General features: G+C 37.7%; 43 protein-coding genes (1 of these 43 only partly in view). 10 read left to right on the top strand and 33 right to left on the bottom strand.

Features of this window, described 5'->3' with window-relative positions:
* On the bottom strand, positions 1-974 hold the 5' portion of the coding sequence (locus ASE74_RS13770) for a prephenate dehydrogenase (RefSeq protein ID WP_055910091.1). It extends 283 nt beyond the left edge of the window; only the first 974 of its 1,257 coding nucleotides appear in the window; it begins with the start codon at positions 972-974; its stop codon lies off the left edge, out of view.
* Positions 975-1,144: 170 nt separating this feature from the next.
* Here ASE74_RS13770 and ASE74_RS13775 point away from each other — a divergent pair, with 170 nt between their 5' ends.
* Positions 1,145-1,756 carry a hypothetical protein gene (locus ASE74_RS13775; protein WP_055910094.1) on the top strand — a complete coding sequence of 204 codons (612 nt, stop codon included), beginning with the start codon at positions 1,145-1,147 and terminating at the stop codon, positions 1,754-1,756.
* Between the two features lie 317 nt (positions 1,757-2,073).
* On the opposite strand, the gene ASE74_RS13780 is transcribed toward ASE74_RS13775, so the two are convergent.
* The 7 genes from ASE74_RS13780 to dgt form a co-directional block, all read right to left on the bottom strand.
* Positions 2,074-3,600: an RICIN domain-containing protein gene (locus tag ASE74_RS13780; RefSeq protein WP_055910097.1), complete on the bottom strand. Its 1,527-nt coding sequence runs from the start codon at positions 3,598-3,600 to the stop codon at positions 2,074-2,076.
* 264 nt (positions 3,601-3,864) lie between these two features.
* The gene (locus tag ASE74_RS13785; RefSeq protein ID WP_055910099.1) at positions 3,865-5,850 is read right to left on the bottom strand and encodes a RagB/SusD family nutrient uptake outer membrane protein; all 1,986 of its coding nucleotides are present in this window, start codon (positions 5,848-5,850) and stop codon (positions 3,865-3,867) included.
* A 9-nt stretch (positions 5,851-5,859) separates the two neighbouring features.
* Positions 5,860-9,096, bottom strand: coding sequence for a TonB-dependent receptor (locus ASE74_RS13790; RefSeq protein WP_055910101.1), 3,237 nt, complete (start codon positions 9,094-9,096; stop codon positions 5,860-5,862).
* Positions 9,097-9,677: 581 nt separating this feature from the next.
* A complete protein-coding gene (locus tag ASE74_RS13795; RefSeq protein WP_082458782.1) occupies positions 9,678-10,556 on the bottom strand; it encodes a PorP/SprF family type IX secretion system membrane protein in 879 nt (292 codons plus the stop codon).
* A 13-nt stretch (positions 10,557-10,569) separates the two neighbouring features.
* Positions 10,570-11,073 carry a gliding motility-associated C-terminal domain-containing protein gene (locus tag ASE74_RS13800; RefSeq protein ID WP_055910103.1) on the bottom strand — a complete coding sequence of 168 codons (504 nt, stop codon included), beginning with the start codon at positions 11,071-11,073 and terminating at the stop codon, positions 10,570-10,572.
* 6 nt (positions 11,074-11,079) lie between these two features.
* Positions 11,080-13,509, bottom strand: coding sequence for a collagen-like protein (locus tag ASE74_RS13805; RefSeq protein WP_055910105.1), 2,430 nt, complete (start codon positions 13,507-13,509; stop codon positions 11,080-11,082).
* A 253-nt stretch (positions 13,510-13,762) separates the two neighbouring features.
* Positions 13,763-15,106, bottom strand: a complete 1,344-nt coding sequence (gene dgt, locus ASE74_RS13810; protein WP_055910107.1) for a dGTP triphosphohydrolase — start codon at positions 15,104-15,106, stop codon at positions 13,763-13,765.
* A gap of 137 nt (positions 15,107-15,243) precedes the next feature.
* Between dgt and ASE74_RS13815 the strand changes: the two genes are divergently transcribed.
* The 3 genes from ASE74_RS13815 to ASE74_RS13825 all read left to right on the top strand — a co-directional run bounded on the left by ASE74_RS13815 (position 15,244) and on the right by ASE74_RS13825 (position 16,569).
* A complete protein-coding gene (locus ASE74_RS13815; protein ID WP_055910110.1) occupies positions 15,244-15,891 on the top strand; it encodes a hypothetical protein in 648 nt (215 codons plus the stop codon).
* Between the two features lie 109 nt (positions 15,892-16,000).
* On the top strand, positions 16,001-16,363 hold the full coding sequence (locus ASE74_RS13820; protein ID WP_055910113.1) for a hypothetical protein: 363 nt from the start codon (positions 16,001-16,003) through the stop codon (positions 16,361-16,363).
* A gap of 11 nt (positions 16,364-16,374) precedes the next feature.
* Positions 16,375-16,569 (top strand): hypothetical protein, encoded by a 195-nt coding sequence (locus ASE74_RS13825; protein WP_055910115.1) that lies wholly within the window; start codon positions 16,375-16,377, stop codon positions 16,567-16,569.
* A 273-nt stretch (positions 16,570-16,842) separates the two neighbouring features.
* Here ASE74_RS13825 and ASE74_RS13830 read toward each other — a convergent pair whose 3' ends face one another.
* The 22 genes from ASE74_RS13830 to ASE74_RS13935 all read right to left on the bottom strand — a co-directional run bounded on the left by ASE74_RS13830 (position 16,843) and on the right by ASE74_RS13935 (position 41,386).
* A complete protein-coding gene (locus tag ASE74_RS13830; RefSeq protein ID WP_235526094.1) occupies positions 16,843-17,115 on the bottom strand; it encodes a hypothetical protein in 273 nt (90 codons plus the stop codon).
* Positions 17,116-17,202: 87 nt separating this feature from the next.
* The gene (locus tag ASE74_RS13835; RefSeq protein WP_055910120.1) at positions 17,203-17,448 is read right to left on the bottom strand and encodes a hypothetical protein; all 246 of its coding nucleotides are present in this window, start codon (positions 17,446-17,448) and stop codon (positions 17,203-17,205) included.
* Positions 17,449-17,544: 96 nt separating this feature from the next.
* Positions 17,545-17,850, bottom strand: coding sequence for a 30S ribosomal protein S10 (rpsJ, locus tag ASE74_RS13840; protein WP_008244591.1), 306 nt, complete (start codon positions 17,848-17,850; stop codon positions 17,545-17,547).
* 131 nt (positions 17,851-17,981) lie between these two features.
* Positions 17,982-20,096 carry an elongation factor G gene (gene fusA, locus ASE74_RS13845; RefSeq protein ID WP_055910122.1) on the bottom strand — a complete coding sequence of 705 codons (2,115 nt, stop codon included), beginning with the start codon at positions 20,094-20,096 and terminating at the stop codon, positions 17,982-17,984.
* A 131-nt stretch (positions 20,097-20,227) separates the two neighbouring features.
* Positions 20,228-20,695, bottom strand: a complete 468-nt coding sequence (rpsG, locus tag ASE74_RS13850) for a 30S ribosomal protein S7 (protein ID WP_055910127.1) — start codon at positions 20,693-20,695, stop codon at positions 20,228-20,230.
* A gap of 17 nt (positions 20,696-20,712) precedes the next feature.
* Positions 20,713-21,126: a 30S ribosomal protein S12 gene (gene rpsL, locus ASE74_RS13855; protein WP_029278631.1), complete on the bottom strand. Its 414-nt coding sequence runs from the start codon at positions 21,124-21,126 to the stop codon at positions 20,713-20,715.
* Between the two features lie 1,333 nt (positions 21,127-22,459).
* The gene (locus ASE74_RS13860; RefSeq protein ID WP_055910132.1) at positions 22,460-22,918 is read right to left on the bottom strand and encodes a hypothetical protein; all 459 of its coding nucleotides are present in this window, start codon (positions 22,916-22,918) and stop codon (positions 22,460-22,462) included.
* 4 nt (positions 22,919-22,922) lie between these two features.
* On the bottom strand, positions 22,923-24,323 hold the full coding sequence (locus ASE74_RS13865; protein WP_055910134.1) for an aryl-sulfate sulfotransferase: 1,401 nt from the start codon (positions 24,321-24,323) through the stop codon (positions 22,923-22,925).
* Positions 24,324-24,423: 100 nt separating this feature from the next.
* The gene (locus ASE74_RS13870; RefSeq protein WP_055910213.1) at positions 24,424-25,953 is read right to left on the bottom strand and encodes a RagB/SusD family nutrient uptake outer membrane protein; all 1,530 of its coding nucleotides are present in this window, start codon (positions 25,951-25,953) and stop codon (positions 24,424-24,426) included.
* 38 nt (positions 25,954-25,991) lie between these two features.
* Complete coding sequence (locus tag ASE74_RS13875) at positions 25,992-29,087, bottom strand: TonB-dependent receptor (protein ID WP_055910137.1); 3,096 nt, start codon at positions 29,085-29,087, stop codon at positions 25,992-25,994.
* Between the two features lie 196 nt (positions 29,088-29,283).
* On the bottom strand, positions 29,284-29,853 hold the full coding sequence (gene cysC, locus ASE74_RS13880; protein WP_055910140.1) for an adenylyl-sulfate kinase: 570 nt from the start codon (positions 29,851-29,853) through the stop codon (positions 29,284-29,286).
* 9 nt (positions 29,854-29,862) lie between these two features.
* A complete protein-coding gene (cysQ, locus tag ASE74_RS13885; RefSeq protein WP_055910142.1) occupies positions 29,863-30,627 on the bottom strand; it encodes a 3'(2'),5'-bisphosphate nucleotidase CysQ in 765 nt (254 codons plus the stop codon).
* Positions 30,628-30,633: 6 nt separating this feature from the next.
* Entirely contained in the window at positions 30,634-31,662 is a 1,029-nt protein-coding gene (locus ASE74_RS13890; protein ID WP_055910145.1) for a sulfotransferase, read from the bottom strand.
* Positions 31,662-32,891, bottom strand: coding sequence for a chromate efflux transporter (gene chrA / locus ASE74_RS13895; protein WP_055910148.1), 1,230 nt, complete (start codon positions 32,889-32,891; stop codon positions 31,662-31,664). Before chrA ends, ASE74_RS13890 begins: the two co-directional genes overlap by 1 nt.
* Before the next feature lie 431 nt (positions 32,892-33,322).
* Positions 33,323-36,139 carry a TonB-dependent receptor gene (locus tag ASE74_RS13900; protein WP_055910150.1) on the bottom strand — a complete coding sequence of 939 codons (2,817 nt, stop codon included), beginning with the start codon at positions 36,137-36,139 and terminating at the stop codon, positions 33,323-33,325.
* Positions 36,140-36,412: 273 nt separating this feature from the next.
* Positions 36,413-36,634, bottom strand: a complete 222-nt coding sequence (locus ASE74_RS13905; protein ID WP_055910152.1) for a VF530 family DNA-binding protein — start codon at positions 36,632-36,634, stop codon at positions 36,413-36,415.
* Between the two features lie 20 nt (positions 36,635-36,654).
* Positions 36,655-37,266, bottom strand: a complete 612-nt coding sequence (locus tag ASE74_RS13910) for a trans-aconitate 2-methyltransferase (protein WP_055910154.1) — start codon at positions 37,264-37,266, stop codon at positions 36,655-36,657.
* 31 nt (positions 37,267-37,297) lie between these two features.
* A complete protein-coding gene (locus ASE74_RS13915; RefSeq protein WP_055910157.1) occupies positions 37,298-37,504 on the bottom strand; it encodes a hypothetical protein in 207 nt (68 codons plus the stop codon).
* Between the two features lie 90 nt (positions 37,505-37,594).
* Entirely contained in the window at positions 37,595-38,002 is a 408-nt protein-coding gene (locus ASE74_RS13920) for a RidA family protein (RefSeq protein WP_055910160.1), read from the bottom strand.
* Between the two features lie 124 nt (positions 38,003-38,126).
* Entirely contained in the window at positions 38,127-40,112 is a 1,986-nt protein-coding gene (locus ASE74_RS13925; protein WP_055910164.1) for a M1 family metallopeptidase, read from the bottom strand.
* A gap of 117 nt (positions 40,113-40,229) precedes the next feature.
* Positions 40,230-40,970, bottom strand: a complete 741-nt coding sequence (locus tag ASE74_RS13930) for a carboxypeptidase-like regulatory domain-containing protein (protein WP_055910169.1) — start codon at positions 40,968-40,970, stop codon at positions 40,230-40,232.
* Between the two features lie 68 nt (positions 40,971-41,038).
* Complete coding sequence (locus ASE74_RS13935) at positions 41,039-41,386, bottom strand: Spx/MgsR family RNA polymerase-binding regulatory protein (RefSeq protein WP_055910171.1); 348 nt, start codon at positions 41,384-41,386, stop codon at positions 41,039-41,041.
* A gap of 358 nt (positions 41,387-41,744) precedes the next feature.
* Between ASE74_RS13935 and ASE74_RS13940 the strand changes: the two genes are divergently transcribed.
* Positions 41,745-43,283: a sensor histidine kinase gene (locus ASE74_RS13940; RefSeq protein ID WP_055910175.1), complete on the top strand. Its 1,539-nt coding sequence runs from the start codon at positions 41,745-41,747 to the stop codon at positions 43,281-43,283.
* Positions 43,284-43,522: 239 nt separating this feature from the next.
* Positions 43,523-44,197, top strand: coding sequence for a LytTR family DNA-binding domain-containing protein (locus ASE74_RS13945; RefSeq protein WP_055910178.1), 675 nt, complete (start codon positions 43,523-43,525; stop codon positions 44,195-44,197).
* Positions 44,198-44,210: 13 nt separating this feature from the next.
* Here ASE74_RS13945 and ASE74_RS13950 read toward each other — a convergent pair whose 3' ends face one another.
* Entirely contained in the window at positions 44,211-50,546 is a 6,336-nt protein-coding gene (locus tag ASE74_RS13950; RefSeq protein ID WP_055910181.1) for an alpha-2-macroglobulin, read from the bottom strand.
* Positions 50,547-50,709: 163 nt separating this feature from the next.
* Between ASE74_RS13950 and ribH the strand changes: the two genes are divergently transcribed.
* The 3 genes from ribH to ytxJ all read left to right on the top strand — a co-directional run bounded on the left by ribH (position 50,710) and on the right by ytxJ (position 51,798).
* Positions 50,710-51,201: a 6,7-dimethyl-8-ribityllumazine synthase gene (gene ribH, locus ASE74_RS13955; RefSeq protein WP_055910184.1), complete on the top strand. Its 492-nt coding sequence runs from the start codon at positions 50,710-50,712 to the stop codon at positions 51,199-51,201.
* 53 nt (positions 51,202-51,254) lie between these two features.
* A complete protein-coding gene (locus ASE74_RS25350; protein WP_255352041.1) occupies positions 51,255-51,377 on the top strand; it encodes a hypothetical protein in 123 nt (40 codons plus the stop codon).
* A gap of 88 nt (positions 51,378-51,465) precedes the next feature.
* On the top strand, positions 51,466-51,798 hold the full coding sequence (ytxJ, locus tag ASE74_RS13960; RefSeq protein ID WP_055910188.1) for a bacillithiol system redox-active protein YtxJ: 333 nt from the start codon (positions 51,466-51,468) through the stop codon (positions 51,796-51,798).
* 1,391 nt (positions 51,799-53,189) lie between these two features.
* Here the strand turns inward: ytxJ and ASE74_RS13965 are convergent.
* Entirely contained in the window at positions 53,190-54,707 is a 1,518-nt protein-coding gene (locus tag ASE74_RS13965) for a malate:quinone oxidoreductase (protein ID WP_055910192.1), read from the bottom strand.
* A gap of 641 nt (positions 54,708-55,348) precedes the next feature.
* Positions 55,349-55,948: a peptide-methionine (S)-S-oxide reductase MsrA gene (gene msrA / locus ASE74_RS13975; protein WP_082458781.1), complete on the bottom strand. Its 600-nt coding sequence runs from the start codon at positions 55,946-55,948 to the stop codon at positions 55,349-55,351.
* A 269-nt stretch (positions 55,949-56,217) separates the two neighbouring features.
* Here msrA and ASE74_RS13980 point away from each other — a divergent pair, with 269 nt between their 5' ends.
* Positions 56,218-57,180 carry an isopenicillin N synthase family oxygenase gene (locus ASE74_RS13980; RefSeq protein ID WP_055910198.1) on the top strand — a complete coding sequence of 321 codons (963 nt, stop codon included), beginning with the start codon at positions 56,218-56,220 and terminating at the stop codon, positions 57,178-57,180.
* The last annotated feature ends 147 nt before the right edge of the window (positions 57,181-57,327 follow it).

Below are 57,327 nucleotides of genomic sequence, written 5' to 3' on the forward strand. Positions count from 1 at the left end.
ATCAGGTTATCATAAGGGTTTACCCCCATTTTATACCAGGCATATACCATACTCAGCAAACTTAGATGTGAATTGGGTTTTTGTTTATGGCTTGCATCTGACAGGCTGAATTCTTTCATGATATTATCGTCTAGCAATAAAAGGGCACGACTTTCATGGAAAACAAAATCGCGGGCGGCATAAATCTTTTCTCTAAACTCCACTTCATTTTCACAGATCATCAATTTAAACAGTTCTGATTCTGCTTGTGCGTAATATTTTACCTGTTTCTGCGCATAAGGGTTTAAAATAGCCAAACCCGCATAAATGTGCGATTTATAGCTAAAAATCCTTAATGTGGTCAAAATTTTAACATTATCTATTCCACCGGCATAGGCAGGATTGTCCCAAGGGAAAAAACCTGCGTTTTTCCATGCTGAGCCCATACTTTCGAAACCCATGTGCGTAACCGCCTGTGTATCGGCCACAATGCGGTCGTGCTCCCTGTAATCGTCCATTTCAATAATGTTTGATTTTAAAGATTTATAAATTTCCAAAGCTTTGGCATAAACAGCATCGGTAGCACGGTGACGCACTACAACAAGGGTTTGGCCCTCCGGACTAAAAGCGGGTCCGTGCAAAGAATGGCAGGTTACAATCTGGGTATCTTCTGGCAAATGTTTTTCGAAAGCTGCAATTTCAGGATGTTTAACAGATGTTTGTCCGGCTACTATTGCACCATATTTAGTAGATCGTGCAAATACGGCTACTACCTCATCAATTTTTTCAGCTTCAACGCAATAGATAATAAAGTCTGATTTACGGGCAACCTCATGGCCATCAATTAAAACCTCGATTCCTTTTGGTACTAATTCATTTTTTAGCTCGGTAAAGCGTAAAGGCATATCTGCTCCACATACCTTGTAACCAGCCTTTACAAACGATAGTGCGTACAATTTGCCCATATCGCCTAAACCAATAATTCCTATTTGCATGGAACAAATGTAACCTATCGCAAATAAATTTATAATAAAACTGTGATAAAATTGTTATTTAGAATGTTAAACAGCAAACGGTTTTACACTTTTCCTAAACCTTAAACAAAATTTATTAACCGGGAAATGGATAAAAATGTAGTTTTACATTCTAACACCTATATTTAACTATGCAGAAAATTAAACACACCCTATTGTTTTTAGGCGCTATGCTATTTTTAAACGTTGCGTTTGGACAAGCTTTGCCCGACACGACTAAAAATACTGATCCATCTTTAAACGGACAGTATCAGTTCATGTTAAAAAAATCTAAAAGTTTGTATGGCGCAAGGCTGATCAATCCGTCAAGATTATCATCCTTATGGAAAAGTGTTAACGATACATTAAGGAAAGAACGCAAACAGTTACAAGAGGCCAGGCAGGAAATTAAATCTCAGGCCGGTAACATTTCGACCTTGAAAGGTGAGGTAAATGGCAAAGAAAGTTCTTTGGCCAATGCCAATGCCGCAGTTAATGAAATTAAATTTTTAGGAATATCTTTTGATAAGGGTACCTACAACACAATTGTTTGGGCCATTATCATTATACTAGGGATAGGTTTAGCCTTTGTAATTTTCCAATCGGGTAAGTTTAGGCACGAAGCTAAATACAGAACAGCCCTTTACCAAGAGGTAGCCGATGAGTTTCAGGCGCACAAGGTAAAAGCTAAAGATAAAGAAATGAAACTGGCACGCGAACTGCAAGATGAGCGTAATAAATGGGATGAAGGCAGAGGAAGATAGGCGAAAATATTCTATTTTTTGTACCGGGGAGTCGTTTAGATGGAATAATTAAGCTTTAACTAGTTACGTGTAGCCCGTTTTGATATAAAAGATTTTAGCGGGGGAAAACCTAAAATATTATCTTTTCAACTGGCTATTGATGGTAGATTTCATAGAGCGATCGTTATTGCTAAGCAGGAAGCAAGCTTAAAACGTTAGCTATTGGCAACATTTGTAAACTTGCTTCTTCGTTTCCTCCTCGCAATAACGATTTATCGCTATCTATTCTAAAAAACTATTCTGCGCTTTTAATTGATTCTTTTGTCAGTTATCGAAAGTTAGTTGGATGCAGGCAATATCTGCCATTGCGCATCTTGTTCAAACCTAAACTCATTGATAACCACATCAGCACTATTAGCGGTTGATGCATCTCTAATACCCAGCGTTTTTCCTAAGGTATTAACGTTTATAAACCTAAAGTAACCTCCCTTGCAAGGGATAATGTGCCATTTCTGATTAAAACCATTATTCCAGGTATATTGGGTGGCATTTGTACCTGTATTTCTTGTCGAATTAGGTACTTCGAGCGATTTTCCACTATGCACATTAGTAACCCTGAATTCTCCACGACCCAAATTCGTTATTGTCCACCGTTGATTATTGCCTCCCAGATAGTCGTATTGCTTTATTGAAGCATTATCGCTTTGCAACCAATCGCCAACTTCCATTGCCCTCCCAGATTTCCGGTTAATAATCTTTACCTGACCATCAAATTGTATTGCAGGTGAAACCGTAACGTTGCCAGTAGCCGTATTTGCCGACCATTGATCGTACCAGGGAAGGCTAAGCGTAGTTCCTGAAAGCTGAAAGGGTAAAATGACCAACCTGGTAGAAGCCATATCCCATGTTGACCAGCGGTCGCCAAGATATACCCATGTTGTTCGATCTGAGCCTGATACAGGAAAAGCATTTGTAATTTGTGATTGATAAGTTTTTGCACCATTTGGAGCGATCAATCCACGGTAAGTCCACGGGCCGGCCAGTGAAGCTGAAGTATAATAATGGTTATCATTTGTATCCCAACCTGAGCATTTGGATTCGACCAGGAAATAAGTATTGCCAGATTTAAACAGGGCATGACCTTCGCAGCTTACTTCCGATCCTCGGTATACCACACGTGTATGGCCGGTGTAGGATGAGTTAAGCTCCATAATTGCTACCTGGGAGTTTACACTTACACTACTAATCATATATGCTTTTCCATCCGTATCCTTATAAACATTCATATCGCGGCTATCCAGGCCTAATGGGCGATAATGGCCCTGCCAGTTGTAGTTACCACCTATGGTGCTGCTGGTTGCATAACCTACTTCTGCTGTTCCATATGCCCCCCAACCCTCGTAATGTACCCATAATACAAACTGCCCTGTTGTGGTATTGTGCAATAACTTCGGCCGCTCTACAACTGAACCAGCAGCAAGATCGCCATGGGTTGAGTTTTTTAGAATGGTATTTACGAATGTCCAGTTTTTCAAATCTGCAGATGAGTAAATATTTACACCTTTAAAGGTATAGTTGTTATCCGATCTATCCATTCCCCACAAATAATAAAGGTTTCCAACTTTGATTATTCCTCCTTCAACTGCATGTACAATGTTTCCATTTGTATCGTACATATCTCCTCCGGTATAGAAACTGGCATTTGGGTCGGCAGTAAAATTTGTTGCGCTAAGCTTATTGTTTTTTTGTGTTTTGAACTGTTCGAGCTGGGCTTCAGCCTGATCAGGGGTTTTTCGGCAACTCAATACCGTACAGATGAATAGCAAAAATGCAATCATCGTTGATGAGATTTTTAATGTTTTCATAGGTTAAGAATAACTTGATATAAATGGTTAGATGTAGGTATTTTTAAGCGTTGAGATTAGCATCCAGTGAGCAAGCTCATCCGTTTAGAAAATCTCCTATACCTCTAATTTCATTTGTCGGGCAAGACATCAAAATTTAAGGTAAAAGGTTTTTATTTAGACATTCGTGTAGATTTTACTAAAATTTAGTAATTAACCAGCTCATTATTAATAGATTGGAGAAGAATAATACTGATTACACTTCTCCAATCTTTAAGCTTTTATTTAAAAACCGATAGCCGCAGCACCGCCATTAACGGGCCAGCCAGGGTTTTGATAGATCACAGCCGAATTAGAATCTCCATTTTCTGCAGTAATAATGAAATGCTGTGCAGCAATTGGATTTAAGTAATGCGCCATCGTCCACCGTACGCCTTTGTAAGATTCATTGTTGCCATAAATCTCATAAGGTCTGAGGTATAAACTTAAAGCCGGATCTGATACGATTGCTCCAGGGTTTGATGCACCAGAAGCAAGCTGGGCCGGCTTGTACCAATCTTTCATCGGCCCCCATAATTTAAATCCTTCAATATGGTCTGGCGTAGAAATCATCTGATCCATAGCTCTCCATCTTTTAAGGTCCATAAACCTTAAGCCTTCAGCCATAAGCTCATTGCGCCTTTCTCTTCGGATGTTGTAAAGAGTTGGATTAACCAAAACACCATTTGAATAAGCTCCCCAGTCCTTTTTTTCAAGGTTCATGTTGGTTGCAGCAATGGTTTTATTAAAATCAGGATCAACCTTTGCCCTGGTTCTTATCTGTTGCCAATAACCAACGGAAACTGCATCCAATACCCCGTTTCGCTCAAAATCGGCTTCAATGTAGTTTAGATACGCTTCGGTAGCCCTAAAAGTTACACTTCCGGTATAACCTCCCCCATTATTGGTTTGGGCACCATCATAACTCAAGCCTTTTCTTATGGTGTAGCCTGTTGAATATTTTTTTTCAGCGCTTGACTGATCTATAGCAGGTATAGGCTCTATAGTGGTTCCATGACTGCCTGCTCCGATGTTTACCAGTTGATTTTTTTGCCCTGGTTCTTTTAAGAAAAGGTTTAGACGGCCATCCCTGCCTTCTCTTACATCTTTAATGTAATCATCACCTTTGTAACCGCTTCCTGGTGCATAAATTGGAAGTCCGTTTGCCATAAGGAAACTTTCTACCATACTTCTGGTTAACCCTACAGAATTATTGCCCAATTGCGCATACACAGGAACGTTATGGGTTATATTTACTGAATATTGTCTCCAAAGTAAAACTTCGCTGTACCCAGCCATATTTACGTTACTGAACATATTGAAATATGGATTTTCATTATTGGCTGATTCAATAATCCCTGTGTTTGTTACCAACTGAACAGCATCTGCCACGGCCTTAGCTGCAGACATTGATTCACTTAAAAAAAACTGTGATTCGGCTTCAATGCTTCCGGCTTTAAACTGATAGCCTGCATTATAAGCTTTGTTAGCACCTGGCCAGCTTGGTCCGTTAGGTACAAAAGCGGTGCCTTTAAAATATTTAAGCCAGGTACCTTCATAAAGACCAACCCTGGATTTTAACAACAGTGCACAGTTTTTAGAAAGGCGGTTTTTAGATCCATCAGGATTGTTCATCAACATTGCTGCCGAATCAAGATCAGCAAGTATAAAACGGGCAACCTCAGTTCTTGGCATTCTTCTGCTTGCCTCTTTCAATTTTGCCGCATCATCACTTAAAGTGGTTTTAATGATGGGAAAATCGCCTAATGCCTGCAGTTTTGAGAAATAAACATAGGCCCTTAAAAAGTAAACTTCTCCTATATATTGTTTAATTTTATCTTCACTACCACCTATTTTTCCGGTTTTCCATTTGGGAACCACATCCTGAAGAAAATAGTTTAACTGATAAATGTTGCTAAAATCCCAGTCGCCACCCGATGATCCAACTTTGAAAAGCCCTGGTGCATATCTATTGTCCATAGAAGTGGTTGCCATGTTATCTGTATTGGCATCAATTCCAAAAGTTCCGAATGAATAATTGGTATGAGAAGGGAGGATATCGGTATAACGTGTTATTGCGTACGCACCTAGTTGCGACTCTTCCTGTAAGTATTTTTCCGGGCTTATAGTTGATAATGGTTCCTGATCAAGGTATTTCTTACATGAAACGGAAACAAGCACTAAAAGTATTGCTCCAGCCCAAAGCTGGCTTATTTTGTTAAAATTTTTCATCGTCTTATATTAAAAAGTGACACTTAGACCGAAGGATAGTGCCTTGGTGATTGGATAAACATTACCGTTTGATCTTGAATCTCCAGGCTGATAATCAATGGTTTCAGGATCAAAAATCTTCGTTAACTTTGTAGCCGTCCACAGGTTTTCTCCGGAAGCATATACCCTAATCTTTTGCAACCCTAATTTTTTCACTAATGGCACTGGAAGCGAATAGCCAAGTTGCAGGTTTTTTAAGCGGATGTAAGATGCATCCTGTAGATACCGGGTTTGAACAGCCTGATTTTTTAAAGTTCCAAATATTGGCCTGGCGTAATAAGCATCAGGGTTTTGGCCTAATGGATTGTTAGGGTCTGCACGGAAATAATCCAAATGCTCTTTAAGTCCGGTTGAAAACCAGATTACATCCGTAGCACCAAAAAAGTAGGCACTTGGTGTGTAAAAATCTCTTTTTAACACTCCCTGGAAAAACACCCTTAAATCAAAGCCCTTATAATCCACATTTAAATCCAGCCCAAAATTATATCTCGGTGAAAAATTACCGATCACATGTTTGTCTCCACTATCAGACTGGGTATTGTTACCTTGATCAAGTTTGCCATCACCATTAAAATCTGCATACATAATATCCCCTGCGGCCCATTGTGAACCAAAAAAATTCTGGCCATTAGAAGAAGTAGCCAAGTGGGCATCCATTTCTGCCTGGGTTTTTGCAATACCTATAGTGGTATACCCCCAAATTTCTCCAAGCTTTCTTCCTTCTATATAAGTGTTTAATGAGCCGCTAGGGTTTGGAAACCTGGTAACTGTAGTCTGATTATCACTCAGCTGTAAACGTGCACTATATCCAAGTCCATTTTTAAGCTTGTCTGCCCATCCCAGCTCCAATTCAAAACCTACGGTTTTTAAATCAGTATTGTTTGTAGGCGGAACAGCAGTTCCTAAAACCACAGGTAGTTCTGTTGCTGGCCCAAGCATATTGATAGTTTTACGGTTGTACCAATCAAAACTTCCGGTAAGCCTGTTTTTAAAAAAAGCGAAGTCGAGCCCAAGGTTAAGACTTTTTACGGTTTCCCATGTCAGTGTAGAACTGATTAGCCCGGGTGCGCTGGCAGTATTAGGCTGTGCACCATTTACCAGCCAATTACCGTTACCCGTAGCAACAGGTAAAGTTAAATAAGTTGGATAAGGATCCGGTGAGCCGTTTTTGGTTGTTGTTTGGTTTCCTAAACTTCCATATGAAGACCTAAACTTAAATACATCAATAAACGCTAAGTTATCTTTCACAAAATCTTCCCTGGCAATGTTCCATCCAACAGATACCGATGGAAAGTAAGTCCACCGCTGATCGGCCCTAAACCTTGAGGATGCATCGTATCTTAGGTTAGCTTCCAAAAGGTATTTTCCATCATAATCGTAATTTAACCTACCGAAAAAGCCAGCTATGCTGTATGCCTGATAATCTCCGTTAACAACAGGAGGCTGAATTTTACCATCAGGATCGGCCCCGGAAGTTGTGTTAATGGTTGGAAGTTCGGGCACAATAATGCCTTGCCTCGATACATTTAGGCCCCTGAGCCTGGTCATCTCTGTTTGAAAACCACCCATCACCTTGAAATTATGTTTTTCAGCCAATGTTTTTGAGAATTCAGAATAAATATTGGAGTTGAAATAATTTTCGCGGTATCCCTCTTCAAAAACAGCAGAATTTCGGTTGTATAGATAAGCATTCCCATTTACATCATGGTTGTAGGTTTTTTGAACATCATAATGGTTAAAATCATTTCTAGTGCGGTAATTAACCTCTGCGAAAGTTCTCCATCCTTTTATCGGTTCAAACACAAGCTGTAGCTGCTGGTACATCCAATCTTTCTGATTCTTGGTTATCCCTCCGTCCCTAAGGCCAAGGGCTGGTGAAGGAGAGCTGTAGAGGAATCCGTTCGGATCATATAAGGGCAAAGTTGGCCATCCCTGACGTGCAAGATTTGCATATAGACCGTTACCAAGATCACTGGGTCTGCGGTAATCTTCTCTTAAAAACCGCGTACTATAATTCAATGAAACTGCCTCAGAAATCTTAGTGTTGATCTTTGCGGCAAGGCTATAACGCGAATAAAGGTCTTCACCGATTTTTAAAAGTCCTTTTTGATCAAGGTAGTTTGTTGAGAGATAATAAGTTGTTTTATCATTGCCTCCATTTAAGCTAAGATTGTGTTCCTGGGAGAATGCATGATTAGAATAAATTTCCTTATACCAATCCACATTATCATTCCCAAAATCATAACCATCCTGCCAATACGGAACGTTTCCTGTGTTTGGCGCAATACTGCTTTTCAAAATACCAGCCTGGTAATCTCGTATGCGTTGCAGGTATTCAGGGCTAAAGCGTGCACCGCTTCCACCATTTATACTCGCATCGTTATAGTATAATGCAAAATTATAAGAATCGAGCTGTTGAGGTAAGCTTACAGGACTTGTAATACGAAAGTTGTTGTTATAATTAACCTGTGTTAGGCCAGATTTGCCTCGCTTTGTAGTTACCAATATTACTCCGAAAGCAGCACGAGAACCATATATAGATGATGCAGAAGCATCTTTAAGAAATGATATATTATCGATATCCTGTGGATTAAGTACGTTCAGCTGTCCTTCCATCCCATCAATGAGTATAAGTGGACTTGCTGATGAATTGCCACTTATAGTACCAATACCTCTCATGTTTATTGTGGGACTTGCATCTAACGAACCATTATTTTGGGTGATATTTAAACCAGCTACCTTGCCTTGTAATGCCTGGGTGGCGTTTACAACAGGACGTGATTCAAAAGCTTTTGCATCAATACTGCTAACAGCACCTGTTAGATTAACTTTTTTCTGCTTTCCAAAACCAACAACAACAACATCATCAAGATCTTTATTTGCGGCAGTAAGGCTTATGTCAATTTTATAAATGCCAGCCTGTGCAGTAAGCCCGGCTAACTTAACCTCTTTCGGAGCATAACCAACTGATGAATAAACCAGTGTGGAGGCAGATGATGCTTTGATGGTATAGCGACCATCATTGCCCGATACTGTAGCAGTACTGGTTCCTTTTACTGATATACTTACGCCGGGCAGTGGGCCTCCGGCATCCTTTATTATACCCTGCACAGTTGTATCCTGGGCATGTGTGCTACCAATAGAACAGATTGCAAATACACACAGTGCAATACAGCTCCTAATCAAAAATAATAGTTGTTTTGTCATAAAATAATTAATGATATTGTGAAACTTAAGAAAATGTAAATTCAGGCTGCGGATCGTTTTTGAAACATTGGGGACAAAGCATATACTTAGCAACTATTAATAGTGCAGACCTTTTTTCAAAAAAGTGCGGGGAAAAGGCCTTCCGTCTCAAATAGTGCTTATAATTGGTTAAAATTTTGATAAAAAATGCATTTATCAATTTCATAAGTTAATGCGAAGAAAATTGGATATGAATACCCAATAACCGATATTGGTTCTCGGCATAACGAGCTGAAGGGTGTAACAATATGCGTTGTATACAGAAGAAAAGAGGTGGAATTGGGAAAAAAGGGGTGGTAAATCGGGCTTTTTGATCTGTTAACATAATAAATACCAGATTTGTCGCGAAGATGGAATGAATGATCCTTAATGCGATATAGAGAACTTGACCAAGGCAAAACATGAAACGTTTTGTATCGAAGGCCTGTTTATGGAGATTTCAGTTAAAAGGTAGTCATTTCGACAAAAAAAACAGCGAATAGAAAATCTGAAGCACAACTAAAATAGATTATTTGTTGCACTCAATCCTGTTAAAAAAGCTTTTATTTTTTGATACTATATTTTAGGCCCACCTCAAATTCGCCATTGCTGTAGTTTTGCATTTTCGAGGTATTGGTGGTATATTGAAAAAGAAGAGAAAACTGGTTTTTATAATTGGCACCAAAACCACCGGTAAAACTATTGGTGCTGTGGTAAATGCCATTAAACATGAGTTTGTTTTCTAAAAACTGAAGATTTATACCAGCATCAAAAATCCCGTCATAATTCTGTACTCCTCTGTACACCAGTTTTGGCTCAATGCTGCTAATTACTTTATCGGTAGTAAATTTGTAACCTGCTGCAAAAAAGTAAATCGAACGGTCTACAACGTTTCTCAACACATCTCTTTTAAAAAACCGCTTAAGGTTAGGTAATGTGCCTTGTAGCGTTAGTTTATCAGTGCGGTAAGCCACGCCAAAATCGCCATCCAAATACAATTTCCGATCATTAAAAGTGTTCAGTACATCATCATCCAGGTCGCCCTTTGCCTTCCCAATATCCACCCATTCGTTCATAATACCTGCCGATAGGCCAAAATCCAGAAAGTTGGTTCCACTATTTAAAGGCAAGTGATAGGCATAGGTTAAGGTTGCCCTTGTTCGGTTAATGGCTCCTGCCCCCTCATTATAAAAAAGCAATCCCAAGCCAACCTTATTATTGGTTAAACCGTAATCGGCGGTAAGGTACTGGATTTTAGGTGCACCATCTACCCCAACCCATTGCGTTTTAAGGGCAGCATTTAAATTGATTCCTTTTTCTAAACCTGCCATTGCCGGATTGGCTAAAAACTGATTTTGATAATAGATGCTACCCATTGGGTTAAGCTGGGCATATGCCGATGTACTAAATATAAATAACAGTACGGCTATATAACATTTCATTTTCCTCACCCTGTTATTTTTTATATAAAATTGATATAAACCCCTTAATAGATCCATCTGCACCCAAATCAAGCATGTAGTAATAAGTATCTTCCATCAATGGTTTCCCATTAAAGTATCCATCCCAGTTATTCTGATAGTTTGTAGTGGCATAAATCAACCTTCCCCCTCTATCAAAAATCGATAGTTTATTGTTCGGATATTTTTCCAAACCTTTAACTATAAAAAAATCGTTTTTACCATCGCCATTTGGTGTAAGGATATTATTTACAATAGCTACATCTGCATCGGTCTGCATAATCAGAAAAGGTTGTAAAAAACCCTGTGTCAATGTGGTACTGTTAGATTGAAAAGTTTGTACAACCGCCATTTCTCCAATACTAAAATCATACAGCTGATTATTGATTTTTCCATAACCACTGGCCGAATTTAAAACATAAGGTAAACTCTGTGCCTTTAAACTATTGCTATAAAAACCGAACAGCAAGAAAATAAACGGATAGAATATTCTTCTCATCTTGCTTTAGTTTAAAGAAATCCAGGACGAGCCATCACTTTGGATAGTGTAAGTTTTATTTCCTGTAATGGTTATCAGGCTCGAATCATCGTTCAATAGAACCGGGTTACTGAGGCTTACATCTCCGGAGGATAAAGCTTTTATGAGTATATAAATTCGTCCCTTGCAAGTTGAGGCCGCCGGAAGATTAACGGTTACTGCTGCTCCTGCATTTTTTATCCTAACGGTATAATGGCTGGCATCAAGCGTTAATGATCCTGCTGTGGTAAAGGTTAAAACGCTTGCCGCAACTGAACCATTTACATTTAAGGTGCTCACATTTGCAGGCGCGTAAGAAGTAGAATTTGCAGCTAAAGTGCCATTTATGGTTAGCGCCCCTCCGTTTGCTGTAAAATTACCAGCAATTAATGGATAAACTGTATTGGAATTGGCTACAATAAGGCTGTTATTTATATTAGTACTGTTACTTCCAGCATTATTTCCGATAAAAATGTTACCTGTACCACTATTTTTTGAGCCTGCTGCATAACCTAATGCGGTATTGTTGTCGCCATTGTTAGCTTCGAGGGCTAAACTACCTATGGCAGTATTTGCCACACCTGTTCCATTTGCCATAAGTGTATGCGTACCAATTGCAGTATTATTAGAACCTACAGTATTAATGGCCAATGCCTGCGAACCAAAACCACTATTATTGATCCCACTAAAGCTACGCTGCAATACCAAATAACCAAAAGCACTGTTTTCGTAACCTGAAATGTTTACTGATAAAGCTTCGCGGCCAAATGCACTGTTGTAAAAACCAGATACATTTGAGGTAAGCGTTTTATAACCGAAAGATAAATTGGTTTCAGAAGAATTACCCAAACGACCAGATTTTAGCCCGTTAACCAAAAAGTTAATGGCAATATCATCAGTATTACCTAAAAAGTTATTGTTCTGGTCGATGTTACCAGTATTTCCTCTTAATGCCCAGGCATTTGCATTGGCAAAAAGTGTTCTGCTAATCAGCTCAGGCTTACCGGTTGTGGCGTTGGTAATGTAAACCTTATTGGCATCGCTCACTCCATCAGTAGTTAATTTAGCAAGGTTTACTGAGGCATCAGCCAGTTTTGGTGTGGTTACCGAAGCATCTGCGAGTTGAAGTGTATTAACAGCGGCATCATCAATATTGATATTCTTAACCTCTTTATTTCCTATTTTAACTGAAGTTACTGCGCCATTGGCAAGTTTTACTGTTGTTACCGATCCATCTGCAAGCTGAAGTGTATTAACAGCAGCATCATCGATATTGATATTCTTAACTTCTTTATTTCCGATCTTCATTGAAGTTATTGCACCATCGGCCAGTTTCTGCGTAGTTACAGCAGCATCAGCGAGTTTTATTGTACTTACTGCTCCTGCATTAATATCAATTACTACATCTTTTAATAAAGCTGATGTGCCATTTGCACTTACACTTAAATCTGTTGAGGTTAAAGCTTTAGCACCCGCCAATTGATTTACATCCAAAGTTACTGGTTTCCATGCAGATCCATCAAATAAAAGCACCTGGTTATTAACAGGAGTAGCTGCACTTAATAATTTACCTTGAATATTGGCTATTGTAGGGTTTGGATAGTTCCCTTTTAAATCACCTCCGGCAACTCCGGTTGAAGGGCCAACCGGACCTACATCACCTTTGTCGCCCTTATCTCCCTTATCGCCTTTAACACCTTGTATTCCTTGTAAACCTTGTAAGCCATTTGCTCCCGCCGCACCAGTATCGCCTTTAATTCCTTGTGGGCCTGTTGCGCCAACTGCTCCCTGCGCACCTGTTGCGCCAGTTAAACCTGTAGGGCCTTGCGCACCTGTTGCTCCAGGCACCCCGGCAGGACCTTGTAAACCTACTGGCCCGGCAACCCCAGCAGGACCAGTAGCTCCTGCTGCACCAGTATCACCTTTTATACCTTGCGGACCTACAGCTCCGGCAACTCCGGCAGGCCCTGCCGGGCCTGTTGCACCTGGATCGCCTTTTGGGCCAATTGGTCCGTTGGCAGCATAAAGTGCATAAGGAACACTTAATAACTGGGCGGTACCGGCAAGATTAAAATTACTCCCGTTATCCGGATCAATTTCTACTTTTATAAATTTTAATCCACTAGCCCATGTTACGCCAGCAATTGTACCGCTAACTGCGGTTGCTCCTGCTGATCCGATGGCTACAGCATATAAACCCAAAGCATTCGTAGTTACATTCCTTACTTCCGAATACTGTGTGGTACCGGTTGAAGATGCATCTAATATGCTAATCCGAAGGGAAATGTTTTTGTTTGCTATCGGAGTACCGTTAGCGTTTCTGGCAGCACCTTGATAATTAAACTGCTGTGGGGCCTGCGCCTTAACAGCTACTGCCAAAACTAAACTTAGCAAAGCAATCAGTAGAAATTTTTTCATGAACGGGATGAGATCTATTTATTTGACCAGAGATATAAATATCAGCGGCCAAACGTTCAAATCTACCAATTAGTATATCCCATAAAGGCTACATTACACAAAGGCCTTTTCGAAAATACCTTATTGAAAGTAATTAATTTACTATCAAATAGTTACAAAAAATTATATTTTATAATTTTACACGAACATACTATTATGTACTGTTTTATATGTTAAGTACAAATTAATTAATCAATTATTATAGCTAGGATTACTATGTTTCGGAGGGGAAAGATATGCCTTTAATGTTGCGGTATAAATCTACTGCATATAAATCAGTCATACCTGAAACAAAATCCAGCACGCTTTGGGTGATAGAATAAACATCAGTTAAATCTGTATGGTACTGTTTGGGTATTAGTTTAACCAATTTTTTATAGTAATGGGTATTGTTGTGAATTAAAGCGGGTACAAACTCTTCTAATAAACCTGCCATAATCTTATACCCTGCTACTTCTTTCTGTATTACAGAAGAGAAATTATAAATGCGTTCTACCGAGATTCTTTCTACCTCTTTCCAGGCGGTAATATAGGGTTCGGGTAATAAATCGGTTAAACTTTGGTTTAAATCACCATTTAACAACTTTTCCTGCTCTCTAAAAAATATACCGGCACACGCATTTGTTAAAGTATTTATTGCCTTTGCCCGTAACAAACCAATTTTTGCATCATCATCTTCATAGTCATTTTTTAAGCGATTTTCGATAGTTGCTGAGTTTGCAAAAGGCAACAGGTAATTTTTTACTTCTTTGTATGAAAGAATTTTTAAACGGTGCGCATCCTCCAGGTCAATGATGCTGTAACAAATATCGTCTGCAGCTTCAACCAAATAAACCAATGGATGACGTTTGTAGATCAGGTATTCGCTTTCTTCCTGCTCCAAATGCAATTCAGTAGCAATTCGTTTAAAGGTATCGGCCTCCGACTGAAAAAAACCATATTTTTTACGATGCAACAATCCTTTTTGTTTTCCGGCGATAGATGCACAAGGATATTTTGCAATTGATGCCAAAGTGGAATAAGTTAGTGCATAGGCATCATTTCCTTTTCCCTTTAAAGGATGCGTAAGGATTCTGATCGCATTGGCGTTTCCTTCAAAATTGATGAGATCATGCCATTGTGAATCACTCATGTCTTTCTGATAAACACGGCCATCACCATCGGTAAAATACCTTGAAATGGCGGCTTCTCCTGAATGGCCAAAAGCGGGATTTCCTAAATCATGAGCAAGGGCCGCAGCTGCTACAATATTGCCTACTTCGTTAATTAATGGCACTTCCTTAATCAGTTCAGGATTGTGAATCTCTACACTGTTTAAAAAGATATTCGCCATAGAACGGGCTACGCTGGCCACTTCCAGGCTATGCGTTAAACGGTTATGCACAAATACACTCCCTGGCAATGGGAAAACCTGGGTTTTATTTTGCAACCTTCTAAATGGAGAAGAAAAAATTAACCGGTCATAATCACGCTGAAAATCAGAACGTGCCCGATCGGTGCTTGCACCATATTGTTCCTGCCCGTACCGCTTATTAGAAAGTAAATATTTCCATTCCATTTATCCGTTCGCCTTTAAAATTTGGGCGCAAGTTAAACAAAACGATAAAATGGTTAAGCATAAAATTTCAGGTAAAATTCATATTACAATTATTAAAAGATATCACTATATTCGCTACAAAATCAAACAAACAAATAATGAAGAAAATCTTTTTAACGCTCGCTATCTTGTGCTGCTTTACGGTTTTGACCAAAGCGCAATTTGAAGGCTCGAAGCAAATTTTTGAAAGTCCGAAATTAAAGGAAACGATCAAAACACAGAAAATTGTAGCCATTTTACCTTTTGAAGTAAAAATCTCCTACAGGAAACAACCAAAAAATTTCAATCCTGATGCCAACAAAAATCAGGAAGAATCAATGGCTAAATCGATACAAGCCAGTATGTACACCTTTTTGTTAAGAAAAGCTTCTGATTACACGGTAACTTTTCAGGATGTTGATAAAACCAATATCTTATTGAAAAAAGCTGGTGTATTGGGTAAATTAGATGAAACCACTAAAGATGAACTGGCCAAAATACTTGGTGTTGACGCTGTAATTGGCGGTCGTTTCGAAACTGAACAAACAAAATCTGAAGCTGGTGCAATTGCATCTGCTGTTTTATTTGGGGGTTTTGGTGGCAAATCCGGAACGGGAACAATGTTTTTAACCATTAACAATGGATCAGACGGCGAGTTGTTATGGCGTTTCTTTAAAACGATGGATGATACCATCATGAGTTCTACCGATGATATGGTAGAAAGGATGATGAGAAAGATATCAAGGAATTTTCCTTACAAAAGTTAACCCAAAGGCAGATAGAAATATCTGCCTTTTTTGTTACTCCCATATTGCTCCTTCATAATAAGCAAACTATTTAGGTCTTAGTCTGTTTTATAACCAAACAGATGATCTTATGAAAACGAGCATTTATAATAAGGAAGAACATATTGAAGGTTATGTAGGCACTGATGATAAACAATCAGAAAAATCTGATGTACAGAAAGCTTATGAAAAAGGTAATGATACCAATATTATAACCGCTTATGGCAAGGAACCTAGTGAACTGATTGAAGGTAATCCATTGGCTAAAGACGGGATGGATAATTCGGGCACTCAAGGAAAAGATACGCTTAGCGATGATGCTTATAACAGCCCGGATAAACACCCAACCTTAGAAAGTGCCGAAAGCCATACCGGAAGTTCATCAGATGATTTTAAAGGTAAATCAGATATTGATGAAACTGATGAAGACCACGCTTTAAATACAGGAATATAATATATAAACTTATGGGATTATTAAAATATGCCATTTTAGGCGCAGCAGCTGTTTATGGTTTTAAATATGCTACGAAAAAAAGAGCTGTAGACGGTAAATCATTATTAGATGACTTGAAAGATCAGGCTCCTAAATATGTAGACCGGGTTAAAAGTTACGGGGATCAGATTAAAAGAGATTATTCACAAACAAGTGAACTGTACTGACAAGATCAGGAAATCCGGAAAGACAAACGAAATTGACATTTGTCAATCGAATTATAGAATTCAGAATTGCAATTTGATTTTAAGTTCTTGAAATTTGCGCCCGCTGTAGGATTCGCGACAAAGATTAACAAAAATCAGAGACTAAACGATTTAAGGGCATTCGCCACTTGATTAACGCATTTCAGTTGTAGAATCCTAATTAATTCCATCTGCCGGAAAATGCAAAATTATTATTAAGGGATTATTCTACATGAATATTCCCTTTTTAATCGACTATAAATCCTTCCCGCTTATTCCCCTGTCTTTTTCTTTATTTCTATTGCCAATATCTTCATTTTGACTCAAATTGGCATTATTCAATTCCTTATTGATGTTGTGTTTACCAACAGTTTTAGTTTTTGCGAGGTGCGCATCATCCGGTTGATCTTTACGTTTAAAATCAGCTCGTTTGTGTCCGTAGGTAGCCTCGCCATTATCCCACTCAATATCATCATCATGGCTACCGCCTATCTGAGGATTTACATCTTTATTATTATTATCATTCATTTCCATAGTCGTTGCTATTTAAGATGCTTCTATTTTTAAGAACAATTGACGATACTAAAAAGTTTATACTAAAATCATTCAGCGTGCCTATTTCACACCTTTACTTTGATCTATTTTAGTATCACTGTCCAGGTCATCTTTACTTGATCCATTTTCATACCTGTGTTTAGGTGGTTTTTCCATTCTGCTTTCTTCAAGTTCAGAAAAATCACTGCCTTTCTGGTTGGCAACTTCCCCATGCGACGAAGGTTTCTGTACTGATCCTTCCTGAGGATCTGCAAAATCCTGACCTTCAATCGGTAACTCTTCTTGCTGATTATCATCCTTTTCCATATCAATAAAACCGATCAGCCTGGTTTTTGTTTCGAATTTTTGGGCATAAAAAAAGTCCCGATTTATATCGGGACTTTTAATTCTTTTTTAAATCAATTAAACTTTGATTTCAACTTCAACACCGCTAGGTAATTCAAGTTTCATTAAAGCATCAACTGTTTTAGAGTTAGAGCTATAAATATCCAATAAACGTTTGTAAGCGCATAATTGGAACTGCTCTCTAGCTTTTTTGTTAACGTGTGGAGAACGTAAAACAGTAAAGATTTTCTTCTCTGTAGGAAGTGGAATCGGTCCACTTACAACTGCACCCGTAGGTTTAACAGTTTTTACGATTTTCTCAGCAGATTTATCTACTAAGTTGTAATCGTAAGATTTTAATTTAATTCTGATTCTTTGGCTCATCTTATTTTAATTATGGCTTCCTGTTAGAGCTATTAACAACAGAAGCCGGATTTATTTTAAGTTTTGTGTTAAGCGCTTTGCGTAGGGCGACAAATCATCGCTAAACGCAAAACGCTATTCACATCACATTACTAGTCTTCAGACTTAATTCTGCCTTTTGATTTAGCAATTACTTCATCCTGTACGTTTTTAGGCGCAGCTTCATAGTGGTCGAATTCCATTGTTGAAGTTGCACGGCCTGAAGTGATTGTACGTAACTGAGTTACATAACCAAACATTTCAGAAAGTGGCACAGTTGCTTTAATTACCTGAGATCCATTACGGGTATCCATACCTAATAATTGACCACGACGACGGTTCATATCACCGATAACATCACCCATGTTTTCTTCAGGGGTTAAGATTTCGATTTTCATGATTGGCTCCATCAACGTAGGTTTACATTTAGGTAAAGCTTCACGATATGCCATTTTAGCTGCAAGCTCAAATGATAAAGCATCTGAATCGACTGCGTGGAATGAACCATCAATCAAACGTACTTTCATATCAGGAAGTGGGTAACCAGCCAATACACCGTTAGACATCGCAGCAGCAAATCCTTTTTCTACTGAAGGGATAAATTCACGTGGAATTGAACCACCTGTAATTTCGTTTACGAATTGTAAACCACCTTTTTCGAAATCAGCATCGATTGGCGAAATAATAACCTGGATATCAGCAAATTTACCACGACCACCAGATTGTTTCTTGTATGTTTCGCGGTGTTGAGTGGTACCAAAAATTGCTTCTTTGTAAGCTACTTGTGGCGCACCTTGGTTAACTTCTACTTTAAACTCACGTTTTAAACGGTCAATTAAAATATCCAAGTGTAACTCACCCATACCAGAGATTACAGTTTGACCAGTTTCCTGATCAGTTTGAACTCTGAATGTAGGATCTTCTTCAGCCAATTTAGATAAGCCCATACCTAATTTATCAACGTCTGCCTGAGTTTTAGGCTCAATAGCTAAACCGATAACTGGCTCAGGGAAGTTCATTGATTCAAGAATGATCGGGTTTTTCTCATCACACAGCGTATCACCAGTTTTGATATCTTTAAATCCAACTACCGCAGCAATATCACCAGCAGCCACATTAGGCACAGGGTTTTGCTTGTTAGCGTGCATTTGGAAGATACGAGAAATACGCTCTTTACTTTCTGAACGGGTATTGTAAACGTAAGAACCAGCATCTAAGTTACCTGAGTAAACACGGATGAAACATAAACGGCCTACGAATGGGTCAGTTGCAATTTTAAATGCTAAAGCTGCAAACGGCTCTTTAATGCTTGGTTTTAATAAAACTTCAGCACCAGTATCAGGGTTTGTACCAACAACACCTTCTGAATCAAGAGGTGAAGGCAATAATTCCATCACATAATCCAACATGGTTTGAACACCTTTGTTTTTGAAAGATGAACCACAAACCATAGGAACGATTTTAGCATCTAAAACAGCTGCACGTAATGCATCTAAAATTTCGCGCTCAGTGATTGAATTTGGATCTTCAAAGAATTTCTCCATTAAAGATTCATCGTAATCAGCAACTGATTCCAATAATTTCTCTCTCCACTCAGCAACCTCATCTATCATATCTTCAGGGATAGGCACTTCAGTAAAGGTCATCCCTTTATCGTGCTCATTCCAAACGATACCACGGTTGTTGATCAAATCAACCACACCTTTAAATGCATCTTCAGAACCGATAGGCAATTGCAATGGAACTGCATTACTACCTAACATATCTTTAACTTGTTTAACAACTTTTAAAAAGTCTGCTCCAGAACGGTCCATTTTGTTAACGAAACCGATACGGGCAACATTATAGTTGTTAGCTAAACGCCAGTTGGTTTCTGATTGAGGCTCAACACCATCAACTGCAGAAAACAAGAACACTAAACCATCTAATACACGTAACGAACGGTTTACCTCTACAGTAAAATCCACGTGTCCTGGTGTATCGATAATGTTCATGTGGTATGCCTGACCTCTGTATTTCCACTCAACAGTAGTTGCAGCAGAAGTGATCGTGATACCACGCTCTTGCTCTTGTGCCATCCAGTCCATTGTTGCAGCACCTTCGTGCACTTCACCAATTTTATGACTTACACCAGCATAATAAAGAATACGCTCTGTTGTTGTAGTTTTACCTGCATCAATGTGAGCCGCGATTCCAATATTTCTTGTAAATTTTAAATCTCTTGCCATGTTATGTTTTTGATTTATCTGATTTTAAATAATTACACCGATTATGTTAAAACAAATCGGTGTAATTTATCTAATCAGTATAATCTTCTAATTAAATCTGTGTAATCTTACTAATCTGTTAATCCTAATAATTAGAATCTGAAGTGAGAGAACGCTTTGTTAGCCTCAGCCATTTTATGCGTATCTTCTTTTTTCTTAACAGCAGCACCTTCACCTTTAGCAGCAGCTACGATTTCACCAGCTAATTTCTCTTTCATGGTTTTTTCGCCACGTTTACGAGCGTATAAAATTAACCATTTCATACCTAAAGCTGTTTTACGCTCTGGTCTAACCTCAGTTGGAACCTGGAAGTTAGCACCACCAACACGACGAGATTTAACCTCTACAGCTGGCATAATGTTAGTTAAAGCACGTTTAAATATCTCTAAACCGTTTTCACCTGCTTTTTTCTCAGCAATTTCAACAGCATCGTAAAAAATAGCATATGCGATAGATTTTTTTCCATCGTACATCATATTGTTTACAAAACGAGTTACCTGAACATCGTTAAATTTTGGATCAGGAAGAATAATTCTCTTTTTTGGTTTTGACTTTCTCATTTCTTATTTCCTCCCGATTATTTCTTTTTACCTTTTGTTGGTGCCGCAACTACCTGTCCTGGTTTAGGACGTTTAGTACCATATTTAGAACGACGTTGGTTACGACCAGCTACACCTGATGTATCTAATGCACCACGGATGATGTGGTAACGTACACCTGGTAAATCTTTAACACGACCACCACGGATCAATACGATTGAGTGTTCCTGTAAGTTGTGACCTTCTCCAGGAATGTATGCATTAACCTCTTTACCGTTCGTTAAACGAACACGGGCTACTTTACGCATTGCTGAGTTTGGTTTTTTAGGGGTAGTGGTGTACACACGTGTACATACACCTCTTCGCTGTGGACAGCTGTCCAACGCTGGAGACTTACTCTTGAACTCCAGTGCTACTCTACCTTTTCTAACTAATTGTTGAATGGTTGGCATTGTGCTTTTTTATGTTTTTTATTAAAAAATTTACCGCTCCCCCGGCATCCTTACAGATAGCCCATAAAACGGACTGCAAAAGTAGAACAATTCTTTTTAAAAATCAAGGGGTTAGCGTAAAAAGTTTTAAGTTGGCAGCTATTAGTTTCTAGTTGATGGTTAAGGAGTTGTGGCTCTCCCATTCTTATGTTGATATTCCGAACTAAAGGGGTTCCAAATTTCAGATGAAACCTTTCCTACAATCGCGCCATGCTGAATTTATTTCAGCAACTTAAATCAATGCGATTATTTTTTTGGAAAGCAACCTCTGCAATATTTAGGTGAGGTTTGGCCCCGCTAATGTTCCAAGCTCGTGAAAAACTCGCTTTCCACGTATATCGGGTTTAGCTTTCAAGAACAGTACACTAAAAATCGTTTTTGGGAGCTGAATTAAGGGAAATTGCAGATGAGACTTTTTATATACTATTCATGCTGAATTTATTTCAGCTACTTAAATCAATGCGATTATTTTTTTTGGAAAGCAACCTCAGTAATACTTAGGTGAGGTTCGGCCCCNATATACTATTCATGCTGAATTTATTTCAGCTACTTAAATCAATGCGATTATTTTTTTTGGAAAGCAACCTCAGTAATACTTAGGTGAGGTTCGGCCCCGCTAATGTTACAAGCTCCTGAAAAACTCGCTTTCCACGTATATCGGGTTTAGCTTGCAAGAACAGTACACTAAAAATCGTTTTTGGGAGCTGAATTCAAGGGAAATTGCAGATGAGACTTTTCATATACTATTCATGCTGAATTTATTTCAGCTACTTAAATCAATGCGATTATTTTTTTTGGAAAGCAACCTCAGTAATACTTAGGTGAGGTTCGGCCCCNGCTACTTAAATCAATGCGATTATTTTTTTTGGAAAGCAACCTCAGTAATACTTAGGTGAGGTTCGGCCCCGCTAATGTTACAAGCTCCTGAAAAACTCGCTTTCCACGAATATCGGGTTTAGCTTGCAAGAACAGTACACTAATAATCGTTATTGGGAGCTGAATTAAGGGAAATTGCAGATGAAAACTTTTCATATACTCGTCATGCTGAATTTATTTCAGCAACTTAAATAAATGTGATTATTTTTTGGAAAGCAACCACAGCAATACTTAGGTGAGGTTCGGCCCCGCTAATGTTCCAAGCTCCTGAAAAACTCGCTTTCCACGTATACCGGGTTTAGCTTGCAAGAACAGTACACTAAAAATCATTGTTGCAAACTGAATTAATGGGAAATTGCAGGGGCTTGCGGAAGTCTTTCTTGTTGACACTCCAATCTTTTATGTTCGATTGTTAAAATTAATTACAATCCTTAAATCCCTCCTTTAGTACCTTAAATCGCTCAACCGCAGCTTCGAGTTCTTTTGGTGCCTTACCATATTCGAAAGTAATTTTATATTGTTTGCCATCGGCATTGATGGAGATCCATTCTGCTCCGCCATCTGCACAATCAGGGCAACCAATCACTTCAGGTAATGCTGCGATCTTATCCATATTTAAATCGTTTTTAATGGCATTAATATCTGCTTCAGAAATTGTTTTGCTACAGATTTTGGTATCAGAAGGCTGTCCGTTTTTTGATTTTGATAAGGTGAGTTTTAAATCGCTAATAAGCAGATTATTGGAGCAATAGCCAACACACATCCCAAAAGATGAGCCATAACCAATACTGTTCAGGTTTTTAACTTTTCCTTTTTTGCATGCAGAAAAACTTAGGCTTATTACTATTGCACAAATAAGGAATATAGCTTTTTTCATCAGGTTAAGGCTTTAAATATGGACTTAATTGATCCGAAGTTACAAATATTCCTCTATATGCCGGCACAGAAGCCTCTAATGTCCACAACAAAACACCTTTTCTATTGGTAAGGACTACAATATGCCTTTTTGAGCTGCAACATAAAATGTTTTCTCTGTTAATCAGATACGCGCTGCCCATCCGGTCGTTATATATTTGTGAAGGCAGTTGAATATGCATATCTAAACTTGCACTTTTGGTTTGCTCATTTATTTTAAAGGCATAAGCACCTGATTGATGTTTTTCAATTCCATTATCAAAGAACATTAAGTTTCCTTCTGTATTAATATGTACGGCATGGGCCTGGGAGAAACCCGTATTGGCTGGCATTTTAATGTTACCACATTTGCCGAATTTCCAGATTACTTTACCGGTTTTAGCGTCAATTTTCCAGATTTGGCCATTATTATAAAATGAAATAATATAATTTCCATCTTTATCATAGTTTAAACTATTGGCGTGCATCCAATCTTTTTTCGTTTTAAGCAGTGCTTTGTCGCTAAAGGGATCAAGGCTATCAAACACACTCCATTTCCAGATCTGTTTTCCTTTTTTATTCATTACTAAAATACCATCACCGTTAATGGTATCTTGTTTCTTACCACCAATACTGCTCAAATCGGAAATTTTCTGATCAACAAATAGGGTAACCAACTGCCCTTTTTGGTTTTTTAAAATTTCGTGGTGAATGGTCTGTTTAAAATCACCCTGGCCTTTTTTTAACATGAGAACGGTATCGCCCTCTAAATTAATTTCCAGGATCTGACTACCATAACTTGTTGGCTCATCATTACCGCCTAAAATCGACAGCAAGGTTTTATCTTTTGTAAAATTAATTACCTTAAAACCAACATTATCTACCATATGGTACCACCGCAACCTTCCTTTATAATCAACCAGGTAAGCCATGCCGGGAGCATACCTTTTGTTAACCAGGATTAATCCGTTTTTTAAATCTTTTGGTATTAACTTATCATCAGCACTTTTTGCTTTAAATTGATCTTTAAGCCACTCGGGCAATTCATTAGAAACAAAGTTGTAGGTTTTGCTTACTTTTTTGGTACCATTTTTTATGGTGATAACCTGGTAAGCATAGCTGGTTTTTGGCATGATGTTACACAGCACAAACTTGTGGTTACTTTTATTTTTAGACAGTGCTGTACTTTCTTTCTGTGCATCGGGAACTTTATCTGCCCAGTATTCTATGTAGGCATCAAAAGCAGCATTGGCAACCACATCAACCTGTATTTTTAGCACATTGTTATTGTGTAAGCCTAGCTTAATCTCTTTAATGCCCTCTACCTGGTTACAGCCGTAAAACGTAAGCACGGCAAGTAAAACAACAAGTTTAAATAAACACCTCATATAATGGAAATATTAAAATCTAGGGATAGCCGTTTTTAAATAAAAAAGAATATGCAGCAAAAACTACATATTCTTTTTATCTACAATTAAAAGTAAGAAATTATTGTCTGCCAGAATTATTTAAATTCGGATTTATATTCACCTGGTTTAATGGATATGGAAAAAACTGATCGCGTGGCATAACTACTGTAGGCGTTTGATTGGTGCGCTTTAAGTAACCGTTTACTACGGCCTCATACTTGCCAAACCTCATTAAATCTGCTCTCCTTTTTCCTTCGTAAAACAATTCCCAACCGCGTTCTTGTAAAAGGGCATCTTTCAGAGTGGTTTGGTTGTAGTTTGCAGCTACCAAAAGCTTGGCGTGTGATCGTCCTTTTACCTGGTTAATCAGATCGATACATTCGGCATTGGGACCACTTAATTCATTTATCGCTTCTGCCCTACTTAATAATATATCTGCGTAGCGGAGTATATTTACACTATGCCCATCGTAATAGGTATTTGCTCCATTTGGATCAGCATATTTCGCTGTGGCCACATCTTGCATATAAAAAATACCTTCCGGAGGAGTAGCACCTAAGGTAGGCGCTTGTTTGTGTACCAATTTATCCACGCCCAGATACTCAGGAAAGAATAGTTTCTTACGATCATCAGCATCATCAAAACTGTTGTAAAAATCCCAGGTTACAGCGTAATATTGCCACCTGTCTGTTAAAACAGGATGTTGTTGTGGGCCAAAGTGATTTAGCAATTCTGTTCCATTAACATTTGCATCGCTCAAAACAGAGAAAATATTCTCTGAACACCATTGATTTTTTTCTGCAAAAAGCCCCTCATAAGTTGAAAAAAGTGAGTATACCTTTAAATCCATTACTTGTTTGGTTACATCAACAACTTTTTGCCATTGGTGCTGGCGCAGGTACAATTTAGCCAATAGGCTAAGTGCGGCACCTTTTGTTGCACGGCCAACATCGTTGCTGGAATATATGGAATTATTCACATAATTTAAAGGTAAAGTTGTAGCTGCTGCTTGAAGATCATTAATTAAAAATGTTTCAATCTGATCTAGTGGAGTTAATTGTTTGTTGGCAAAATAGTTAGGTGATTTACTCGCCTCTTCCACATCTTTTTCAGTTGCTAAAACTACCGGGCCCCAGGCATCGGTTAAATCCATATAAGCTACGGCCCTTAAAAATTTCATCTCAGAAAGGAATTGGCTTTTTTCTTCTGGAGTAATTGCACTCATGTTAGAGAGGTTATAAATCGCATTATTTGCATTTGCAATAAGCTTATAAATTTGTCGCCAATCTTCAGCAATCAAGCCATTTGCTGAGTTCCATTGTACATTTGATAACTGACCAGGATCTCCTCCATAGCTGCAATGTCCAACATCTGTGGTTAAATCAGTCAAAGCAAAATGCCTAACTGTCCAATAATCAAAATTATCGCCAACAGAGGGGCCTTTTAAACGGGCATAAACGGCATTTACCGCAGCAATAGCGTCGGATTTTGTTTTAAAAGCATTGCCTAAGGTTAAGCTACTATATACTACTGGTTCCAAATCCTTTTTGCAAGAAAACTGCAAAAGTACAACTGCAGTAATCGCCAAAATAATCTTATATCTTTTCATCTTTTTATCTTTATTAATCCTAAAATTGGAAAGTAACACTAGTTGATCGTCAATTTTACACCTGCAGAAAATGTTCTGAATGCAGGGAAGGCATTAAAATCTATCCCTCCTCCAAAATTACTTCCTGAATGTGAGTTAACTTCAGGATCGGTTCCACTATAGTTGGTGATCGTAAATAAATTCTGGGCTTCTGCATATACCCTGAAACCTTTAATTACTTTGATATGATCTAACCATTTGGTAGGTACATTGTAGCCTAAAGAAACTGATTTCAATCTTAAATAGGATGCATCCTCCACAAAACGCGAATTAACATAACTGCCATAGGTTGTTAAGAAATACCCTTCACGTGGAATATCTGTATTTTCATTGGTACCTGCAACAAACCTGTTCAATGCATCTGTGCTCGTTGTAGATTCCAACACCAATCTGTTCATATTATACAACGAATAACCGAAAGAGCTTTGGAAGAAGATATTTAAGTCGAAACCTTTATAATGGAAATCATTACCAAAACCCATTGTAAAACGTGGTGTAGAGTTACCCAAAAAGGTCATATCATCGGGTGTAATTTTACCGTCGCCATTAACATCCTGATATTTCGGATCGCCCGCTTTAGAACCTGGCTGTGGAGCATATGTTTCTCCTGTTTTAATTACACCAGCATAAATGTATCCAAAAAGTTCACCAAGTTCACGACGAGGTACTACTCTTGAAAATTCGCGACCTGATACTGTACCACTCGGATTTGCCGTATTAACAGAAATTTGATTAACAGGACCTAACGACAATACTTTTTGACGGTTAAGTGAAATATTGAAATTGGTATTCCAGGTAAAGTTATCATTACGAACATTTACCGTATTCAATAGAAATTCGATACCACGGTTTTGGATAGAACCAGCATTTACAGTAATGGAGTTGAAACCCCAATACTGTTCTAATGGAATATTAATTAACAAATTGGTTGTTTTCTTTGCATAAAGATCAATTGTTGCATTTACACGGCCGTTCAGAAAACCCATATCGATACCGAAGTTATATTGTGTAGTACTTTCCCACTTTAAATCAGGGTTTGGCAGGGTTTTAGGCTCCGTACCAATCTGCAGTGGGCTGCCTGGATCTAATACAGTGCTATAATTGGTAAAAGTTGCCAAATACAAGTAATTAGGAACCCGGTCGTTACCTGTTACGCCGTAACTTGCACGTAGTTTTAAGTTCGAAAAAGTATTTAGATTTTTGATAAATTCCTCATCGGTAAATTTATAGGCAACAGCGCCCGAAGGGAAATATCCATAGCTGTAGTTGGGTCCGAATTTCGAAGAACCATCCCTTCTTAATGTAAATGATGTAAGTAATTTATCTTTATAGTTATAATTTACCCTGCCGTACATTGAATTGAAGGTAGATTGCTCTTTAAAGCTATTGTAACCGTTGCCCAAATTGCTAATGGTAACTCCAGAACCGTTTGGAGTCGAACCTGCACCAAGGTTATAGAATAAATATGCATCTGTAGGGAAACCTTTACTACCCGCAGCTAAATAATCATTAACATCTTTCTGACTGGATACTCCGGCTAAAAAAGTAAAGTCATGATCTCCAGTTTTATATTTATAGGTTAAATAATTTTCTACCAACCACCTAAATGTAGTTGAACTCTTTTGAGCGGCCAAGCCACCGTTTTTTGCGCCTGCACTCAAAGTTCTAGGTATATATTGCCCCTCATTGAGGTTGGTATACTCAGCACCCGCCCCTAAATGATAAGTTAAACCTTTAATAATTTGATAGTCTAGAGAAATATTTCCGTTTACCAATTTATTGTTACTCGTATTTGTAGGCTCCAATAAACTTGCAAGGGGATTATCTTTACCTTGATAACGGTAATAACTTCCATCAGGGTTGTAAACCGGAATATTAGGCAGCCCGGTTAATAAGCCGAACAATGGTGCAGTAATATCAGCAGAATAAGACTGTTGTAATACTTTGGCACTCGATCCATAAAAATTAGCGCCTAACTTTAAACGTTCATTAAGTGTTTTTTCAGCACCTATTCTGGCTGTATATTTTTCTAACCCGGTACCCTGCAAAACACCTTTTTGATTAAGGTAATTTCCAGAAACATAAATTTTAGAATTCTGGTCGCCGCTGCTGATACTCAAACTTCTGTTATGTACAGAAGCTGTTTGCGTTGCTTCATCCAACCAGTTTGTATTTGCAATGGCAAAAGATGATGGGAAAGGTGCAGGCTTACTATCTTCAATGGCTGTTGCATTTTGAATAGCCGTGTATTGCTGCCCGTTTAATAGTGATGGCTTATAAGTTAAAAACTGGTTACCATTTGATAAATCCAAATCGATAGCTACCCTACCGGCCTTGCCTTTTTTTGTTGTAATTAAAACAACACCATTGCCTCCCCTTGCACCATAAATTGCTGCAGATGATGCATCTTTTAAAATCTGAATATCTTCAATATCGTTCGGATTTACCGTACTTCCATTATCGGATATAAACCCATCTATAACATACAGCGGGCTGTTGGTTGTATTGATGGAATTACCACCCCTTACCGTTATAGACATGCCTGCGCCTGGTGCAAAACTGGTTTGCTGCACCTGCACACCTGCAGCCTTACCCTGTATTGCCTGACCGATGTTAGAGGTTGTACCACCAAGATTCAGGTCATCGCTTTTTATTGAACTGATGGAACCTGTTAAATCTGTTTTGCGCTGTGTTCCATAGCCTACAACCACAACTTCGTTCAGCTTATTTAAATCCTCTTCGAGATTTACATTTACTACATTAGAAGCCCCAATAGTAACCTTTTGTGTTTTGTAACCAACCAATGCGAAAGATAAAACCTTTAATTTTCCTTTCAATGTAAGGGTAAATTTACCGTTGCCATCAACAGAGGTTCCGTTTTTCACATCTGTTTCTGTTACCGAAGTTCCAACAGCTGGCAGTCCTTTTTCATCTTTCACCGCACCGGTTACCACTGTTTGCGCACTAACCGCCAGCGGGAGCAAAAGAATTAAAGAAAAATAAATAGATTTAAAAAGAGTCGTTAAAAAAGAGCGTTCAGGTATAGGAACATTTTTCCTATAATTCTCCGTGGTTTGTTCGTAGATTTTGGTCATAGTGTTTTGTTTGATAGTTGACTGCTCACAAAAAAGCGAGGGCTATTCTTTCTTGCTTTTATAATATTAGGGATTAAAGCACTTATTTAAATGCAAAAACACTGCGCAATCGATTGACTAAGCACCTCAACAGCACTTAAAACAAAGATCAAAATTGAATGGGGAATGATTAAAAGGCAATTGCTATGGAAAGCGATCAGGAATTAGGATTAATTCGTGGAATAACTTTCATAAATAACCTGTTCATACTTTGAAATGGACTTTCTGTATTTGTTTTAATCACGAGATTGGCATTTACAGAGGGCTCAAACCTGGCACTTACACCTGTAAAATTAGGGATCAGCTTAAGATCGGCATCTTTGTACAAACCTTTTACATCTCTCTCTTTACAAACCGTAAGGGGACAATCTAAAAACACCTCATAATACTTTTCGCCAATAATATTGGCTGCTAATGCCCTGTGCTGTGCTAGTGGAGTGATAAATGAACAAATCGTAATAATATTGTTCAACATCATTATTTTGGCTATTTCTGCGGCCCGCCTGATATTTTCGGCCCGATTTGATTCGCTAAAACCTAAATCTTTATTAATCCCTTCACGAAGTACGTCACCATCCAATGTGGTAACAAAAAAGCCTTCGCTTTCGAGTTTTTCTTTCAATAAAGTTGAAATGGTCGTTTTACCAGATCCTGATAGACCAAATAACCAGATCACCATTCCGTTTTGCGCTGGAATATTATTTTCAGACATCAGTTCAACAGGCATATATTATTATTAATCTATTTTACACAAAAAGCCTTCATTTAACAATGATACTTTATTGTAAAGCATCGGCAGCCCGGATAAGGTATGCATGTGGCAACCGCTATACAAGATTATTGCGTGCCCCGCAGCGGTATCCCATTCCATTGTAGGGCCTGTTCGAAGGTAAATCTGGGCCTTGCCTTCGGCCAGTAAACAGAATTTAAGGGAGCTGCCCACGGCAATAAAATCTACAATTGGATAATCGGCAAGTATTGCGCGTTCTTCGCCATCAGCATGCGATCTGCTTACCGCTGCCGTCCAGTTATTGGCCTTTTTAATTGCATTTATTTTTAAAGGTGGCTGTCCGGGAGTTTGTTTCCAGCTGCCTGAAGCTTCATTAGCGTAGTATAAAAGATTTTGTACCGGAATATAAATTACCCCCAATATTGGTGCATTTTTGTAGATTAAGGCAATATTTACAGTAAACTCACCATTTCTCTTAATAAATTCTTTAGTTCCGTCCAATGGATCTACACACCAATACAATTCCCAGTTTTTCCTTTCTTCGTAAGGAATGCTTTTTCCTTCTTCTGAGAGGATAGGAATTGCAGGATACTGTTTTTTCAGTTGGAAACAGATGATATCATTTGCTATTTTATCGGCTTTGGTTAAAGGAGAAGAATCACTTTTGGTTGAGATTTCGAAGTCTTCTTCATTATCGTAAACAGTTAAAATTGCTTTTCCGGCTTCAACCGCTATTTCCAGTATGCTATTTATATCAATAGTATCAATCATGTTATTTTAAACGCTTGCTGTTAAATACTGCGATTTTATTCTTTTTAATATTGCTAATTGTGGCCCCCGGTTATCGAGATCTGATTGACGGGCATTTAAAAGTATGCTTTTTTTAAGCAGATCGTTTTCATTATTATACCCTTCAATATCATTTTCAGAGATTTGCTTACGTTTATTTTCCGGTCTATCTAACTTATAACCCAAATCGGTTAAGGTTTGGTGGTTTATAGATTCAAATATGTCGATTTCTTCTGCACGGAGTTCTTTCCTATACTTGCCTGTATTGTCTTTTATAATAGGCTTGGCCAAATTTTCCCACATTTCGCCTGCGCTGGCTGTTGCTTTCGATTCTTTTGAATGGTGAAAATCCAACATGCGTTCTGAATAATCAATGGCTAAAAAGCGGCACAATTCCTGAATCACTTTTGAAGGATTGGCAATCAATTCTTCATAATTTAAAGAGAAAAACCAATCTTTTGTAATTTTCCTTGACAGCTCAATACAAGCATTTTGATCTGTAAACCATTGTTTAGCCAGCTGATAGATGTGTTTTTCGCCAACAATTGCCTTTTTAAACGAGAGGGCAACATCCCGCCCGTCGCGGTATAAATAAATGTATTTTAAATTGGGGTTGTGCTGTTCAAGGTTGGCCGCATAATGCACGTTAGCCATACTTTTACAACACCAGTACCTTGCGTTTTTGGCAATTGCTGCAGTTTCATAAATCAATCTATTGATTTCGAAAAGGCTATATGTTGTTGAGTTTTCAAAAATCCAGGTTTCGCTAAGCTCAACACCATCCCAGGGCACGGGGTTAGCTTTTACGTAACTTACTACATCTGCAATGAGTAGCTTATACTTTTCTTCAGTTAAAAATCCGTACAAACCAAGCAAGGGCACAAAGGTGACCAGAATATGTGGGGGATGGGGTGAGGCAATCTGCTCAGACTGATCTAATATTACCCTCAACAAATTGGAACCGGATCTTTGTGTTCCAATAATCTGAATACCATCCGGCTTTAAAAAACTTTCCATTATATAAAAATTGATACTGTACCAAGAAAAATTGCACCGAGTATTAAATAAACAGGGCTTAATTTATATTTAAAGCTTACTATTAAAGCGGCAATGCATATTGCGGCCACTAAAAGTGTTCGGGGCTGAAGTAGTAATATTTTAATGGCTGAAGAAATAATCAGCCCCACAACCACCACTTTAATTCCTGAGATCATGCTTTTAATAAAAGGATGGTCTTTGGTTTTATTAAAGATTTTTGAAACCACAATCATTAAAATGGCCGAAGGGATAAACATGCTGCAGGTAGCAACAAAGGCACCTAAAAAACCACCCAGCTTAAAACCTATAAACGTTGCGCTTACCAGGATTGGGCCTGGCGTAACCTGACTAAAAGCAATTACATCAATTAATTCCTTCGCGTTAAGCCAATGCAAATCTTTAACCAATAGCGATTGCATAATCGGAATTACCACATAACCTCCTCCAAAAAGAGAAATACTGATTCCCGAAAAAACAGTAGCTATTTTGAATAAAATGTTCTGATAGGATTTAAATGCAGCCGTAAAAAATAAGATTTGATTGATGAATAAAACGGTTACGGCGATAAATGAAAATGACTTTATTTTTAGTTTAAAATTGGTTTTAAAGCTACTCATCACTTTAATCTGATCAACTCTATTCCTGTCGAGCATTAAACCTGCAATTGCCCCTATAGCAATAAGTGCAATTGTAATTAAGTAATTTCCTTTGATCAGATCGAGCGTTGTGGCCAGTAAAAAAAGGAAGATTTTAGCATAATTAAGCGCAATTTCCTTTTTAAACAGCTGTAAACCGGTTGATAGTATAATAATGCCTACAATTGCACCAACATATTGCATTATGGATGTCCAGGCCATACTTTGCCCATTTGATAAATACATGTAGGCCAACGCCAACACTAAAGTACAGGCAGGAAGCAATACCGCGAACATACTTATAGCGGCACCCCATTTCCCTTTTAACAAATAGCCAATATTGGCAACCACATTAACTGCCATAGGGCCGGGCATAAAAGCTGCTACAGTAACGCTGTTTAACACATCCTCGTTATCGATAGACTGATCTTGCTCAACCATAATCCGTTGAATTAATGAAACCAGTGCCATATGACCGCCAAAACTCACGCAACCAATTTTTAGAAAGGTTAAGAAAAGATATTTCAGCGTTGTTTTTTCTTTGGTTATATCGCCTGCTACTAATAACTCCATCTTTTTTGTAATGATTTAACTTGAATGCTTAAACAATATACCATTTATTTTTACGCAATAAATGTAAATCATCTTTCGAATTACTTATCCGATTATTGGTTTTGTTTAAGTACCTAATTTATGCGATTTTGAATGCATAAACCATTAAAACACCACGCAAACGTTTGATTAAACCCACGAATTGATGGTTTTATGAACAAAACAACACCAAATATTAAGAGACGGATTTAGAAATGGGCACGAACTCCCCTATTTATTGAATATTTTTAAAGAATTTAAAGGAAAATGCTGCTTAAAGTGCGTGTTTTTATCAAAAATGTATCCACAAACGTTTGCGCGAAGATTCTTTCTTAATTCTTTAATAAAAAGCCCCTAACATTTACTTCTTAAAAGCAATTGCCAGGGGCCTGATCAAAATTTAAAAGCTTAACTTAATTAACCGTATTGCGGGGATTACTTCTTTCGTTATTTGCACCTACTTTGGTTAACTTGTAATTTAACGATAGGTAAAAATACCTGGTAATGTTATTGTAGCGCACATCTTCTATCCGGCTGCTGTTTACAATTCTATCAATGCTGGTATTTTGATTCAAAATATCAAACCCTTTTAAACTTAGTGTTACCCTGCGTTTCATTAAATACTTGTTAATGCCTGCATTAAGCAAAAAGTAATTGTTGTTAAATCCGTCTGCACGCCCGGCTGACCCAACATGGTTCACATCGGCCTCTACCCTTAAATCTTTAATAAACTCATAACTCAGGTTAAGGTTATTCTCCAGACTAAAATATTTGTTATCAATTGCCGATTCGGCTGTATTATTTATCTTGGTATAGGCAACGTAAGCATAAATACCAGCATTAAATTTATCATCAATATCATAACTCCAGTTAATGTTTGGCCCGATTTCGAACCTGTTGGTAATGTTTTTAGCATTGCTGATAAAGTTTGTTCTATGTTCGGTAAAGAAGTTCATTCCATAGTTCATCCTTAATCCTTTAAGTTTTGATGGCATACCGAAAAATGTTCCTGCCCGCAGGTAATAATTGCCGTTTACATTTATGGGTTTAACCGTTTGGATTCCGTTATTATAGGTAATATCATTGCCTGTATCATCAAAAGATAAATTGTACAGGAAATAACCGTTCCAATAGTGGTTATTATCGGGGCTGAACGTATTGAAATTGACCGAAAGGCGATGATTTTTTCGTGCTTCTAAATCAGGGTTTCCAATCCTCTGGTATAACGGATTGGTATTGTTCTGCACTGGCTGTAAATCGGTTACCGATGGCAGATTAACACTTGCGCGATAATTGATGGCTATGGTTTGATTGGCTTTATTCTTAAAATTTACCGTTAGCCTGGGCAATAAGTTATAATAAGACTTTTCGATATTGCCAATGTTAGTACCAATGTTATTCAATACGTTTGCATTTAATAAACTTTGCTGGCCATTTAATCCAAAATTATAAGTCCAGTCTTTACCTGTATAAATAAAGCCCAAGCCAGCAGTTTGCAGGCTATTATGGTTATCGAAAGTATTGGTTAACGAAGGAACAATAGTTTCGTAACGATCGGTGGTTGAGTTATAATCAAAAGTAAGCTGTTGGGCATCTACAATACTGCGCGTATAACCATAGGCTACATTGGCACTCCATTTTTGATTTAAAGGCCGGGCATAATTTCCATTAATGGTATAGGTTTTGGCTGCGTTTTCCTGGTTGGCCTGCTGGTTAATATTGGTAACGTTAACCGCGCCGTTTACATATTGGTTTAGCAGCGATTGGTTGAGCCAATCGGCATTGTAAGTATTCTGAGTGCCATTTAAGCGGATTGATACTGAACCCTTTTTATTTGGCAACCTTCTGAGTACGGTAAATTCGCCAAATAATGAAGGCGTAAAATTATGTTGGTTATAATACTGAGTTCCATCGTTTGCCTTTCCTGTAGCATCAAAATTTGCATTGAAAGTTCGGTTGTTAATGTTGGTGCTATTGTTTAATATCACATTCGGACGCAATACAATATCGGTTAATGAATCTGGATGATATTCTGCCTTGAAATTGAATCGGTGTGCCTGGTTATTGCTGTTCCGATCAGTATTATCCAATGTACGTAAGATATCGCCCGAGCTTAAATCCTGAATATTTGATAGTTTATTACCTAAACCGGAAGAGAAGTAAGTAAAATAACTCCCGCTAATGGCTAACTTATTGTTTTTGCCCCATGAGTTGCTGTAGTTTACGCCACCACTGTGCGTAGTATATAACCCAATGGCATTGTTATCAAAAACGCCGCTTCCTCCTATAGTGGTTTTACCATTATTGTTGTTAATTGAAAAACTTCCCCCGGCAGGCGGTGCGAATATATTTCCAATGTTTCCTCCACTAAAACTACTCAGGTCATCATAACCAAAACTGGCATCGTTGGTATTGTTGCTCATTCCCAAAACTGCAAACTGCAAATTCTTATTAAAATGGTTCGCACTTAAATATGTTCCGTATTTATCGGTATTACCCCCGGCAAGGTTGGCATTGCCAAACCAGCCCTTTTTCTTATCCTCTTTAATGGTTAAATTTAAAACCTTTTCCCTTTGCCCATCATCAATTCCGGTTGCTTTGGCTTCCTGTGTTTTGCTATCAATCAATTGTACTTTGGCAATGGCATCGGCAGGTAAATTCTTAGTGGCGGTTTTAGGGTCGGTACCAAAAAAGTCTTTTCCATCCACGGTTAAACGGGTAACTTTTTGTCCCTGTACCAAAATGCTCCCATCTTTATCAACTGTTACGCCTGGCAACTTTTTCAGCAGATCTTCTACCGCTGCATTTGGCCTGGTTTTATAAGCATCGGCATTAAATTCGACAGTATCTTTTTTTACCGTTGCCATAGCATACCTACCGCTAACTGCAACATCTTTTAAAGCTATTGCATCTTCTTGCATTTTGAATGTTCCAAGGTTAAGCACTTTTCCGTTTACGTTAATTTTTTTCGTAACCGGATTATAACCCATTGCAGAAATCCTGATCTGATAATCTCCGTTGGCAACAGTGTTGATGGTAAATTCGCCCACCTTATTGGTTACCACACCAACTTTTTTGGTTGAGTCGGCTATGTTTGATAAAATAACACCTACATATTCAATCGGAAGGTTGGTTTTCCCATCAATAATTTTTCCATTGATACTGGCAGCCTGTTGTGCGAAGGATTTCGTAGATATGATGCACAGCAACATCAATAAATAGATTTTCATAACTGAAATTTTGATTTTTCTTTAGTTTGTTTGAAAAACCTTTTCTCAAGGTTTCAGCTATAAGACACCAAAAGATGTAAAGTGTGACAAAAAAAGATATTTTTTTTGTCTGGAAAGTTAAAAAGTTCCAGAAACGTAGCATTTACCGGTACTGAAAATTATTAACTTATTAAATTATCGAAAGTTTGAATAATGGAATTAAAGAAAGATGTAATGATTGAACGGAGGATTTGATCGCTGAGGCATTCAATCATGCACAACCCACTCATGCTATTATTTATGAAAGGTATCAAGGTATAACTCCTCTACTTTTTTCCGGGCCCAGGGCATTCTTCTTAAAAATTTTAAGCTCGATTTAATCGTTTGGTTGTTGTTAAAACAATCAATCCTGATCAGTGATCCCAGTTTTTCCCAACCATAATGTACCTGAAGATCGGTTACAATTTTCTCAAGGGTGATACCGTGTAACGGGTTATTTTTTTGCTGTTCGGCCATTGGGCAAAGTTAAGGCAAAATTATCGGGGTTTATATTGCGCCAGCCAAACATTTGCACCGCCACATTCAGGATCGTTAACTTTATGGGTAAGTACCTCAAAATTATTCTCTTCGAGCAATTGATGATATTCTGCTACAGCCAATGATGCATGAAAAATATTTTCGCCACCGTTCATTCCCCAGGCTTCTCCCCTTTCGGTACCTGAGGTAAAAAGCAAAACTCCATTGGGGTTAAGGTGCCGACCAAAAATACTGAACATGCCAGGCTGATCGGCAACAGGAAGATGGAAGAAGCTATGCCAGGCAATTATCGCATCAAACTTTTCATCAAGGTCCAACTTCCGCATGTCTTTCTGGATAAATCGTGTATCCGGAAAATTTGCTTTTGCAATTTCGAGCATCTGCGTACTGGCATCAATACCTAAAACCTTAACTTTCATGCTTAGCAGGTATTCCAGTATGGGTTTTCCACTGCCACAGCCCAAATCCAAAACACTTGCGTTGAGCGGGAGCTTTTTAAGCACCTCATCCAGATAAGCTTTTTCTTCTAAAACTGAATGGCGGTTTTCGGCAAACCAGTGACCTATTTTATCGTAAACTTTATAAACGTTTTTACGCTCTAGTTTTTCCATGTGTTGTTTTTTAAACTGCTGCTTTTGTTGCCTACAAGTTGATGCTACCAAAAACCGAACCTTCATGATCCTCATAATTAGTTGCTGCCCACGGCAGGAAGCTTTCATGACCCTCATGATTGGTTGCTGCCCACGGCAGGGAACTTTCATGACCATCATGCTTGGTTGCTGCCCGCGGCAGGGAGCTTTCATGACCATCATGCTTGGTTTGGCACTGAAGGCCTAAAGCTTTAATCATGATTTGACCCTATAATCTTAATAAGCGGTAACCAATAATAATCACTAAAAATACTGATGCGCTTTATAATATTTTATAATGATTTAACAGTTAACCTACCGCAGTAGCATCAATTTCAATCAACATACCATTTAACGCCAACCGTGGCACCGGAATTAATGTGTTAACCGGAAATTTCTGATCTGGCCATATCTTTACTGATTCTTCAATCAGAATCTGATGTTTTTCGTCATCATAGCCCACCACTAATGTTGTCAGTTTTGCGATATTGGCCATGCTAAGGTTCTTACTCTTTAAGGCGAGCGCAATATTTTCAAATACAATGCTTACCTGGGTTCTAAAATCTTCGCTTAAAATACCATCTGTTCTGCTCCCACCCTGCCCGGCAACAAAAACCAGTTTACTGTTTGCCTGCACTGTTGCTACATGAGAGTAGCCATGTGCACGGGGATCATATATCCCATCGGGATTGGTGATCTCTAAAGAATCTATTTCCATTTGCTACAAATTTATCAGCCGCTAAATTATCCGATAAGAAATGGTAAATCGTCGGCAATTTGCAATAAAAAAAGCCTCCTGATGTTTTTAATAATCAGGAGGCTTTATACCATTTACAGCGGAATTAGTTTCCTGTAGCTGTCCATGTATTGTTATCAGGATTCGAATCTGGCAATACTTTATTTGGATCTAAAGTAACTGATTCAAGTTCTTCAGTTGTTGGATAACGCACCAACCAGCTGGTATTTTTCATCCAAACATCAACCGGAACTTTTACAATTTCAGTTTTACCGCTTTTAGTTTTTACCTGAAGGATGATTGGCATAGGCATTTTTTCGAGGTTTACCACTTTAATGTTGTAACCCACCAATTTATCATCCTGTTTAACAGCTTCAACAGTAGCAATGCCTTGATCCATTTTCCAGCTGTTTAACCACCAGCTTCTCCAAAACCACGCTAAATCTTCACCTGCGCCATTTTCCATCGAGCGGAAGAAATCAAAAGGTGTTGGGTGTTTAAACGCCCAGTTTTTAATGTATTGACGGAAAGCATAATCGAAACGGTCTTCGCCTAAAATCTGATTTCTCAAAATATCCAATCCCCAACCTGGTTTGCTGTATAAATTAACACCAATGTTTCTTTCAGCCATTCCATCAGGCATTTGCATAATGTTTTCATAAATCGGGTTGCCAATTACAGCCTTTCCAATTTTGTTTAAATCTGCTGGTGGAGTTGCGTACTCGCCTTTATTGAAACTGCTTTTCGATATTCCGTTAATGAAAGTATTAAAACCTTCATCCATCCAACCGTATTTACGTTCGTTAGATCCTACAATCATCGGGAACCAGGTATGACCAAATTCATGGTCAATTACACCCCAGGCACTTGCTTTTTTAGCTTTCCAACCGCAAAACACAATACCAGGATATTCCATACCACCAATATTTGTGGCCACATTAACTGCCATTGGGTAAGGGTACTCAAACCATTTTGATGAATAATGTTCGATGGTAGATTTTACATATTCTACACCCCGGCCATAACCATCAGCACCATTACTTTCTACAGGTTGTGCAGAAACTGCCAAACCGGTTTTACCACTTGGCAATTTATACCTCGCTGCATCTAATACAAAAGATTTTGACGAAGCCCAGGCCGCATCACGTGCATTGGTAATTTTGAATTTCCAGGTTAATTTATCTTTCGCCGGACGCGATTTAGGATCGGTTACTTCTTCTTCACTACGGATGTGGATGGTAGCATCGCTCAATTTAGCGGCATTCCATCTTTTTAACTGTTCAGCTGTAAAAACTTCAGCAGGGTTTAACAACTCTCCTGAACCCATTACAATATGGTTTGCCGGTGCGGTAATGGCAAAGTTAATGTCGCCATATTCGCAATAAAACTCACCACCGCCCCAATATGGCAAGGTATTCCATCCAATTACATCATCGTAAACACACATGCGTGGAAACCACTGTGCAATGGCAAAAATTTCTCCATTTTTAGTGGTTAAATGGCCCGTTCTGTCTGATCCTTCTTTTGGTACCACATACGAATAGTCCATTTTTACAGTAACTATATCACCATTGGCGGCCATAGGCTGATCTAAACGGATCTGCATCCGGGTATCTTCAACTAAAGAGGTAAACTTTACAGCACCTGCTTTTTGCGATACACTGATGTTCTGGATTTGATATCCACCATCAAATTTTTCGCCCTGTGCTCCATAACGGCTGCGGGATGGTGTAATTGCATAACCGCGAGAGGTTTGTTTAAAGGTATTCTGATCTAACTGTAACCATAAATATGGTAATTTATCAGGACTGTTGTTTTTGTAAGTAATGGTAACTGTTCCGCTTACCATGTTTTTAGTTTCGTCGAGGTTGGCGGTGATGTTGTAATCTACACGGTTTTGCCAGTATTTTGGCCCTGGTGCACCAATTGCCGAACGGAATTCATTTCCGTTTTGAGTATAAAATAATGGCCCGAATGCTTCAGCAGGATTATAGTTTGTTGCTGGTGCAGGTGTTGTAGCTTGCTGGGCAGATGCTGAAAGCGCAAAAACACAACAAACTAAACAAAAATTAATCAGTTTAGTCATTTTCATGATAATAATAAGGTTGTAATACTGCTGTAAATATAAAAAATAACCACATATAGATTTATATGTGGTTATAATGTTACCTATTATGGCAACAATTCGGTTGTTATGATTTAAAACTTCTTAATTTGCTTTTAATTTAGGTAAATCCTGAAGTTTTCTTTCTTGTGGGGTTAATTTATTCCATGCAGCAAAGGCACGTGAGATGTAATAAGGGTAACGGTATGGTCTTTCTGCTTTTACCGCCTCAATAGATGGCCTATAAATGATCATAAAGTTTTTAAGGTCATCACCATCTAATTTGGTAAGTTCGGTAATGGCTTTTGGGGTAAAATTTTCATCAATTTCCTGCTGATACATTTCTTTCTCTTCAAGATCAGCTTCTTTGCGTTGTTGCCTTCTATATTTACCATACCCAAGGTTAAGGTTTAAGCCACCAACTTTATCTTTCATTCTTTTACGGTTAAGGTTACCGCCGGTACTTAAAAGGGTATATTTTTCTGCCAACGGATCTTTTGCATCGGTAACCTGGCTGTTCATCCGCACTGCGGTAACATCTACATCTTTTAAGCTATTCGATTTTGTAGGAAGATAGATGGTTCTGTTTAACAAATTGGTTAAATATAAGGTATCGGTATGGTAGCCAATGGCCGAAAACTCAATCAGATCACCAATATTTGCTCCGATGGTATATTTACCCTCTCTATTGGTACTGGTAGTTTTTTTACTGTTCAGATTTCTGATGGTTACACCAGGGAGTGAGAGTGTTTTTTTCGAATAATCGAAAACCGTACCTGTAGTTACCGTTTGTGCATAAACGCCGATAGGCAGGGCAAGTAATAGAAAAATGATCAGTTTGTACATAATCAAAAGTAACTTAGTTCGACATTTAAAATTTGCATTTAACAAACTTTAACATTAGAACAAATGAATTAGGTTAGTGTTTTTAAATAGTTATTATCATCGAATCCGATTAATACAGCTTTATTGTTCTGCTCAACAACCGGGCGTTTAATGGCACTGGTATTTTCTTTTAAATAAGCGATAGCCAGTTCCTGGTTGTCTATTTTTGCCTGCTCCTCTTTGCTGAGTTTTTTCCAGGTCAATCCTTTTCTATTCAACACGGTTTCCCAACCAAAAGCATTACACCATTCGTTTAATTTTTCTTCGGTTATGCCTTTTTTCTTAAAATCATGAAATTCAAAATCAACCTGATGTGCTTTTAACCAATCGAGTGATTTTTTAACTGTATTGCAATTCGGAATTCCGTAAACGGTCATGTTAATTGAGTGATTTATGGTATGAGTAAGTGGGAAATTTAGATGAATGATGGAAATCAATCTAAAAATCCTTTTCAAAGATAGTAAAATTGTTTATCGGTGGTGGGTATTCGGTTGGCGGTGTGAGTTATTACTATTCTACACTCGCATTAATATCAATTACTAACCTAAAATTAGCCAGATGGTAACATGTGACTACACATCAAGAGTTGTCAACTTTCTAGCGAGCGTGCGATGAAAGTTGACAACTCTACCATCCTGAATACCCTATTCATTCGTCACATTTTTTAGCACTTCCATCACATTTTAAATATTGATGTAGATACTCTTCGTAAAATTGCAGCATAAAATAAATGAAATGGTAATTCTATCTGGCAACCCCTCATCAATCAAATCCAAAAGTATTAATCAGCTTGAATTTTGGATTTCCACAACATTATATATCCTTGCGCTGATCAGTATCTGTACGCAAACCACTTATGGCTCCGGGGGCTCGTACCGTTTTTCGGAAAACTCGCTCGATTATAGCGTAATGCAAAACTTCTTTCTGCCCGAAATCGTTAAAATCAGCATTCTCTACTTTAGTTTTTTGTTTTTCAATTTTGTTTCGATGCCCCATTTGGCAAGAAAGCGGAACATCATCATGAATGTGATTTTAACCGTTTCTGTTACCTTCATTTCTATCCTGGCCTGGATGATAGCCAACACCTACTCAGAAGCATACCGTTTGGTAGAATATGATGACATAGAGCGCGCCTATGATATATTTTTCGGTGAAGCTTTTACCTATATCTTTTTCATTTATTTACTGTTTAACATTTATGCCTATTTTAATGAGCAGGGATTAGAACTACTGAAAAGAATCCCAATTTTAAAAGGTTATAACGACAATATCACTCCTGAACTTTTTACATCAACCAAAATCTGGCTGATAACGCTAATGATATTTGCAGCCGTACTTTCGGTAAGAATAGATTATGAGTTGCTGGTGATCTGGGTGATTGTTCCACCGGTAAATATTTTCGTTGCATTTTGTGCCATTTATTACATCATCCCAAACCTGAGAAAAAATTTTAAGGGTTTTGCAAGATATTTTTGGGGAAATGTGGGCATTACCATCATTGTTTCGATGCTTTTATTAATTGTTTTAGTTGCGTTTATGCGCAACCGTAATGCCATCCCGATTGCCCTGATATTAAATGCCATTTGCTTAATCTGTATTACCACCCCCTTAGCCTGGTATATATACAAACATAAATTCGAGAAACTGAGTGAAATACAAATGCTTAAAACGGAACTGGGAAAATCGGATGCTAACCTGAATTTCTTAAAATCACAGATCAATCCACATTTTTTATTTAATGCACTAAATACACTTTTCGGAACCGCTTTGCAGGAAAATGCAGAACGTACAGGTGAAGGAATCCAGAAACTTGGTGATATGATGCGTTTCATGCTCCACGAAAATACACAGGATAAAATTTCGCTCACCCGTGAGGTAGAGTATCTGAACAATTATATCGATTTACAAAAACTTCGCACCTCACGATCAGGAGACATTAAGATTGATACACACATTGAAGAACAACTGAACAATTTACAGATTACACCAATGCTGTTAATTCCTTTTATCGAAAACGCATTTAAACATGGAATCAGTTTGCAACAGCCCTCGTATATTAAAATAACCTTACAAACTAAAGAAAGCACATTATATTTCGATGTAAGCAATAGCATTTATATTAAAGCCGATAACGACCCCGAAAAGTTAAAAAGCGGTATCGGATTGGAGAATGTAAAACAACGTTTATCGTTACTTTATTATGAGAAGCATGAACTAATTATTCGGGAGAGTGCCAATGAGTTTTTTGTTCATTTAACCTTACAGTTGGATTAAGGCAGTACAATCCGAGCAGAGGCTAAATGAGGACAATTTGTTAGTAAAAATTCTTATTATTGAATTTAAATTGGTGCTGTCATCCTGAATGCAATGAAGGATCTTTTAACGATGAAAACTGGCTTGAATTACAGAAAAGCAACAGGCGAACGTCGTTAGATCAGTGATAATCGGTTGGAGATGCTTCTCCTTCTTCAGCATAATAAAAAGCCTAACAAACACAAAGAACAAATAAAAAAATGATTGCCATTGCTATAGATGATGAACCCATTGCACTCGATATTATAAAATCGCACGCCTCAAAAGTTCCATTTGTAACGTTGCAGCAAACTTTTACGGATGCTTTTGCGGCAATTACTTACCTTCAGCACAATAAGGTTGACTTAATCTTTCTCGACATCAAAATGCCAGACATTAGCGGTATAGATTTTTTAAAAAGTTTGAGCAAACCACCCATGGTTATTTTTACCACTGCTTATACCGAACATGCCGTTCAAAGTTTTGAACTTGATGCTGTTGATTATTTGTTAAAACCTTTTTCACTTTCGCGCTTTTTAAAAGCCTGTAACAAAGCACAAGAACTCTTTAATCTGCGAAATCAAAGGCTAGAAGTTAAAACAGCATACATATTTGTAAAAGATGGTTATGAACAAATTAAGGTGGAATTAAACGAAATCCTATATGTGGAAGCTTCAGGAAATTATACACAGATTAAACTTGTCGGCAAGCTTTTAAGTTCACGAATAACCATTAACGATCTTGCAGAACTGCTGCCAAAAGCTGATTTTATCCGCTGCCACCGTGCATTTATTGTGGCCAAAAACAAAATATCCAAATTTGACCGCAGCCAAATTTGGATTGGAGAGAAAATTATTCCCATCGGGGCCACTTATGGCGGTATTCAGTTACCTTAACAAGGTAATTCATTTATTTTACCGTAACCCTTATCCCAGCAGAATGTGTGGTAAATTCTGGTGCATACATACTTTGCAAGCTGGTAATTCCATTTGAAAAATTTCCTGCATGCGTTACCCGCAATGGATATTCGAATACATAGGTTCCTTTTGGCATGTAACTGATAAAGAAGTTGGTTGATGCATCTTTTGTACTTTCATAATAACCAAGTCCATCCTGATATTTATATCCTGAAATTACATTTATAGGTTCAGAGCCCGATGAACGCATATCTTTCAAATGAATATATTCCATGTCACGATCACAGTAAATTTCGATGCGTACTTTTAATAAATCGCCCGGAGCCAATACATTGGCAGAAGTTAATGGCGTTAAAATGTCTCCTTTATTACTTGCTTTCTGAATAAACAGCTCTTTTTTAATTTTAACACCAGTGTTTGCAGGTGTAATTTTATCCAGCTGTTCGAAATACTGCCAATACATAGCACCCCAGGCAATGGTTTGGTTGTTATTTTTAACCGCTACCCTACCCATTTCCGGCTTCACGTTTATACCAGGGATGGTTAATTTTTGATAACCTGTGCCAGCCTCTTTTATCGGGATAGGTTCTTGCAATTGTGCCAGTTTCTGGTCACCTATTGTAATTTCTGGCTCATTACTTTCTGCCAATAAATCTGTTCCGTTCATTAACAAGGCATAACATGCCGCAGTAGTAGCCTTTGTGGTTTTCCAATCGTTGGTTTGTTTGTTTTTAAGCAGCCAGATTTTCATCTCCTCTACGGATTTGGTATCATTTGCCACCTCGCCGAAAGCTTCAATCAATAGTGCCTGTGTTTCTATCGGATTTTGGTACCACCACCAGCCTGCTTGATTTTTAGCCCAATACATGCCCATTTCGTCGCTTTGTTGAGCAGTTTGCGTTAATAAGGTGATTATTTTTTTAGCTTCTTCAGTATTTCCGTTTCTGTTTAAAACTAAAGCAGCCTGTGCCAGTTGGTAGGTATCGAAGGTTTTCCAATTGGCGACTAATTTATGGAGATAGAAATCTTTGGCTTTTGTAAAATCGGCAGTGGTATTTTTTTGATTGCTATAACTTCTGGCAAAAAGATAGTGTAATGGTAAGTAGCCAAAACGTTTTTCCTTCACTTCATCTTTATAATCATTAACAAACTTTGCATCTAAATAAATAATGGCTTTATTCAACATCACATTAAAATTCGGATAGGCTTTTTCGTCAATCATTTTCAATTTTTTTAACTGGCCCATTCCTAATACAATGTGTTGTGTAATGTATCTATCTTCCTGCATGCCGGTAAACCATGGGAAAGCACCATTGTTGAACTGCATTTTCTCCAGCTTCTCGAAATTGTTTTTCAATTCGTAAGTCATTCGGTTTAAATCGAAAAGTATAGCCAAACGTTTTTTACGCGCTGCCTCGTTGTCTGCATTGCGTACCCACGGCGTTTCTTCCAACAAAATAGATTTTAATTCCTTATTTTTTTCCAGATCGGATAATAATGCCTCCCCGTTATTGGTATTTTGCCATTGCTCAAAAACAGTTTTAATTTTTGGTGTTGAATTGATAATTCCGGTGGCAAAACTATTGGCATAAAACCTGCTAAAAGTTTGCTCAGCACACTCATAAGGGTATTCCATTAAATAAGGCAAGGCCTGCACGGCATACCAAACAGGGTTGGATGTAAACTCAAAAGTTAAACTCTGGTTGCGTAAGGTTTTCGAACTGCCGGATTTTTCTAGCTTTTCGAAATCGAAAATTTTTGTGGTATTGCCGCGTACATTTATAGGCATGCTTTCGGTAACCAGCATCGCGTTTGCTAATACCGGGATGGTATTTTCTTCTCCATCGCTAAATTTGCCACTTTGCGCCACAACTTTATAGGTAATGGCGCTAATCCCTGATGGAATAATTAATTTCCACTTTAAAACGGTGTTGCCGGCATCATCAACCACGAAATTCTGCTCTGTTTTTTCATTAATTGCAAAAATCCTGATCGGTTTCGCGGTTAAAGCATCAGTTAGCTCCAAACTGGCATTGCCCATAAGTTTTTTTCCTGCTAGGTTGTTTAGCTTGGCACTTAATAAAATGGTATCTCCTTCACGGAAAAAGCGTGGTGCATTGATGGCAATAGCCAATTGTTTCTGGGTAACAAGTTCTTTGGTAATGGATGCGGTTTTTAAATCTTTGGTATGTGCAAAGCCCATCATTTTATAACGGGTTAAACTCTGCGGAATGGTAAATTCTATCTTAATTTCACCTTTGGCATCGGTGAGTAATTGTGGATAGAAAAATGCAAGCTCGTTAAAATTGGTGCGTAAGGTTATATTTTTGTTCTTAAGGGATTCAATTTCCTGACGCAGTGTTGGATCTTTAGATTCATCATTCAGTGCTACTGCAGATTCAGCCATTGGTGCCGCTACATTCAACCCGGCAACCTTTCCCTGCAAAGCAGAAACACCTCTTATCTGTACAGCAGAGCCAGTTACACTTTTCTTTCGTTGCTCGCCATAGCCCACAACCATAACTTCGTTTAACGATTGCCTATCTTCTTTTAAAATTACATCAACGCGTTTTTTACTGCCTATATTAACAGCATAATTTTTAAACCCTATAAAAGCAAAGTTTAATTTTTCTCCTGCTTTGGCTTCAATAATGTAAATACCATCATTATCTGTATTTGTTACACGTTTACCAGCGCTTACCTGTACACCTGGCAGTGTTTCATTCTCGCTGTCGAATACCACTCCATAAACCGATTTTCCTTTTTCTAATGCTGCCAGTTTCTGTTTCGCCCCTGCCGACAAACCTTTTATTTTAGGTTTATGTAAACTGTTTATATAATTTTCGTAACTGTTGTTGTAGCCTCCATAATAATTGTAGCCAAATAAATTAAGGTTTTCATACCAACGTTCAATTACAGTATAATTTTTGTGGGTTCTTAAAAACCATAAATAACCCTGGTTAGTAATATCATTGGCATTAAAATTCCAGTTGTAAAAATAATAGTTAAAGCCGCTGGTCAACTGCGTGTTCCAATCCATCCTTTTAAAATCATCCAAACTGGCATCGTAAAGTGTAGCCACCATTTCGGCCATTTGCTTTTCGCCATTTTTATTGCTGATCTGTAATTTCCAGCTTTCTTTTTCACCTGGCTGCAGTTTATTTCTAAAGGTTAAAAATTGAATGTTCAATTCATTTGCAGGGTTGGTAATGCGTACCTGTTGCATCGATTGGTAAATCGTTCCCTGGTAAACCATTGTAAATTGTACGGCAAATCCATCTTTATAAACAGCATTGGGTTTAATTTTAACAATATGCTGCTTTGGCGATAGGTTAATCCAAACTTTTTCGGCAATGCTATCGCAATAATAAACCTCATAATAGGCAATGGTATTTTCTGCAAGTCCGGCCAATCTAAAAACCGCACTTTCGGTTGGTTTGATTACATTTACCTCTGGTGAAATCCATTCGATGTTTGACTGTATTACAGCTGGTTGCTCATTATACACCACTAAATATTTGTCAACTTTAATTGAATCTTTCTGAGCATTTATGGCCAACACACTGATTTTGTAATAACCTGGTTTTATATTTTTTTGATTTAAAGTTAAATTCCCCCGACCATCTTTAATGGTTAAATTTTGTTTCAGCGATACTGATTTTATCGGCCATTTTGCTACTTCCAACTCATTATTATATTCCTGATCAGGAAAGTTTTTAATAAACTCCTCTTTGCTCATGGTATAATTTTCGGCATTAAAAGGGCTTTTGTTCACCAGGCTTGAGGGGGCCTGGAGTAAACTCCACTCTGCCTTGATATCGGCTTTTATCGGTTCGTTATTTAAATTGGTTACCCAAAATGGAATACTGTCAGTTTTGCTACTTAAATAAATTACCTGCCGGGTATCTATATTAATGTTAATGTCTTTTTGCCCCACATTAATACTTGTTGATTTTGTACGGGTTTCGCCATTTATGTCCGTTAATTCTACTTCAACTTCATAGCTGTAATTTTGGTTTAAATTGATTGCTTTCGCAAAAAAATTAATATCGAATTGTCCGCCCTGCCTGGTGCTCGTTTTGCCGGTGGCAATTTGTTTCCGCTGAAAAAATGTTGCTCCATAAATAGCGTCACCTTGCGAATAATCTATTCTGCCATCATAAATCGCCCTGCGAAAAACTTTATAACTAAGCTTCACATTGCCAACAGCATATCCTGAAAAGGAAGTGGCTTTACCCTGGACTTTAATACTATCGTTAAGTTTATAAATTTGGTTTGGCTTATCGAAAACCACTTCAAATGTTGGCCGTTTATATTCTTCAACCTGTACACCAATGCTGCCATATGTGGTTACAATTGCCATATTGCCATTTAGCTTACCCATTGGTATAGTAAATGAACCCTGAAAAGTACCATACTCATTACTGGTAACCTCATTTTTGGTTATTTCTTTTCTATTGGCATCCTTAAAATAAACCTCAACCACTTTATTTGGAATTATTTTATTTTTTCCTTTTTCAGACCTTAAACATAATCCTTTATAGTAAATGGTTTGCCCCGGACGATAGATCGGCCTATCGGTAAAAAGAATTATGCGTTCCTGATCAACATCCTCACGATAACTGTTGTAATTATTAATGTTTAATTTCAATTCCTCGTTATTATGTGTTACCAATGCATAAGCCATGTTATTTTCGGTTTCATTTGTACTGGCGTAACCCTTATCATTCGTGATCATTAAATCACCATCGATGTATTTCTTTGTATTGTAATTGTATCTACGTTGTAGAATTTTAACATTTTTTAAGGGTGCGCCGTTACTCAACTGGTAAACTGTATACTCGTGTTTTTCGATATTGCGCCTGTTGGTTACGGCCATTATAGTAACCTTGAAATTGATATTGCTGTAAACAGTATCTTTTTGTTTTGGGTTAATGGCTTGGGCAATTAAAGTATAAGCTCCTAAATCTAACCCATCAATTTTATCAATCAAGGTGTGGCTTTGGTAGTCGGTACTTTTTGGAACCACAACTGACCATTGTTTTACAACCTTATTTTTGGTTAAGAAAGTTAAAAAATCTGCTTTGTATTTAAACTGCTCATATTCATTCTCAAATTCAGGTGTTTTAAATAATCTAAACTGTATGGTATCTACATTTTTGTAAGATAGATGGAGTTGTGAGGGTTTATCAGGTAAAATATAACTTTTGGTTTTAGCTGATAGTTCGCTACTTTGAATTTTTTTAATCAAGTTTTCAGCATTATGCCCACCAATACTTTTCGGATAGGCAACAACCGCTTTTTCTGCCAACGCTATAGCTTTGATCAGATTTTGTTTGTCGGTATCGCCCGGTAATTGTGCATTTTTACGAATTTCGGCCTGCTCGTATAAAATATCGGCATAAACTTCAGTTTGTTGAGCTTGTTTGGCCAATACATCCAACGCATTATAATATAATTCTAAGCCATCGCCATTAAAACTCTGTTTTACAAATTTTAAACGTTTTAGGTCAACATCAACTAATGCCGACAAATTGCTGTCGTTTTGATGAAATTTTATCAACTGCTGAAATAATTTTAAAGCCTGGGGTTTAAAGGATGTGCTATCGGGCAGAATTGACATTCCTAAAAAGGTCTCGTGGTTTCCAAACCAATCTACATTACTCATGTTGATTAATTCCTCATCATATTGCGTCAGGTTAAGTTGGGTATTGTTAAAAATACCGATGGCACGATGGGCAAGTAAATCGTATAATGTTGGCCTGAACTTTCGGTTATTTTTATCTCCGGCCAAAACAGCGTCTAATACATCAACCTTTGTTTGCTGCAACAGCTCACTCTCCTTTAAGGATAACAGATAGTATTTTACCGTTTCATCATTGAGTTTTTTTATGCTCCAGGTTTTAATGTCGGTACTTACATCGCCTTCTATCTGTGTACGCTGATTAATCTGCCACCTGTTTTGTTGTAGATAATTCCAGTAGGTTTCAGCCAAAAGAGATTGTAAAATACTTTTTTCAGGTTGCTTGGCATTGCTGATATCTTTACGCAAATCAATCAAAATTTTATCAAAAGCATCCTCTTCCAGGTAACTTTGAAACATCATTCTGTAAATAACAGATTTGATCAGCAACGGTGCATTGTTATCACTTTGCGCCTGCTTATTAATTTTTGCGATCAAATTAAGCGCATCTTTTGGTTTGCCTTCGTTTGCAATGAAATCTACCTTTTCAAAATCGGCCAGTGTGTATTTAACCTGCGCAGAAGCATTAAATGATAATAAGAAGATAAAAAGGAATGATGCGGCTATACGTAATGATGAATTCATAAGATGATTTTGCGTTTTAATAGAGATGGGCAGAATGCTGAAATTCCATAAGCCGTTAAAATTTATCTGATTATCTTACTAATCTAAACATTACCAGTTAAATGTTACAAGTAACAAACATTAAGGTTTTTAACATTCACAGCATAACATTATCTTTGCCCTTATGTCAACACAATTAAAAAATCTATCAGATTTCTCTCATACTACAGTTCCAAGTGGAGCAAACTATAAATTCGGAATTATTGTAGCCGAGTGGAACGCCGAAATTACCGGTGCGCTTTACAATGGAGCATTAAAAACTTTGTTGGCCAACGGGGTAAAAGAAGAAAATATAATCTCTTTACCTGTTCCGGGAAGTTTTGAACTTACAGTGGGTGCAGAAATTTTATTAAGTAAAAGAAGCGATATTGACGCTGTAATCTGTTTAGGTTGTGTGATACAAGGTGACACCAAACATTTCGATTTTATTTGCGATGCGGTTGCACAGGGTGTAACAAATGTTGGCATTAAATACAGTAAACCTGTTATTTTTGGCGTGTTAACTACTAATAATTTAGAGCAGGCGCAAGATCGTGCAGGTGGTAAACATGGTAATAAAGGCGATGAAGCCGCAATTACTGCAATTAAGATGGCTGATTTTTCTGCACAAATATAAACTTGGTTTTTAATAAATATTTGTACCTTAGACGTTTAAAATTTATCAGATCGATGAAAAAAGTAGCCATCTTACTATTGGCGGTGTTTAGCACCATTACCATTTTAGAATCTTGTTCTTCTAAGCTTTGCCCTGCTTATGGCTCTTACCCAGAAGGTAAACGCAGAAGAAACTAATCTAACTCATTTGTAATCTCATATTCAGGTCATTTGCAGAACATTATTCAGCTGCAATTGTTATTCTGTAAAACAATAATATAATATCATGACTTGGGTTAACTTAACTTCAATAGAACAGCTTGATGAAATCAAAAACGCGAGCGGTTTTAGCCTTATATTTAAGCACAGTACACGTTGCTCCATTAGCTTGATGGCCAAAAAGAATTTTGAGTTTGATTGGGAAGTTATTCCAGCTGACACAAAACTCTATTTTTTAGATTTAATTAGTTACCGGGATATTTCAAACAAGATTGCAGAGGTATTTCAGGTGGCACACCAATCGCCACAAATTTTATTAATTAAAAATGGCGATTGTGTGTTAGAAGCATCACACAGCGATATTTCTGCCGATGAAGTTGCAGAAGTGATCGCCGCTTAATTAAATACAACAAAATCTTAATCCTGAATTGGTTCAGAATTGAAAACGTCTAAAATAAATTTTGGACGTTTTTTTTATGTTAAATTCTAAGGGCTATTGATATAATCTTTTTAAGAAACAAATAATATGCCCTTCGACTACACTCAGGGGCGACACCATATTTTTCTCAACCCTAGCCGTGCCCGCGGGACGCATCCTGGGTAGCAAATAACAATTTGTTATTTGTGTTTGTTCCATAAGAACGTTTGGAAATACAAACGATTGATGATTTATCAAGTTTCGGTCTGGGAGGACACAGACCGAGGGAATGGGTTGTTGGTATTGATCTCCTTTAAACAATAAATAAAGGCCCTTGGAATACACTCAGGGTCGACACAATTTTTTTCACAACCCTAGCCGTCCCAGCGGGACGCATCATCGGTAGCAAATAACAATTTGTTATTTGTGTTCGTTCCCTAGGAACGTTTGGTAATGCAAACGATTGATGATACAGCAAGAGTTTCGGTTTGTGGGGACACAGACCGAGGGAGTGGGTTGTTGGTATTGATCTTTTTACACATTAAATAAAGGCCCTTGGAATACACTCAAAGGCGACACCATATTTTTCAGGATCCAAGCCGTCCCAGCGGGAGGCTTCATCGGTAGCAAATAACAATGTGTTATTTGTGTTCGTTCCATAAGAACGTTTGGTAATGTAAACGATTGATGATTTAGCAAGTTTCGGTCTGTGAGGACACAGACCAAGGGAATGGGTTGTTGGTATTGATCTTTTTTACACAATAAATAAAGGCCCTTGGAATACGCTCAAGGTTTACACAATTTTTTTCAGGATCCAAGCCGTCCCAGCGGGACGCATCATCGGTAGCAAATAACAATTTGTTATTTGTGTTCGTTACATAGGAACGTTTGGTAATGCAAACGATTGATGATATAGCAAGAGTTTCGGTCTGTGAGGACCCAGACCGCGGGAGTGGGTTGTTGGTATTGATCTTTTTTAACAAATAAATTAAAGGCCCTTCGACTACACTCAGGGTCGACATTATTTTTTTTTAGTATCTAAGCCGTCCCAGCGGGACGCCTCATCGGTAGCAAATAACAATTTGTTATTTGTGTTCGTTCCATAGGAACGTTTGGTAATGCAAACGATTGATGATATAGCAAGTTTCGGTCTGTGAGGACACAGACCAAGGGAGTGGGTTGTTGGTATTGATCTTTTTACACAATAAATAAAGGCCCTTGGAATACACTACGGGTCTACATCATATTTTCTCAACCCAAGCCTTCCCAGCGGGACGCATCCTCGGTATACAGAAGAATACGGTAGAGGTCGATTTTTTTCAAAAAAAAAGGTCCCGATAAAATCGGAACCTTTTAAATTTTATTTTTGTTGCTTAAGCAACTACGGTGGTTTCTATTTTTAAAACTTTTGATGTTTTGCTTCTGGTTTCTTTACAAAGATCTGCATCCTCTGCGAGTGATTTACCATAAGTCGGGATCATTTCTTTAATTTTCGCCTGCCATTCATCAGTTGCCAAATCATCAGCGAAACAACGGTTTAGCAGATCGAGCATAATTGATACCGCGGTTGATGCACCAGGAGAAGCACCCAATAAAGCCGCAATAGATCCATCGGCTGCGCTCACTACTTCTGTACCAAATTCTAAAACGCCACCTTGTTTTTCATCCTTTTTTATTACCTGAACACGTTGTCCGGCATATTCCAATTCCCAATCTTTAAGTTCGGCAGTTGGTAAATATTCTTTCAAGGCTTCTAATCTATCTTCTGGCGATTGCCTTACTTGTTCAATTAGATATTTTGTTAAATCTAAGTTATGTAATCCGGCAGATATCATCGGACGGATGTTATTAAACTTTATTGATTTTGGTAAATCCAGGAACGAGCCATTTTTAAGGAATTTTGTAGAAAAACCTGCATACGGACCAAATAATAACGCTTGTTTACCATTAATCATTCTGGTATCCAAGTGTGGTACCGACATTGGAGGCGCACCTACCGCAGCTTTACCGTATACTTTTGCATGGTGTTTTTTGATAATTTCCTCATTGGTACATTTTAGCCATTGCCCGCTTACCGGAAAACCACCGAAACCTTTTCCTTCAGGAATATCAGATTTCTCTAACAATGGCAGAGAACCACCACCAGCGCCAATAAATACAAATTTTGCTACTCGCTTACGTTTGTCTCCGCTTTCTAAATCTTTAACCTTTACAATCCAGTTGCCATCTTTATTCTTTTTCAGGTCGCGGATTTCGTGGTTAAAATATAGGTTAACATTACTTTGTTCCTTTAAGTTGTTAAACATGTCGCGGGTTAGCGTACCAAAGTTAACATCGGTGCCAAGATCCATTTTTGTTGCGGCAACTTTCTCGTTCTTTTTACGGCCGTCCATAATTAATGGCGCCCAGCTTTTCACAAGTTCAGTATCCTCGGTATATTGCATATCGCTAAAAAGGTCGCATTGCGTTAAAGCATCGTAACGTTTTTTAAGATATTCTACATTCTTTTTACCCCAAACAAAACTCATATGAGGAATGCTGCGGATAAAATTGCATGGATCAGAAACCAGTCCTTTATTTACCAAGTAAGACCAAAACTGTTTTGAAACCTCAAAATGTTCAGCAATCTGAACAGCTTTTTTAATTTCAACTGTGCCATCTTTCTTTTCAGGGGTATAGTTTAATTCGCAAAAAGCAGAGTGTCCCGTTCCAGCATTATTCCAGGCATCAGAGCTTTCTGCTGCTGCAATATCTAAACGTTCGTAAATCTCAATACTTAGATTCGGCTCTAATTGCTTTAATAAAACACCAAGGGTTGCACTCATGATGCCAGCCCCTATTAAAATTACATCTGCGTCAGTTTTACCAACTGTCTTTTTCTTTTTTGTCATCTTACTTTAAAGGAGTTACAAATTTAGAATGATTTTAAACATCCCACGAATTTTAAGGCATTAAATCTTAAAAAAATTGCCTAAAAATTAGAAATACACCAATGTTTTAGCAAGTTCTAATCAAATTTTAATCCAAAATTTATGGTACTTGATCTGCCAAAGAAAAAAGACATTACACTAACACTTACAAGCCATTATTAATTTAATAAAACCACTACTTATTTGCTTAAAATAATTGCGAATATACTTTTAAAGGCGGCATAAATTTAAAAATTCTACAATAAGCCATTCAATTTCTTTAATGATAATAGCATGAAGAAGCCTCATTGGTTTTTTTTAACCCTAAAATGTTAGTTTTATAAATCTTTTTTACCGTTAGATTCCTCATTAGAAACTTACTTCTATTGTTAACTGTGTTCTTTTTTATTTCCTGCTTAAAAGAAAAAACCGACCAGCTTCTACTCGAACTTGATCAGAAAAAACTAAATGAGTACATTAATTATGATAAAATCACATTTTTTAAATTCGCTAAAATAGCTGTTCGCTCTGCTGCCATCCAGGATACTACATTTTACCATATTTAATATATTAAATTAAAAAAGCCCTGCAATGTTTATTACAGGGCTCTTCAACTTGAATTATTAATTTTTAAGCTTGGCTTTAAATATTTTTTCCAGTTTATCTATTTTAGGCTGGATAACCAATCTGCAATAGGGCTCGCTTCCATTTTTATTGAAATAGTTCTGATGATAATTTTCAGCTATATAAAATGGTTTCGCAGCTTCTATCGCTGTAACTACTTTTTTGCCGTATGCATTGGTTTTATTCAATTCAGCCTTATACTTTTCTGCTAAAGCTTTCTGTTCTGGTGTATGGTAAAAAACCACCGAACGGTATTGCGTACCGCTATCTGCTCCCTGGCGATTTAAGGTAGTTGGATCATGGCTTTTCCAAAAAACCTCCAATAAATCATCATACGAAATCACCATCGGATTATATGTAATTTCTAAAACTTCTGCATGTCCGGTAGCACCAGTACACACTTCTTCGTAAGTTGGATTGCTTAATGTACCTCCTTCATAACCTGATTTAACTGAAACTACTCCTTTTAAGCGTTGAAAAATAGCTTCGGTACACCAAAAACAACCCATTCCAAATGTAGCCTTTTCTGTTTTTTTCCCTTGTGCATTTGCCTGGTTTAAGGCCAATACAGCTAATAATATTAAAAGTATTTTTTTCATGTGTGTTTATTTTATTAGTCGCAAATAACCCTTTAACCTTACAGTTTCATTGGATTATTTTCTACCTAATTATACGAAATAAATTAAACTGTAGTTTGTGTTTGAATTATAATGGATTTTATGTGACAATACAACTATTTGTGAATTTTGCAGTTAATGTTAACAACTTAAAACATTGATTTATAAATTTTTACACCACAAAATAATACACCAACAACACTTATTAACAATTCTTTTTTAAATTCGTACAACATTAAAATTTAATAATTATGTCTACACCGTATATTCCTTGTTTGGATTTAGGTTCTTACATCAATGGTTCAGCAGAAGAGCGTAAAAAGTTTTCTGATGAATTGGGAAGAGCTTTTAACGACTCGGGTTTTGTTACCATCACCAATCATGGTTTAAGCCAGGAATTAATTGATAAACTTTACGAAAACATAAAGGCTGCTTTTGCGCTTCCGGTTGAAATTAAAAGAAAATACGAAAAACCAGAATTGGCTGGTCAGCGCGGCTACACCAGTGCAGGTAAAGAAACTGCTAAAGGAGCTAAAACACCAGATTTAAAAGAGTTTTGGCAAATTGGTCAGGAAGTAACAGATGGTGATCCGGTAAAAAATGAATATCCTGACAATGAGGTTTTAACAGAACTACCTGAATTTAATAAAGTTACAGGCGATATTTACAAAAAACTGGAAGAAAACGGAACGCATTTGTTACGTGCCATTGCCACTTACCTTGAATTGCCGATCAATTATTTCGATAAACACGTACATAACGGAAACTCTATTTTGAGGGGAATACATTATTTCCCGATCGAGAATCCCGAAACGATTCCTGATGATGCGGTGCGCGCAGGTGCACATGAAGATATTAACCTGATTACCTTATTAATTGGTGCCAGTGCCGATGGCTTAGAGGTATTAACCCGCAGCAACGAATGGTTACCTATTAAAGCACACCATACTGATATTGTGGTAAATGTGGGCGATATGTTACAACGGTTAACCAACAATAAATTAAAATCGACAACGCATAGAGTGGTAAATCCACCGCGCGAATTAATGAAAACATCACGTTTTTCTGTTCCTTTTTTCCTTCACCCACGTAGTGATATGGACTTGACCAGTTTACCATCAACTATTGATGCGGATCATCCTAAAGCTTATAGCGATATGACTGCCGGCGAATATCTTGATGAAAGATTAAGAGAAATAGGATTGAAGAAGTAGTTTGGAATTATAAGTCCATCGTCCTTAAATCAAACGAAATTATAGAATCGAGTAAGAAGCAGGGAATTAGTTTCCCTGCTGTCTCCTCACACCACCGTACGTACCGTTCGGTATACGGCGGTTTGTTAGAATAACTTCGTTTGGTGT

The sequence above is a fragment of the Pedobacter sp. Leaf216 genome, assembly GCF_001421515.1.
GTDB lineage: Bacteria > Bacteroidota > Bacteroidia > Sphingobacteriales > Sphingobacteriaceae > Pedobacter.

What these genes read in the sequence shown, in the direction of transcription:
- ASE74_RS13775 (WP_055910094.1), top strand. Translation starts at nt 1,145, where the DNA reads ATGCAGAAAATTAAACACACCCTATTGTTTTTAGGCGCTATGCTATTT.
- ASE74_RS13780 (WP_055910097.1), bottom strand. Translation starts at nt 3,600, where the DNA reads ATGAAAACATTAAAAATCTCATCAACGATGATTGCATTTTTGCTATTC.
- ASE74_RS13785 (WP_055910099.1), bottom strand. Translation starts at nt 5,850, where the DNA reads ATGAAAAATTTTAACAAAATAAGCCAGCTTTGGGCTGGAGCAATACTT.
- ASE74_RS13790 (WP_055910101.1), bottom strand. Translation starts at nt 9,096, where the DNA reads ATGACAAAACAACTATTATTTTTGATTAGGAGCTGTATTGCACTGTGT.
- ASE74_RS13795 (WP_082458782.1), bottom strand. Translation starts at nt 10,556, where the DNA reads ATGAAATGTTATATAGCCGTACTGTTATTTATATTTAGTACATCGGCA.
- ASE74_RS13800 (WP_055910103.1), bottom strand. Translation starts at nt 11,073, where the DNA reads ATGAGAAGAATATTCTATCCGTTTATTTTCTTGCTGTTCGGTTTTTAT.
- ASE74_RS13805 (WP_055910105.1), bottom strand. Translation starts at nt 13,509, where the DNA reads ATGAAAAAATTTCTACTGATTGCTTTGCTAAGTTTAGTTTTGGCAGTA.
- dgt (WP_055910107.1), bottom strand. Translation starts at nt 15,106, where the DNA reads ATGGAATGGAAATATTTACTTTCTAATAAGCGGTACGGGCAGGAACAA.
- ASE74_RS13815 (WP_055910110.1), top strand. Translation starts at nt 15,244, where the DNA reads ATGAAGAAAATCTTTTTAACGCTCGCTATCTTGTGCTGCTTTACGGTT.
- ASE74_RS13820 (WP_055910113.1), top strand. Translation starts at nt 16,001, where the DNA reads ATGAAAACGAGCATTTATAATAAGGAAGAACATATTGAAGGTTATGTA.
- ASE74_RS13825 (WP_055910115.1), top strand. Translation starts at nt 16,375, where the DNA reads ATGGGATTATTAAAATATGCCATTTTAGGCGCAGCAGCTGTTTATGGT.
- ASE74_RS13830 (WP_235526094.1), bottom strand. Translation starts at nt 17,115, where the DNA reads ATGAATGATAATAATAATAAAGATGTAAATCCTCAGATAGGCGGTAGC.
- ASE74_RS13835 (WP_055910120.1), bottom strand. Translation starts at nt 17,448, where the DNA reads ATGGAAAAGGATGATAATCAGCAAGAAGAGTTACCGATTGAAGGTCAG.
- rpsJ (WP_008244591.1), bottom strand. Translation starts at nt 17,850, where the DNA reads ATGAGCCAAAGAATCAGAATTAAATTAAAATCTTACGATTACAACTTA.
- fusA (WP_055910122.1), bottom strand. Translation starts at nt 20,096, where the DNA reads ATGGCAAGAGATTTAAAATTTACAAGAAATATTGGAATCGCGGCTCAC.
- rpsG (WP_055910127.1), bottom strand. Translation starts at nt 20,695, where the DNA reads ATGAGAAAGTCAAAACCAAAAAAGAGAATTATTCTTCCTGATCCAAAA.
- rpsL (WP_029278631.1), bottom strand. Translation starts at nt 21,126, where the DNA reads ATGCCAACCATTCAACAATTAGTTAGAAAAGGTAGAGTAGCACTGGAG.
- ASE74_RS13860 (WP_055910132.1), bottom strand. Translation starts at nt 22,918, where the DNA reads ATGAAAAAAGCTATATTCCTTATTTGTGCAATAGTAATAAGCCTAAGT.
- ASE74_RS13865 (WP_055910134.1), bottom strand. Translation starts at nt 24,323, where the DNA reads ATGAGGTGTTTATTTAAACTTGTTGTTTTACTTGCCGTGCTTACGTTT.
- ASE74_RS13870 (WP_055910213.1), bottom strand. Translation starts at nt 25,953, where the DNA reads ATGAAAAGATATAAGATTATTTTGGCGATTACTGCAGTTGTACTTTTG.
- ASE74_RS13875 (WP_055910137.1), bottom strand. Translation starts at nt 29,087, where the DNA reads ATGACCAAAATCTACGAACAAACCACGGAGAATTATAGGAAAAATGTT.
- cysC (WP_055910140.1), bottom strand. Translation starts at nt 29,853, where the DNA reads ATGCCTGTTGAACTGATGTCTGAAAATAATATTCCAGCGCAAAACGGA.
- cysQ (WP_055910142.1), bottom strand. Translation starts at nt 30,627, where the DNA reads ATGATTGATACTATTGATATAAATAGCATACTGGAAATAGCGGTTGAA.
- ASE74_RS13890 (WP_055910145.1), bottom strand. Translation starts at nt 31,662, where the DNA reads ATGGAAAGTTTTTTAAAGCCGGATGGTATTCAGATTATTGGAACACAA.
- chrA (WP_055910148.1), bottom strand. Translation starts at nt 32,891, where the DNA reads ATGGAGTTATTAGTAGCAGGCGATATAACCAAAGAAAAAACAACGCTG.
- ASE74_RS13900 (WP_055910150.1), bottom strand. Translation starts at nt 36,139, where the DNA reads ATGAAAATCTATTTATTGATGTTGCTGTGCATCATATCTACGAAATCC.
- ASE74_RS13905 (WP_055910152.1), bottom strand. Translation starts at nt 36,634, where the DNA reads ATGGCCGAACAGCAAAAAAATAACCCGTTACACGGTATCACCCTTGAG.
- ASE74_RS13910 (WP_055910154.1), bottom strand. Translation starts at nt 37,266, where the DNA reads ATGGAAAAACTAGAGCGTAAAAACGTTTATAAAGTTTACGATAAAATA.
- ASE74_RS13915 (WP_055910157.1), bottom strand. Translation starts at nt 37,504, where the DNA reads ATGATTAAAGCTTTAGGCCTTCAGTGCCAAACCAAGCATGATGGTCAT.
- ASE74_RS13920 (WP_055910160.1), bottom strand. Translation starts at nt 38,002, where the DNA reads ATGGAAATAGATTCTTTAGAGATCACCAATCCCGATGGGATATATGAT.
- ASE74_RS13925 (WP_055910164.1), bottom strand. Translation starts at nt 40,112, where the DNA reads ATGAAAATGACTAAACTGATTAATTTTTGTTTAGTTTGTTGTGTTTTT.
- ASE74_RS13930 (WP_055910169.1), bottom strand. Translation starts at nt 40,970, where the DNA reads ATGTACAAACTGATCATTTTTCTATTACTTGCCCTGCCTATCGGCGTT.
- ASE74_RS13935 (WP_055910171.1), bottom strand. Translation starts at nt 41,386, where the DNA reads ATGACCGTTTACGGAATTCCGAATTGCAATACAGTTAAAAAATCACTC.
- ASE74_RS13940 (WP_055910175.1), top strand. Translation starts at nt 41,745, where the DNA reads ATGGTAATTCTATCTGGCAACCCCTCATCAATCAAATCCAAAAGTATT.
- ASE74_RS13945 (WP_055910178.1), top strand. Translation starts at nt 43,523, where the DNA reads ATGATTGCCATTGCTATAGATGATGAACCCATTGCACTCGATATTATA.
- ASE74_RS13950 (WP_055910181.1), bottom strand. Translation starts at nt 50,546, where the DNA reads ATGAATTCATCATTACGTATAGCCGCATCATTCCTTTTTATCTTCTTA.
- ribH (WP_055910184.1), top strand. Translation starts at nt 50,710, where the DNA reads ATGTCAACACAATTAAAAAATCTATCAGATTTCTCTCATACTACAGTT.
- ASE74_RS25350 (WP_255352041.1), top strand. Translation starts at nt 51,255, where the DNA reads ATGAAAAAAGTAGCCATCTTACTATTGGCGGTGTTTAGCACCATTACC.
- ytxJ (WP_055910188.1), top strand. Translation starts at nt 51,466, where the DNA reads ATGACTTGGGTTAACTTAACTTCAATAGAACAGCTTGATGAAATCAAA.
- ASE74_RS13965 (WP_055910192.1), bottom strand. Translation starts at nt 54,707, where the DNA reads ATGACAAAAAAGAAAAAGACAGTTGGTAAAACTGACGCAGATGTAATT.
- msrA (WP_082458781.1), bottom strand. Translation starts at nt 55,948, where the DNA reads ATGAAAAAAATACTTTTAATATTATTAGCTGTATTGGCCTTAAACCAG.
- ASE74_RS13980 (WP_055910198.1), top strand. Translation starts at nt 56,218, where the DNA reads ATGTCTACACCGTATATTCCTTGTTTGGATTTAGGTTCTTACATCAAT.